This window comes from Butyrivibrio sp. NC2002, from assembly GCF_000702265.1.
In the GTDB taxonomy this organism is placed as follows: Bacteria; Bacillota; Clostridia; order Lachnospirales; family Lachnospiraceae; genus Butyrivibrio.
On the sequence record NZ_JNKZ01000011.1, the window covers coordinates 57,672 to 115,342 of the forward strand.

49 protein-coding genes and 1 pseudogene (1 of these 50 only partly in view) are annotated in these 57,671 nt (G+C 41.1%); 2 read left to right on the forward strand and 48 right to left on the reverse strand.

Annotation, left to right across the window (positions count from 1 at the left end):
- Nucleotides 1-187: 187 nt before the first annotated feature.
- The 16 genes from T543_RS15170 to topA all read right to left on the reverse strand — a co-directional run bounded on the left by T543_RS15170 (nt 188) and on the right by topA (nt 19,189).
- Nucleotides 188-793 carry a hypothetical protein gene (locus T543_RS15170; RefSeq protein WP_051638602.1) on the reverse strand — a complete coding sequence of 202 codons (606 nt, stop codon included), beginning with the start codon at nt 791-793 and terminating at the stop codon, nt 188-190.
- 977 nt (nt 794-1,770) lie between these two features.
- On the reverse strand, nt 1,771-4,503 hold the full coding sequence (locus tag T543_RS16225) for a flagellar hook-basal body complex protein (RefSeq protein ID WP_051638603.1): 2,733 nt from the start codon (nt 4,501-4,503) through the stop codon (nt 1,771-1,773).
- A 203-nt stretch (nt 4,504-4,706) separates the two neighbouring features.
- Nucleotides 4,707-5,108 carry a TIGR02530 family flagellar biosynthesis protein gene (locus T543_RS06860; RefSeq protein WP_035767131.1) on the reverse strand — a complete coding sequence of 134 codons (402 nt, stop codon included), beginning with the start codon at nt 5,106-5,108 and terminating at the stop codon, nt 4,707-4,709.
- A 119-nt stretch (nt 5,109-5,227) separates the two neighbouring features.
- On the reverse strand, nt 5,228-5,944 hold the full coding sequence (locus T543_RS15180; RefSeq protein WP_051638604.1) for a flagellar hook capping FlgD N-terminal domain-containing protein: 717 nt from the start codon (nt 5,942-5,944) through the stop codon (nt 5,228-5,230).
- A gap of 24 nt (nt 5,945-5,968) precedes the next feature.
- Nucleotides 5,969-7,546, reverse strand: a complete 1,578-nt coding sequence (locus T543_RS06870; protein ID WP_035767132.1) for a flagellar hook-length control protein FliK — start codon at nt 7,544-7,546, stop codon at nt 5,969-5,971.
- Nucleotides 7,547-7,707: 161 nt separating this feature from the next.
- Nucleotides 7,708-8,679, reverse strand: coding sequence for a MotE family protein (locus T543_RS06875; RefSeq protein ID WP_051638605.1), 972 nt, complete (start codon nt 8,677-8,679; stop codon nt 7,708-7,710).
- Nucleotides 8,679-9,137, reverse strand: a complete 459-nt coding sequence (gene fliJ / locus T543_RS06880; RefSeq protein WP_035767133.1) for a flagellar export protein FliJ — start codon at nt 9,135-9,137, stop codon at nt 8,679-8,681. Before fliJ ends, T543_RS06875 begins: the two co-directional genes overlap by 1 nt.
- A 17-nt stretch (nt 9,138-9,154) precedes the next feature.
- The gene (gene fliI, locus T543_RS06885; protein ID WP_035767135.1) at nt 9,155-10,513 is read right to left on the reverse strand and encodes a flagellar protein export ATPase FliI; all 1,359 of its coding nucleotides are present in this window, start codon (nt 10,511-10,513) and stop codon (nt 9,155-9,157) included.
- Nucleotides 10,513-11,691, reverse strand: a complete 1,179-nt coding sequence (locus tag T543_RS06890; RefSeq protein WP_081829982.1) for a FliH/SctL family protein — start codon at nt 11,689-11,691, stop codon at nt 10,513-10,515. The genes fliI and T543_RS06890 overlap by 1 nt, the downstream gene beginning before the upstream one ends.
- Entirely contained in the window at nt 11,675-12,775 is a 1,101-nt protein-coding gene (gene fliG / locus T543_RS06895) for a flagellar motor switch protein FliG (RefSeq protein ID WP_035767140.1), read from the reverse strand. Before fliG ends, T543_RS06890 begins: the two co-directional genes overlap by 17 nt.
- Nucleotides 12,776-12,796: 21 nt before the next feature.
- Nucleotides 12,797-14,440: a flagellar basal-body MS-ring/collar protein FliF gene (gene fliF / locus T543_RS06900; RefSeq protein WP_035767144.1), complete on the reverse strand. Its 1,644-nt coding sequence runs from the start codon at nt 14,438-14,440 to the stop codon at nt 12,797-12,799.
- A gap of 77 nt (nt 14,441-14,517) precedes the next feature.
- Nucleotides 14,518-14,859: a flagellar hook-basal body complex protein FliE gene (gene fliE, locus T543_RS06905; protein ID WP_035767145.1), complete on the reverse strand. Its 342-nt coding sequence runs from the start codon at nt 14,857-14,859 to the stop codon at nt 14,518-14,520.
- A gap of 51 nt (nt 14,860-14,910) precedes the next feature.
- Entirely contained in the window at nt 14,911-15,369 is a 459-nt protein-coding gene (flgC, locus tag T543_RS06910; RefSeq protein WP_035767146.1) for a flagellar basal body rod protein FlgC, read from the reverse strand.
- An 11-nt stretch (nt 15,370-15,380) separates the two neighbouring features.
- A complete protein-coding gene (gene flgB / locus T543_RS06915; RefSeq protein WP_035767147.1) occupies nt 15,381-15,776 on the reverse strand; it encodes a flagellar basal body rod protein FlgB in 396 nt (131 codons plus the stop codon).
- 274 nt (nt 15,777-16,050) lie between these two features.
- Complete coding sequence (gene codY / locus T543_RS06920; RefSeq protein ID WP_035767148.1) at nt 16,051-16,830, reverse strand: GTP-sensing pleiotropic transcriptional regulator CodY; 780 nt, start codon at nt 16,828-16,830, stop codon at nt 16,051-16,053.
- Between the two features lie 265 nt (nt 16,831-17,095).
- Nucleotides 17,096-19,189, reverse strand: a complete 2,094-nt coding sequence (topA, locus tag T543_RS06925; RefSeq protein WP_035767149.1) for a type I DNA topoisomerase — start codon at nt 19,187-19,189, stop codon at nt 17,096-17,098.
- A 941-nt stretch (nt 19,190-20,130) separates the two neighbouring features.
- On the opposite strand from topA, the gene T543_RS06930 reads away from it, so the two are divergent.
- Both T543_RS06930 and T543_RS06935 read left to right on the forward strand, forming a co-directional pair.
- Complete coding sequence (locus tag T543_RS06930; protein WP_051638606.1) at nt 20,131-20,757, forward strand: biotin transporter BioY; 627 nt, start codon at nt 20,131-20,133, stop codon at nt 20,755-20,757.
- Nucleotides 20,758-20,783: 26 nt separating this feature from the next.
- Entirely contained in the window at nt 20,784-21,752 is a 969-nt protein-coding gene (locus T543_RS06935) for a biotin--[acetyl-CoA-carboxylase] ligase (RefSeq protein ID WP_035767151.1), read from the forward strand.
- 12 nt (nt 21,753-21,764) lie between these two features.
- On the opposite strand, the gene hslO is transcribed toward T543_RS06935, so the two are convergent.
- The 32 genes and pseudogenes from hslO to alaS form a co-directional block, all read right to left on the reverse strand.
- Nucleotides 21,765-22,649 (reverse strand): Hsp33 family molecular chaperone HslO, encoded by an 885-nt coding sequence (hslO, locus tag T543_RS06940; RefSeq protein WP_035767152.1) that lies wholly within the window; start codon nt 22,647-22,649, stop codon nt 21,765-21,767.
- 82 nt (nt 22,650-22,731) lie between these two features.
- Nucleotides 22,732-23,715, reverse strand: coding sequence for a phosphate acetyltransferase (pta, locus tag T543_RS06945; protein ID WP_035767154.1), 984 nt, complete (start codon nt 23,713-23,715; stop codon nt 22,732-22,734).
- 179 nt (nt 23,716-23,894) lie between these two features.
- Nucleotides 23,895-24,758 (reverse strand): beta-galactosidase, encoded by an 864-nt coding sequence (locus tag T543_RS16400; protein ID WP_304412757.1) that lies wholly within the window; start codon nt 24,756-24,758, stop codon nt 23,895-23,897.
- 24 nt (nt 24,759-24,782) lie between these two features.
- A pseudogene (locus T543_RS16405) lies at nt 24,783-25,232 on the reverse strand (beta-galactosidase); the annotation flags it as partial.
- Nucleotides 25,233-25,270: 38 nt separating this feature from the next.
- On the reverse strand, nt 25,271-26,758 hold the full coding sequence (locus T543_RS06955; RefSeq protein ID WP_035767157.1) for a 4Fe-4S dicluster domain-containing protein: 1,488 nt from the start codon (nt 26,756-26,758) through the stop codon (nt 25,271-25,273).
- A 108-nt stretch (nt 26,759-26,866) separates the two neighbouring features.
- Nucleotides 26,867-27,445, reverse strand: a complete 579-nt coding sequence (locus T543_RS06960) for an ABC transporter ATP-binding protein (RefSeq protein WP_035767158.1) — start codon at nt 27,443-27,445, stop codon at nt 26,867-26,869.
- Nucleotides 27,435-28,184 carry an ABC transporter permease gene (locus T543_RS06965; protein ID WP_035767159.1) on the reverse strand — a complete coding sequence of 250 codons (750 nt, stop codon included), beginning with the start codon at nt 28,182-28,184 and terminating at the stop codon, nt 27,435-27,437. The genes T543_RS06960 and T543_RS06965 overlap by 11 nt, the downstream gene beginning before the upstream one ends.
- Nucleotides 28,185-28,217: 33 nt before the next feature.
- Nucleotides 28,218-29,393 (reverse strand): ABC transporter substrate-binding protein, encoded by a 1,176-nt coding sequence (locus T543_RS06970; RefSeq protein ID WP_035767160.1) that lies wholly within the window; start codon nt 29,391-29,393, stop codon nt 28,218-28,220.
- A 124-nt stretch (nt 29,394-29,517) separates the two neighbouring features.
- On the reverse strand, nt 29,518-30,300 hold the full coding sequence (locus T543_RS06975; protein WP_035767161.1) for a Cof-type HAD-IIB family hydrolase: 783 nt from the start codon (nt 30,298-30,300) through the stop codon (nt 29,518-29,520).
- Between the two features lie 18 nt (nt 30,301-30,318).
- On the reverse strand, nt 30,319-31,587 hold the full coding sequence (locus tag T543_RS06980) for an ArsB/NhaD family transporter (RefSeq protein ID WP_035767162.1): 1,269 nt from the start codon (nt 31,585-31,587) through the stop codon (nt 30,319-30,321).
- A gap of 108 nt (nt 31,588-31,695) precedes the next feature.
- A complete protein-coding gene (locus tag T543_RS06985; protein ID WP_197023942.1) occupies nt 31,696-33,033 on the reverse strand; it encodes an MATE family efflux transporter in 1,338 nt (445 codons plus the stop codon).
- A 36-nt stretch (nt 33,034-33,069) separates the two neighbouring features.
- Nucleotides 33,070-33,477 (reverse strand): ATP-binding protein, encoded by a 408-nt coding sequence (locus tag T543_RS06990; RefSeq protein WP_035767165.1) that lies wholly within the window; start codon nt 33,475-33,477, stop codon nt 33,070-33,072.
- A gap of 90 nt (nt 33,478-33,567) precedes the next feature.
- The gene (gene hemZ, locus T543_RS06995; protein WP_035767166.1) at nt 33,568-35,079 is read right to left on the reverse strand and encodes a coproporphyrinogen dehydrogenase HemZ; all 1,512 of its coding nucleotides are present in this window, start codon (nt 35,077-35,079) and stop codon (nt 33,568-33,570) included.
- 17 nt (nt 35,080-35,096) lie between these two features.
- Nucleotides 35,097-35,777, reverse strand: coding sequence for an MBL fold metallo-hydrolase (locus tag T543_RS07000; protein ID WP_051638608.1), 681 nt, complete (start codon nt 35,775-35,777; stop codon nt 35,097-35,099).
- Between the two features lie 44 nt (nt 35,778-35,821).
- Nucleotides 35,822-38,101 carry a RelA/SpoT family protein gene (locus T543_RS07005; RefSeq protein ID WP_035767167.1) on the reverse strand — a complete coding sequence of 760 codons (2,280 nt, stop codon included), beginning with the start codon at nt 38,099-38,101 and terminating at the stop codon, nt 35,822-35,824.
- A 21-nt stretch (nt 38,102-38,122) separates the two neighbouring features.
- Nucleotides 38,123-38,647: an adenine phosphoribosyltransferase gene (locus T543_RS07010; RefSeq protein WP_035767168.1), complete on the reverse strand. Its 525-nt coding sequence runs from the start codon at nt 38,645-38,647 to the stop codon at nt 38,123-38,125.
- 132 nt (nt 38,648-38,779) lie between these two features.
- Complete coding sequence (locus T543_RS07015; protein ID WP_035767169.1) at nt 38,780-39,886, reverse strand: putative sodium/potassium/calcium exchanger; 1,107 nt, start codon at nt 39,884-39,886, stop codon at nt 38,780-38,782.
- 18 nt (nt 39,887-39,904) lie between these two features.
- Nucleotides 39,905-41,428 (reverse strand): sensor histidine kinase, encoded by a 1,524-nt coding sequence (locus tag T543_RS07020; protein ID WP_035767171.1) that lies wholly within the window; start codon nt 41,426-41,428, stop codon nt 39,905-39,907.
- A 3-nt stretch (nt 41,429-41,431) separates the two neighbouring features.
- Complete coding sequence (locus T543_RS07025; protein ID WP_035767173.1) at nt 41,432-42,109, reverse strand: response regulator transcription factor; 678 nt, start codon at nt 42,107-42,109, stop codon at nt 41,432-41,434.
- A gap of 6 nt (nt 42,110-42,115) precedes the next feature.
- Nucleotides 42,116-42,865 carry a hypothetical protein gene (locus tag T543_RS07030; protein WP_035767176.1) on the reverse strand — a complete coding sequence of 250 codons (750 nt, stop codon included), beginning with the start codon at nt 42,863-42,865 and terminating at the stop codon, nt 42,116-42,118.
- Complete coding sequence (glgX, locus tag T543_RS07035; RefSeq protein WP_051638616.1) at nt 42,855-44,963, reverse strand: glycogen debranching protein GlgX; 2,109 nt, start codon at nt 44,961-44,963, stop codon at nt 42,855-42,857. Before glgX ends, T543_RS07030 begins: the two co-directional genes overlap by 11 nt.
- A 302-nt stretch (nt 44,964-45,265) precedes the next feature.
- The gene (locus T543_RS07040) at nt 45,266-46,666 is read right to left on the reverse strand and encodes an oxaloacetate decarboxylase subunit alpha (protein WP_035767178.1); all 1,401 of its coding nucleotides are present in this window, start codon (nt 46,664-46,666) and stop codon (nt 45,266-45,268) included.
- A gap of 107 nt (nt 46,667-46,773) precedes the next feature.
- Complete coding sequence (locus T543_RS07045) at nt 46,774-47,925, reverse strand: sodium ion-translocating decarboxylase subunit beta (RefSeq protein ID WP_035767179.1); 1,152 nt, start codon at nt 47,923-47,925, stop codon at nt 46,774-46,776.
- 32 nt (nt 47,926-47,957) lie between these two features.
- The gene (locus T543_RS07050) at nt 47,958-48,320 is read right to left on the reverse strand and encodes a biotin/lipoyl-containing protein (protein ID WP_035767181.1); all 363 of its coding nucleotides are present in this window, start codon (nt 48,318-48,320) and stop codon (nt 47,958-47,960) included.
- A gap of 26 nt (nt 48,321-48,346) precedes the next feature.
- Nucleotides 48,347-49,180, reverse strand: a complete 834-nt coding sequence (locus T543_RS15185) for an OadG family protein (protein WP_051638609.1) — start codon at nt 49,178-49,180, stop codon at nt 48,347-48,349.
- 14 nt (nt 49,181-49,194) lie between these two features.
- Nucleotides 49,195-50,625, reverse strand: a complete 1,431-nt coding sequence (locus T543_RS07060) for an acyl-CoA carboxylase subunit beta (protein WP_035767183.1) — start codon at nt 50,623-50,625, stop codon at nt 49,195-49,197.
- A gap of 192 nt (nt 50,626-50,817) precedes the next feature.
- Nucleotides 50,818-51,387 (reverse strand): SMC-Scp complex subunit ScpB, encoded by a 570-nt coding sequence (scpB, locus tag T543_RS07065; RefSeq protein WP_035767185.1) that lies wholly within the window; start codon nt 51,385-51,387, stop codon nt 50,818-50,820.
- Nucleotides 51,388-51,394: 7 nt separating this feature from the next.
- Nucleotides 51,395-52,147, reverse strand: coding sequence for a segregation and condensation protein A (locus tag T543_RS07070; RefSeq protein ID WP_035767186.1), 753 nt, complete (start codon nt 52,145-52,147; stop codon nt 51,395-51,397).
- Between the two features lie 21 nt (nt 52,148-52,168).
- Complete coding sequence (locus T543_RS07075; protein WP_051638610.1) at nt 52,169-53,041, reverse strand: metallophosphoesterase; 873 nt, start codon at nt 53,039-53,041, stop codon at nt 52,169-52,171.
- A gap of 90 nt (nt 53,042-53,131) precedes the next feature.
- A complete protein-coding gene (gene rpsU, locus T543_RS07080) occupies nt 53,132-53,308 on the reverse strand; it encodes a 30S ribosomal protein S21 (protein WP_022755619.1) in 177 nt (58 codons plus the stop codon).
- Between the two features lie 136 nt (nt 53,309-53,444).
- Nucleotides 53,445-54,932 carry a glucosyltransferase domain-containing protein gene (locus T543_RS07085; RefSeq protein WP_035767187.1) on the reverse strand — a complete coding sequence of 496 codons (1,488 nt, stop codon included), beginning with the start codon at nt 54,930-54,932 and terminating at the stop codon, nt 53,445-53,447.
- A gap of 174 nt (nt 54,933-55,106) precedes the next feature.
- On the reverse strand, nt 55,107-57,671 hold the 3' portion of the coding sequence (alaS, locus tag T543_RS07090; protein ID WP_035767189.1) for an alanine--tRNA ligase. The gene runs 90 nt beyond the window's last position; the window shows 2,565 of its 2,655 coding nt (coding positions 91-2,655); the start codon falls outside the window, past its right edge; the stop codon is at nt 55,107-55,109.

Consider the following 57,671-nt stretch of genomic DNA (forward strand, 5'->3'; position numbering starts at 1 on the left):
CTATTGGTTTATTATTATATTTGTGCTTTTGGGAGATAATCTTACATTTATTTGTTATAGATGTAGTTGCTGTGCAGGCGTCTGAATTTTTATTTCATTTTTCACTCAAATATGTGTAATTTTATTTTATTGCATCATATTCGGCTACTTTTTCTAGCATTTTTATGAAAAATATCATATTAGTGCTTTACAGCAAATGAAACCTGGCTTTATGCTCTATCAGTTTCAGATCCAGCGGAATTGATTCTGCTTCCATGGAAAACAAAATATCCTTTCCCAGTACAATTCCACTCTTTTCATATGCATTAAGCTTTCGAAAAGTTTTATCCGCATACCCTTCATCCGATAAAAGTCCAAAGTGTTCCCAATAAACAGTCCTTCGCTCCTTAACATTAAGAAGCGCAAAATCAGGACATAAATAGCTTCCATCATCCAGTTTGATCCTGGGTTCGTAGCAATAAGGAATGCCCAGTCTGTAAAACATGTCAGCAATAATCTTCTCGGATTTCGACCTGACATTTTCGCCGTTCACTGTTGTATATGACATTTTCTGAGGAAAGGAATTCTGATTTCCTCTATGCTGTTCTTTCCATAGCTTCACATATTCGATTTCATTTGGATATATCGGTTTAACAAAAGATTTTCTTGCATCACTGAGCTTATTGAACACATTTTCAATTTCACTCACATCATATAATTTAAGAAATCGCTCTAATCTATAACGAAGTATCAACAATTTATCATAAACAGCCTCATCATAGTCTCTTTGAATGATCTTCCTTACAGTGTCCATATCGCTTTTTCTTGCGAAGACTCTCTTCTTTTCTTCTTCGAAATAATACTGGTATCTGTTTTTTCTGTAAGATATCCTGACTTTCCTGCTCTCTGGACACTGATTAGCTTCAATTCTCTTTTCTGTTCTGTCTATAAGACAATTTAAATCTCTAAGTTGTGCTTCTAAGCACTTTTTATAATTAATAATCGCAGTTTCCTCCTCTGCTTTTCTCTTTCATCCTCATTTTTTCATTGTTTAATTTCGTATGCGCTTCAACCTGTCTTACTTGCCAATTTGTTTTGAACCAAACCAGCCATTTTTTCTCTCACCTAGCACGCGATAATTCATCCAACCGCTTTTCGCGTGTACTTTTTTCCATCATCCGGCACGCGATAATCCATCAAGCTGCTTTTCGCGTGTACTTTTTTCCATCATCCGGCACGCGATATCTCATCCACCTTATTTTCGCGTGCAACATTTACTGAAACTATACACGCATTTCCTGTTTCAGTCCGAACACGCGTGCATCCTAGCCAAAAACAGAACACGCAAAATAAGGTTCACTTGCTAATGGCGTGTTTCCAGCCAAAAACATAACCTTAAACTGTAACTCTGTAAAAAATATTCTAACTCATAGATTAACCCTGCATGTTCTACCGGGCTATTCAAAACCAAACCGAAAAAATTGTGACGACATATGTCACAGAACAAAAAACAAAAAGAAATCAAAACTTTTATAAAAATACTACTGTCAATGAAACATTGTCAAGGACTTTTTCAAACATTAAATCACAAACATTAAATCAGTGAATCAGTGAATCAGTGAATCACATTATAATTCAAATATAATTGAATATAATTGAATATAATCCATTAAAAATCATAATAATTCAATGTAAGCATCCCAAATCAAAAGCTTTCTGTCTTCAAAAACAGCCCTCCGAGCAGTTATCTGTCCGGAGGGCATATCTGTAATTATCAGTTATTAAATTCCATTATCTCTTAAGGTTTGTAAGTTCCTCAAGAAGTGTATCGGATACGGTGATGATTCGGCTGTTAGCCTGGAATCCACGCTGTGTTGTGATCATGTTTGTAAATTCACTGGACAGATCTACGTTACTCATTTCAAGTACACCGGTTGTGATGTAGCCGCCGTCCATTGTAACATCCTGAACTGTAGCTTCACCTGAGTTTAGTGTTGATGCGTAGAGGTTATCACCCTGCTTTTCAAGACCTGATGCATTAGCAAATTCTGCTGTTGCGATCTGGCCAAGAAGCTTTGTCTGACCGTTTGAATATGTTGCGTAGATTGTACCGTCCTTACCTATTGTTATACCGTTCATCTCACCAACAGATCTACCTGTCTTAAGAGACTGGAGGTCACCCTTGACAGCTCCGATAGTGGATGTAGCACTAGTGTTGTAGTTTGTTGTGGATGACAGATCCATGTTTACATCTGTAAATCCTGCCATCTTGGGCTGACCATCGATGATTGCATCCTGATTAAAATTGAGCACTATCTTACCTTCAGGAGAAACTATATCACCGGTCTTTGCATCATATTTAAGAGTAATATAGTTACTTACTATCTGAACCTGTCCATCATCAAGAATGTTATAAGTTAAATTCTCGTAGTCTACTGCTTCAGTATCTGTTGCATAATTGTAAACATCCATAAAGAATCCGGATGTTGCAGTAGCATCCATTAGATCACTTACATATCCGCTTCTTGGTATGCTGTCATAAATAACCTTACCGGATGAATTATTAGTGTAAGTCGCTGTTGACGGCCCAACTTCTACAGAAACATCCATCTGCACAGGATCGGTTGTTTCTTTAATTGAATACGTTTCACTATCTCCCTTGTTGTAAATAGTTAAGTCTGTTCCATCCGCAGATAATTCATAAGTTACATTGTCACTATCAGATTCATATCCAAATACAGTACGAAGAACTGTCTTTTCTGTGGTTCCAAGAGTCCCTGACAAAGCGATTGCCGGAGTTTCTTCTCCCGAACTTACTCTGTTATATGTAACTGTGTTGGTAGAAGCTGTAACCTTAGCATAAAATTCTTTTTCAATCTTATATGGATTATTCAGATTATCAGCAATTGTTACAGCCGTCTTTGTTGTTATAGTTATATTTCCATCGTCATCTATTGTATAACTAAACTCTCTGCTGTTGCCGCTTGCATCCTTTGCAGTGTAATCTGCTTCATTTAAACCAAACACATTTTTTAAATCATTAAAGTTACCTGTAGTCGAATTAAAGGTTCCTTTTGTAGCAATAGCGATATATGTTACCGGATCTGTACCACCGTAAGTATATGTGGATTTTCCATCAGTACCAACTTTATCAAAGTCATATCCAGTAGCTGGACTTGTTGCCGAACCGGGAACTGTAGTTGTCATTTCAATATTTGCAGACATACCATCCTTTGATGGAGTTATTTTCATATTAGTCGCATCAGGATACTCATCAAATATAGCATCAGTATCAATTCCATATAAATCGTTCAATATATCTTTCTTTTTTTCAGATACGCCTTCTTTTGAAGAAAAATTCTGAGGAATACTCAGACCATCTGTAGCCTTTCCTTTAAAGCTTATTCTGTCAGCTGAAGTCGCTGAAATATAATAACTTGCAAATTCCTGATCGCTTACGGACTGATCATCGCTCTTTGTTGTCTGGAAAACGCTGATTGTGCCATCACTATTTACTTCATAATATCCCGTTGTTACTTCGCCTGTTCCCGCATATACGTTAGTTAAAAATCCGGGATAGTTTTCAGCAAGCGCTTCAATTGTCCCTGTCGTAGGTATTGTGTACGCTGTCTGTCCCATCGAATCTTTATATGTAGTTTTAGTAGTTGTACGGCCGGACATTCTATAGTCTGCCGTTGTCACTTCCTTAGTGTAGGAAGCCCTTATAGGATAATTCTGGGCGCCATTCCCATCTGTACTATCTGTAAATGAAACATTACTAAGTTTCTGTGCTCCAATAGTATTTCCCTTAGCGTCCAGGATGTCTTCAAGTGTCATTGAGTATGTATGCTCGACATCATTGACATCTCTTACTGCAAACTTAGCTGTGTAGAGGTAGCCCAGGTTATCATAAAACTCAAGAGTAACTGTTTTTCCTGCGTCGCTTGTAACATTGGTGTCGTTAGCATCTATATTTCCGCTTACAACTGCTTCTGTAGTGCCTTCCGGCGGATATGTCTGGTTTTCAGCTGACATGATCTGAAGTTTACCTATACCGCCGTTTGTATTTACGCTAATCTCTCCGGTCTGCTCATCTTCCACTGCTGTCCAGCCATATACGAAGTAACCTGTAGACTGCATCGCGAGGTTTCCTGCACCGTCAACGTAGAATGAACCGTCTCTTGTATAAAGAGTTTCATTTCCGTTGTTTACGATGTAGAATGCATCACCGGTGATTCTCATATCAAAAGGATTATTTGTGGTCTCAGTTGCGCCCTGCTGCTCAATAGCTGTTGCAATAGCGCCTGATTTTGCGCCAAGACCTATCTGACGCGCATTAACACCACCTGTTGTCTCTGTTGCCCTGGATGCACGTTGTGTGGTCTGATACATCAGATCACTAAAGGTGATGGACTGAGATTTAAAGGAAGTTGTATTAACATTGGCAATATTATTACCAATAACATCCATTTTTACCTGGTGCGTTTTCAGTCCAGCTACACCAGAAAAGAGTGATCTCATCATAAGGCATGTCCTCCTGATACATAAAGCCTAGAAGGACGGAATTACGGTATTCTTTTTCAGCATGGAAAAAAAGATTGGGAAACGAATGAGCTTTATCTGTCAGTCAAAAGCTCTATGACCTCCTTAGATACTTACATTCGGTAAGCTTGCGGGCGCCTGCCCTCGGTCCGGTCAATTTCTTTTATTCCTTTTTTGCTGTAAGATTACGCGATTACCGCTCCATCTATATTTGTAAATACGTTACTGCCACTTTCATGGCTATCCATTGCGGTCACTACAGTTCCATTTTGTACATTGACTATAAATGCCAGTTCATCCACCAGAATAAGTGATTCATTTATTCCTTTTTCACTAGCCTGGTTCCTTGCGTTATTGAGTCTTTCAAGCTGTTTGTCCGTAAGCTCTATATTTCTGTCGTTAAGTCTGTTGGATGCGTGCTTTGAAAATCTGACGCCTTCCCTTGACTCTTCGATCTGGCTTAAGATCTTGCCAAATTCTGACTTCTGAAGCCCCGGAGTTGCTGCCTGCCTCTCTGTACCCTTTGGGTAAAGCTGACTCTGAACCTGCTCAATTGAAAGGAATTGACCGTTGTTTTCTATTCTCATGTCATACTCCTTTCCGCAAACAATAACTAAGCTATGAACTGTTCCGATTTATATTTCGGCAAGTACATCAAAATCTTGAACAATTTTTCAAATTTTTTTTAAAATGTATCTGTTATGACTCATGCCTCACTTTTGCTATCGGAACCTGCCTCGGTATTGTCCTTGGAAGATGCTTCCTGTGCCTTTTTGGCATCAGCTTCCTTCTGGTTATTCTCTGCTTCCTGTACGAGTTCAACAACTCTCTTGTAGTATTTATTTAATTTGTCGATGTCCTTCTTATCAAGGAGTTCAACTGCCTTAGGCGACATATTCTGGTAGAAATCGTATGCCTTGTAAATTGCCTGTGCATCTGTAAAGTTCAAGTTATTGTAATCCGGGAACTTATCCATAAGTGTAAGGAGATCGTCTACCTGATTATGGATCTCAACAAATTCGGAATCGGCAACACTTGACACATCATCCATCTTGTAATCTTTTCCGTCGATGTTAAGATATGCCTCTCCTGAAGAGTAGGTCACATAATCAACTTTGCCCTGTACCTTGGTTCCGTTTTCATCTGTTACAATAACAGTCTTTCCAACCAGTTCAGATGCTCTCGACATCGAGAATGCCTCTGCCATATTCGATAGCTGTTCAACCTGTGTAAAGGTAGCGTACTGATTGATATATTCAGTGTTTGATGTAGGTTCCAAAGGATCCTGATACTTCATCTGTGCGCACAGGATATTCATAAAAGCATCCTTGTCGTAGCCGTTATTTGATGAGGTAGTAATATCGTTTTTCTTATTATTTGTATCCAGGATTTTTCCGTCCTGAACTACTGCATTAACACTCATACTTATTCCTCCGTTAGCACTTAATTAAGCTGAAAAATCAACTAAATTGCCGTTGATTGCCATCATCTCAGCGGTAAGAAGATCGCCTTCGTCTATATCTTCCATAGCATCCAAAGATAAATCTCCGAGGTTTATTCTTCTCATAGGCTTTCTGATGGACTGCTGGGCATCCTGATCGTCATCTTTCTGGCTCTGGGAATCATTAAGTGTCTGATCAAAACCACCGGCATTAACTGTAACCTGTACCTCTGTAACCTTTACGCCCTGCTCATTAAACTTCTCCTGAAGCTGCTGCAGCTGGCTTTCTATGATCGCTCTTACATCTTCATTCTGCGTGATGAACTTAGCTATCATGTTTCCCTGTTTTGCCTGCTCGATCATTACATTGACCGTACCAAGACTTGCCGGATGGAGCTGAAGTTCCATTGTGGTTGCTTCTTCTCTTACGTTTATCTTGATAAACTCAGTTATCTGCTCCATTATCTTTGCTGCATCCTCTCTGACATAAGACTGAACATTTTCAGCTGCCTGTGACACTTCAGAAAGAGATGAAGAAATCTGATTTGCGATCTGGTTAAATAATGAACCGTCTGCATTTTCATTGTTTTCACTCTCTGTATCAGAGTGACTGCTTCCGGTCTCAGCAGAACTAATTACAGCCTCTTCAACACTTATCTCTACTTCCGGTTCTGCTTCGATTACAGTTTCTTCTACATTAGTCTCGATCTTGCCTGCCAATGCAAGGTCTACGGGAGTTTTGACTTCAAACATAGCATTTGGTGTTTCGCCTTGGAATTCCTCGCCAGCCTTGTCACCTTCTGCCATCTGAAGATTTTCTCCAAACTTTGCAAGCTCTTCACCAAATTCCTCTTCACTTAGAGAAAACTGTTCCATAAGGTCCTGCTTAGCTGTCGTTACTGCATCCTGCATATCCTGAACACTCATGTACAGATCGGCATTTGTCACTATTGCCATCATGTCCTGAGCTCCTGTAAGCTCAGCAGTGATCATTGTAAGATTAGCAGGTTCAAGTATCTGTGCCTGAGTAAGTCCAAGTGTAGCCATCGCTTTTTCGATATCTTCTATACTGATATCAAGCTGCTCGGAAAGCATTTCCATGAGCCTTCTGCTCTCTTCAAGAAGTGCTGTGCCAAGTGCATCATCTGCAACTTCAGCGACTTCTTCACCCGGATTTTGGTCACTGGCTACTGCTTTTTCAGGGACTGCCGTTTCCTCTACCCCAGCACTTTCTTCTGTCTGAGTGGTGTTTTGGCTTGCACTTACACTTTCCTTTTCAGGTTCGTTTTTGGTTTCAGTTGTGCTTTTGGTATTTGCAGTTTCTGTGGCTGTCTGTGCTTTGTTTGCAGTATCCACTGTTTTTGTGTCATCTGCAGAGACTTTGTTTACATTATCTCTACTGACCGTTGAAACCAGGTTGGAAGCAACCTGCCCTGTTACTCCCTGTGCCATGTTCTGAGCACTTACGTTAAGCAGCGTTTTCTGAAAATCATCGCTGCCTTGTTTACTCGCAGCAGCCTGCTTTGCCTGCACCTTACCCTGCATAGCCGCGCCTAAAACGCCCATATTCACATTGCTTATCATAGGGTGATGTCCTCCTTTCCTCAAAAATGGATATAGTATGACCGCATACTACTTCAAAAAATATATCGGCCGCATGGATAAAAACTTAACCCATTCGGCCGAACTTTATTAAAAATATATTAATTCTTTTTCATCTGATGATAGGTCGTTGTCTTCCTATATTAGTTGCCTGTAAGTCCGGAAACTGTCGCTGTATGAGTTGAAGGCTCCATGTATTCCGTAACCTTGGATGAATATTCCTCAGTCATCTTATCAAGGATCGCGCCTCTGTTTTCCGCACTCATTTTTCCAAGTATCTTGGATACAAGTCTTACCGAGTCACCGTTATTATCGTTTTTAACCATCTCATCAAAAATCGATGCCGCTTCCTTAGCCTTCATAGATGAATATGCCTTAACATAGTCATCAAGTTCTGCATCATCAGACTGATCCTGAAGGATCTGAGCATAAATCTGCGCAGCCACATCAGGTTCTATCATCTCGTAATACTGCTGATATGTAGCAGGATCCGGAGCATTGTCCGCATATACTACATTTTTATAAAAGTCTTCTTTTTCCTGTTCAAACTGTGCCTGTTCCTGTTCAAATGGTTCAAGCCTTGTAACTTCATTCTGGAGTTTTTCGACCTGTTCCTGGAGATCTGCATTTTCCTCCATCTCCTTGCGGAGCTCATTTTCAAGTCTCTTTATATAGAGATTAGCTTCATCCAGGCTGCTGACAAGTTCCTCGTCATAACCCGCATCCTGCGTCTCGTCTGTTTTTGTGTTCTGAGTTGCCGTATAGCTTCCCTCCGGAAGTATCCTGTTAAGTCCCGGAACATCGCCTATTATAGGAGCTAAAATATTTGATCCAAATCCGCCTACATCGAGCTTTATAAGCAAAAGCATGATGATGAGCCAGATTATTATTATAAACAGCGTAAGAACAAGAGTCGCCACTCCGCCGCCGTCATCGCCGTTAAGCTCTGCCGTTCTTTCAGCCAGCTCAGCTTCTCTTTGTTTTGCAGCCTTTCTCTGTTCCTTTAGTTCTTTCCTGAGAGCTTTTCTGTCTTCCTTAAGCTTTCTTCTTGCCGCTTTTTCTTCACTTTCCACTTTTGGCAATACAGAAGCTTCATTCTCTTTTTTTTCTGCCATTACTCTCCCTCTCTTGCCCTCTTAGTGTATACAAAACTACTTCTCTCGTCCGTTTCCTTCGCTTCGGCCTCTTTCTCTTCTTCAATGAAAATAGCAAACGCTTTCTCGCGAAGCTTCTCCTGCATCTTCCTCTCCTGGATAGCTTTGGTCAGCTTAATTCTGGCAACTTCATACTTTGCCCTATAGCTTTCAACAACTACCTGCTGGTCTTGTATCATGACATCCATTTGCTTCTCAGCATAGTTGTTATCAACAATCTCACGGACATTCATCCTGTTTTCATTTCTTAAGGCATAGCCTTCCTGAATGTATTCTTCTTTTCTTCTCTTTAATTCTTCAAGGATGTCAATCTGGTCGTTCAGATTCTTATTTGCAACAGCAAACTCCATCTTGACCTGCTCTTCCTGCTGCATTCGCAGATTAAGAACACCCTGAAGCTTGTAATTAAATCTTGCCATGCTTTATACCCTGAAAATCAGTTTGCAAAAAGTTTCTCAAGCTGAGCAACCACTTCCTCATAGGTGAATTTTTCATCCGTTTCCTGCATAAGGAAGTTATTTACCGCATCAATTTTAGATACCGCATAATCAATGTTTTTATTGGCACCTGCCTTGTAGGCACCGATATTTATAAGATCCTCTGCATCTTTATAGGTAGCAAGTACGTTTTTTAATTTTCCCGCAGCTCTCTTTTGCTCGGTCGGTGCAATAGCGCTCATACATCTTGAAATACTCGCAAGAACATCAATAGCAGGATAGTGATTTTTCTGCGCTAGTTTTCTGTCGAGAACTATGTGCCCGTCCAATATACCTCTGGCCGTATCAGTTATAGGCTCGTTGAAATCATCACCGTCAACAAGCACCGTATATAGTCCTGTTATGGAGCCTTTCCTTGATCTGCCTGCTCTCTCAAGAAGCTTTGGCATCTCTGCATATACGCTCGGAGGATAACCTCTTGAAACGGGAGGCTCTCCACTGGCGAGCCCTATTTCTCTTTGAGCCATCGAAAAACGGGTAAGGGAATCCATCATAAGAAGCACATCTTTTCCCTTATCCCTGAAATATTCTGCAATAGATGTGGCTGTTTTAGCCGCCTTAAGTCTCTCAAGAGCAGGCTTATCACTTGTCGCCACAACAACAATAGACCTTGCCATTCCTTCTTCTCCAAGGTCTCTTTCTATAAATTCACGAACTTCCCTGCCACGCTCTCCGATAAGTGCAATCACATTAATATCAGCCTCAGTATTTCTTGCAAACATACCCATAAGAGTAGACTTTCCAACTCCGGAGCCTGCAAAGATTCCGATACGCTGACCTTTTCCCACCGTAAGAAGTCCGTCAACAGCCTTTACCCCGAGAGATAAAACATCTGATATCGGGTCTCTGGTCATGGGGTCCGGTGGTTGATTTTCTACCGAATAAGCAACGCCGTTTTCAAGAATCGCACCTTTTCCGTAGTTAGTGCCATCAACTCTTCCAAGTCCGTCAAGTGTCTTGCCAAGAAGTCCCTCTCCTACATTTACCCTAAGCGGCGCGTCTGTGTTTTCAACAATACTACCGCTGCCGATTCCGACAAGATTCTCATAGGGCATAAGAAGTACATGGTTATCCCTGAATCCAACGACCTCTGCCATGGTTCCCTTGCCTGATGGTCTGGCTGTGGTTTCGCCATCCTTGCTCATAGGATAGATATAGCAGATATCTCCCATCTTGGCCTGAGGTCCGGCGGATTCTATTGTTAGGCCTACTACATTTACAACCTTTCCCCTCACCCTGAAAAAAGAGTTATGGGAAAGCTTTTTATATTTTGAATAATCAATCAGTCCATTACCCATTAGCGCTTAACCCTGTCATAAGAAAGAAGCTTAAGTTTCCTTGAAAGCTCCGATAATTCTACTCCGAGAGAACAATCAAATACACCGCCCTCGGATTCAATAATGCACTCGTTTTCTTTTAAAAGAGGATCTTCGATTATTTCAAGAGAAGCATTCGGGGAAGTCATAGCCTCCTCAAGAGATGCCCTCTCATCCGTTACCAGATCGTAATCATCAGAAGATATGTGGAGGATGATATCAACTCCACTGTCCATCTTACCAAGTGTTGTCTTTATCAGATGAAGGATAATATCCTTATTCTCTCTGAATTCCACATTAAAAACATGCTCATAGATGGATGTCAGAGCTTCAACCATGTCAGGTTCAATAGAATTTACCAGCTGCTTAAAGTCCTTCTCCATCTTTTCTTTTTCCTGAGCCATCTCAGCTTCGGCAGCTTCTTTTATTTGCCTTGCCTCTTCAGAGCCTTGTGCAAGTCCTGCCTCATATCCGGCATTTCTTCCCTCTTCTTCGGCCTGATTTCTGATGCTTTCCGCCTCCGCATTGGCATCAGCTATTATCTGCTGAGCCTGCTCCTCGGCCATTTTTATCTGCTCATCGATCTGAGCCTGTATTTCCTCAAGGTTGATCTGCGGAGCATCCTCAGAGCCATCTATTGCTCCGCCCTGGGAACTATCGGCTTCAAAACCCGAATCATTTCCGGCATCCATACCATCATCAAAGCCTTCCATGCCTCTATCGAAACCTTCCATGCCGCTGTCAAGATCATCCATTCCCGGTTGAAATGCTTCGCCATCCTGCATATTATCCGGAATCTGGCCAAGCTCATTAACTTGCGGATATTCACCATCCGTAGAATACCCTTCAGGAAGCCCCTCGGAAAAGCCCTCATTAAACTCGTTATTATCTTCCAGATCAGGTCCGGGAGCACCTATAATATTCTGGTTATCGTCATAAGCATCAATCTGGTCATAGCCAATGCCTGCTTCAAACCCATCATAAGAAGATCCTTCTCCGTTTTCTTCTCGTTCCTCTAAAAGACGCTTGGCTTCTTCAGCCTGATGCTGCTCTATTCTTTTTTCAGAGAGTTCATTATTATCAATGATCCTCTTGTCGTTTTCATCGACATTAACAAAGTAGCCCTTAAATAAATTAGATCCATTAGACAACGAGTTCATCACCTCCGCCTCTGGAGATTACAATTTCACCTGAATCCTCAAGCTTACGGATAACATTTACAATCTTCTGCTGAGCTTCTTCAACATCCTTCATACGAACAGGTCCCATGAAGTCCATATCTTCCTTGATCATAGCAGCAAGACGCTTGGACAGGTTGTTGAAAATAGCAGTCTGTACGGCTTCTGTAGATCCCTTACATGCAAGACCAAGGTCCGCATTATCGACATCACGAAGCACACGCTGAATAGCACGGTCGTCCAAAAGAAGGATATCCTCGAATACGAACATCTTCTTACGGATTTCATCAGCAAGTTCAGGCTGCTCGATTTCCAAGGTCTCCATGATGTGTTTTTCTGTAGCTCTGTCAACAGTATTAAGTATTTCAACAACAGCATCTACACCGCCGACAACAGTGTAATCCTGGTTGACAAGAGATGACAGTTTTGATTCAAGGATTCGCTCTACATCCTTTATAGTATCAGGACTTGTTCTGTCCATAGTTGCAATTCTCCTTGCAACATCCGCCTGCCTTTCAGGTGGAAGCGCACCAAGGATCATGGCACTTTGTGAAGGTGACATGTAGGACATGATAAGAGCAATAGTCTGCGGGTGCTCATCCTGAATGAAAGTAAGAAGCTGTGAAGGATCGGTTTTCCTTATAAATTCGAAAGGCTTAACCTGCAAGGATGCAGTCAGCTTACTGATAACATCCATCGCCTTGTCTTCGCCAAGGGCCTTCTCCAATAGTTCCTTTGCATAGTTAATACCACCCTCAGCAATATACTGCTGAGCGAGGCATATTCCATAGAACTCCTCTATGACAGCTTCTTTTACCTGAGGTGTTACGCTTCTGGTATTAGCTATCTCAAGAGTCAGCTCCTCTATTTCATCTTCTTTTAAATGTTTAAAAATCGCTGATGATTTCTCAGGTCCAAGGGAAATAAGAAGGATTGCCGCCTTCTGTGTTCCTGAGAGGTTAGCTGTAAGTGCAGGGTCATAGGTTGCTCCTGACGCTGCCGACACTCCGCCACCACCGGTACCTCCATCTAAATCATCATCAAAATCTTCGCCGTCAATAGCCATTTATGTAACTCCCCTCTATAATTATTCGTAATCCTCATTGAGCCAGTTTCTCAAAAGCACAGCTGCCGCTTCCGGATTCTCATCAATAAACTTCTCAATAAGATGCATTGTCTCACTACCTTCATCAAGAGATATATCCTCAAGACCCGGCTCTACGATTTCATCAGGTTGGGACTCAAGAAGCTCCTCAACCGACAACTCCTCGGGAAGAATATCTTCCTCTGTTTCCTCTTCTTCAATCTCCTCTCTGCGGGTTCTGATACTTCTCCAGATAACAAATCCAAGAAGCCCAAGAATAAGGAGAATGAGAATGATCTGCAAAATATCCGTAAACGTCAACCCCTTTCCTTCTGAATCGAAGAATTCAGGCTGATTATATGCTGTCATGGAAATGTTTGCAGCCTCAATTCCACTTGCCTTAGCAACTATATTTATTGTGTCCTCGGTAACCTCTGCCTGAGTAACACCGGTATTCTTTTTAAAATCCTCCCAGCTCATACCATCATGTTCTTCTGGAACATAATCATCCTCATTGTAGACGATATAAGAAGTAGCTGTTACTGATATGGATGATTTCTCATAATCAACAGCTCCGCCTGGTTCCGTGATAGATGTGATCTTCTCGTTAGGAAGATAATCTCTGGATTCCTCTTCTATATTCGAAGTAGAATTGTTATTGTCCTGCAAAACATAAGATGTCTCATCATCATTATTGGTGTCTGTTCCGGGAAGTCCACTGGTTCCGTTGACATTGTTTGCAGAATAGGTATCTTCGTGGCTTAAAACACCCTGGGTCTGACCTTCCGGAGGATAGTACTCATGCTCTGTTGATTCAACCTTTGAAAAATCAAGTACAAGATTACTTGCGACTTCAATATCGCTGTAAAGATGTGTTCCTCTTAATACGCGAACAATTTCCGACCTTATGGCAGCTTCCGCTTTAGACTTGGCATTTAGCTGTGAGCTTGCAATTCCGGATGTGGACGCCTCCTCTGAGCCCGAAAAAAGCATATTGCCTGCACTGTCCATAACAACGATATTGTCTGTTGATTTATTACCCAAAGCAACAGAAACAGCCTTTGCGAGGTATGCTGCATTGTCCTCGGTAAAGGCTTCGGGATCTTTTAATTTCAAAATAATACTTGCAGATGCTTCTTCATTCTTTGCCAGAAGTGTCCCATCATTTTCAGGGATCGTAAGCTCAACCTTGGCTTTCTCAATGGCATCGAACATCTTGATAAAATCATTAGCCAGAGTATCCTGCAGGTAAACCTTATATTTCTTCTGTTTATCTGATTCTGTGGTTGAAAAACTTCCATCCACAACATTGTCAATCGTATATGCTTCAGACATGATGTCGTTCTGCGCAAGAAGGAAAGCAACCTCCGTCTTATCCTCTTCAAGAACTTCATATCTTAGTGCATCATCTGAAAGCCTGTATTTAATACCATTTTCATCAAGAAGCGCAGCTATTTCAGCTGACTGCTTGGTCGTCTCCGCTGTAACCACCTCGACATACACAGGCTGGTTAAATACGGTAAAAAGTATTACAGCTGCAAAAACAACGGCAGCAACACCGGCTCCCATAAGCGTCTTTTGTTTGTTTGTAAATCTGCCAAACCACTCAAGGATCTTGTCCCTAAGCTCAAAAAGACGTTCACGCATACTCCCATCCTCCCAAAAAACTTAAAAAACTAACAAAAACCAAATAGTGCACAAGCACTAAACAACATGCGTTACTATCAGATCTGCATGTTCATAATATCCCTGTAGGAAGTCAGAGCCCTGTCACGTACAGCAATCGTGTATTGAAGCGCTGTCTCCGCCTTCTGAAGGGCTATTCCAAGATCATGGGCATTATCGGTTTCCCCAAGAGCCCACTTGATCTCCTCGTTCTCCGCATCTGACAAATAAGCATTAGTTGTATTTATATTCTCAACTGTTTTCTTGAAAATATTGGAAAAAGAGCCATCATTACCAAACCTGTCCCCTATTGGGCTTGTAACACGGCTTGTCAGCTTCTCCGCATTTCTTATCGCAGCCGAATGTACATTTCTGATCTGACTGATATCTATATCTGCCATTTTTTTGCCTCCACTAGTCCCTTAGGACTTCCCCATCATATAAAAACTTTATTACTGCTGAGCTATCGAAAGACCCTGAGTTATCAGATTCTTACTTGATGCAAAAGCTGTGGCATTTGCTTCGTAGCCTCTCTGCGCATCAATAAGGTTCGTCATCTCAGTGACAATGTCAACGTTTGGATATGTTACATATCCGTACTCATCGGCATCCGGGTGAGACGGATCATAGACCATCTTGTAATCTGTCCAGGTATCATCCTGAATTGAAGATACCTTAACACCACGTCCCGAGTAGTGATCGAGTCTCTCATTTAATATTTTTGAAAACGGCGTCTGTGTTCCTTTTTCGGAAAAAGTTACAACTTTTCTAGTGTACACATCACCTGTTGCATCTCTTGTCGTATTGGCATTTGCGATATTCTGTGAAATGATATCCATTCGAAAACGCTCAGCCGTCATTCCTGATGAATTGATGTTAAAGGAGTCAAAAATATTACCTGTACTGATCATGTGCTACCTCCTTACTGTCCGCTCATGGCATTTTTCAGGTTCCTGAATTCGGAGTTGATTCCCTCCATAACGCCCTGATACTTAAGCTGGTTTGCTGCAAGTGTAACATTCTCGGTATCTATATCTACGTTATTCCCATCCATTCTATATGAATAATTGGAATAATCTGTGTAAGATCTGGGCTTAAGCCTATTTATCTTAAGATTGCCCACCTTGGAATCCATAGTGATGTATCTGGAATTGCCAAGTGCTCTCTCCAATTCTCTCTCAAAAGCAACGTCCTGCCTCTTATAGCCGGGTGTGTTTACATTCGCTATATTATTGGACAAGACCTCATTCCTTATCCAGGATGCATCAGCTGTCTTATCCAGCACATTTATATAGTCATACGCATTGCTGTTGATCATAAAATACCCCCTTTATACAGGCTAACCTTTTAACCCTACTTACATATTATGATGTTTTTATGCAAAATACAAGGCATTTGGCAAAAATAATACTTCATATAGTGTCTTAAATAATTATCGCATACAAGTATTAGTAAAAATCATTCTATATAAAAAGAAAGGATCTACCGGTCAGATAAATCCTTTCATCATGTCCCTGTTCAATTGTTTTATCGGCACCAAAAGTACCGGTTTTACAGATTTCGCCAATGTTTCACAGCAAATTCACATTTTATCACATCTGTGACTTAAGCTTCTTTATCTCATCAAAGACAACATCATTTAAAACCTTTATATATGTACCCTTCATACCGGAGGATCTTGACTCTATTACGCCGGCACTTTCAAACTTTCTTAGTGCATTTACAATTACGCTTCTGGTAATACCGACTCTGTCTGCGATCTTACTTGCAACAAGAACGCCCTCCATTCCGTTAAGTTCATCAAAAATATGAATGATAGCTTCCATCTCGGAAAAAGAAAGTGTGCTGATAGCTGACTTAACGACAGCAAGTTTTCTGCTTTCTTCGGCATTTTCTTCATTAACAGCGCGGAGCATCTCAAGTCCCACCACTGTTGTTCCATATTCACACAAAATAATATCGTCAATATCATATGGCTCATTGCACTTATAGATAAAAAGCGTACCAAGTCTCTCACCGGCGATTTCTATAGGAGTAATGATAGCCTGATATTTTCTCATGTCCACGTCTTCAAATCCAAGAGTTTCCAGATTGACATTCTCCTTGGTTGAAAGAACTGTAAGAAGTCTCTCATTGAGCATAGGATCAATAAAGCTGCCCACATCGTCAACAAGCATCTCACCAAGTGAATCTACAGAGGCTGTCTCTCCAATGCCCAACACCTTACCTTTGCGGCTTATGACGAGCATATTGGAGTTCAAAATTTCACACAGTACCGAACAGATGTCATTAAAAACCACCTTACCGGAATTGCTGTTGTGTAACAGTTTACCGATTTTTCTTGTTTTATCAAGTAACTGTACGCTACTCATTGTAAAAATCTCCTTTTTTCTGAAAACGCGACACAATTCGCATAATTTCACTACAACTACACAAATTTTAACACACATATCTGCGCATTTCAAAGAAATATAGCTCTATTATTTATTAAAATTAAATAAATTAGAAAAAAGTCTCACATTTATGTAGTGAACAAAGAGTCGCATCCATAGCGGAGCGTTTTTTATTGAATAGGAATTTCGCTGTTCAATAAAAAAAAGAATCAGAGCATAATGTCTGATTCTTTTTTGAAATATTCTATTCTTCGCTATCTTTTGGTTTGTCACCAATGTATCCACACTCAGGATCATTGCAGACGAGCTTGTTGTTTTTAATAAGCATAAGTCCGCCACATCTGGGGCACTTTTCTTTTGAAGGCTTCTGCCATACCATAAAGTCGCAATCAGGATTGCCTATACATCCGTAGTACAGACGTCCCTTTCTTGTTCTCTTAAGGACAATATCTTTGCCGCACTTAGGGCACATAACTCCTGTCTTCTCATAGTAAGGCTTAGTGTTCTTGCATTCCGGGAATCCGGGACATGCAAGGAACTTTCCATGTGGACCATACTTTATTACCATGTTCCTGCCACAATTTTCGCAGACAACATCTGTAGCTTCGTCCTGGATTTCAACCTTTGCAAGTTCCTTCTGAGCTTTAAGTACCGCATCAGCAAGATCCGGATAGAAGTTTTCTACAATAGTTTTCCACTTTACATCGCCTTCAGCAACTCCATCAAGAAGTCTCTCCATATTGGATGTAAAGCTTACATCAACTATCTGAGGAAATGCCTCATTCATCATCTTGTTAACAGCTTCACCAAGTTCTGTCACATACAGGTTTTTATTTTCCTTAGTGATATAGTGTCTTGCAAGAATTGTTGTAATAGTCGGCGCATAAGTACTGGGTCTTCCGATTCCGAGTGCTTCAAGGTCATGAACAAGTGAAGCCTCTGTGTAGTGAGGAGAAGGCTGTGTGAAATGCTGCTTTTCCTCAAACTCAACAAGCTCAAGCTCTGACTTTTCATCTATGCGCTTGGCAAGTGTATTCTTTTCAATCTGATCATCTTCATCAGTATATACATTCATGAAGCCATCAAATACAGTTCTTGATGCAGCAACGGTAAATCTGTGTTCACCTGCATCTATTTTAACGGATGTTGTCTCATACTTGGCAGCTGCCATGCGGCTTGCCATGAATCTTCTCCAGATAAGCTGATAAAGTCTGAACTGGTCGCGGCTAAGGAAATCCTTGACAGCAACAGGTGTATTGTTTACATCAGTAGGTCTGATTGCTTCGTGCGCATCCTGGATCTTAGCACTTGTCTTGGCTGTAGCAGGCTTCTCTGCAAGGTATTCCTTTCCAAAAGCTTCCTCAATGTAGTCATGGGCTGCCTGCTGTGCTTCTTCGGAAATACGTGTGGAATCAGTTCTAAGATATGTGATAAGACCTACTGTTCCTGCCTTACCCATGTCAATTCCTTCGTAAAGCTGCTGAGCTGTGCGCATGGTCTTCTGTGTTGAGAAGTTAAGCGACTTAGATGCTTCCTGCTGAAGGGTTGATGTGGTAAAGGGAAGTGGAGCCTTCTTTGTCCTCTCTCCTTTTTTGATCTCACTGATCTTAAACTTCTTTCCCTTTAATTCATCAAGGATTTTAGCAAGTTCTTCTTTTGATTCTATTTCAACCTTCTTGCCGCCCTTACCGTAGTAATGCGCAACAATAGGTTTCTTTTCACCTTTAACCTTAAGAGTTGCATCAAGTGACCAGTACTCCTTGGGAATAAAAGAGTTGATCTCATTTTCTCTGTCGCAGATTATCTTAAGTGCAACAGACTGAACACGTCCGGCGCTAAGGCCTCTCTTTATCTTCTCCCATAAAAGAGGTGAGATCTCATAACCCACCATTCTGTCAAGAACACGTCTTGCCTGCTGAGCATCAACAAGATTCATATCGATATCTCTGGGATGCTTCATTGCCTCTTTTACAGCGCTTTTTGTGATTTCATTAAATGTAACTCTCGAAAATCTGTCCTTGGCATCCTCAAGTTTAAGTGCTGTCATAAGATGCCAGGAAATAGCTTCACCCTCACGATCAGGGTCAGTTGCAAGATAAATATGGTCGGCATTTTTTGCTGCCTTCCTAAGTGCCGCAAGCACATCACCCTTTCCCCTGATAGTAATGTACTTGGGTTCGAAATCATTATTAATATCAATACCCATCTGACTTCTAGGGAGATCTCTTACATGTCCGTTACTGGCTGCAACCTCATATCCCTGTCCCAGAAATTTCTTGATTGCTTTAACCTTAGTCGGAGACTCCACTATAAGTAGTTTTTTCTTAGTAGTTGCCATCAATATTGCCCCTCTTTAAGTTTTATCGTTTTTATTAATAGTAGAAACAGAAAATTTTCCGCTCCATAGTTTGGTAATATACACCATATTTTTTTTATTGGCAACTAAAAAAAGAATGTCGCTCGCGACATTCTCGCGCCGAGCGCGGTTGCAGAATGCAACATATTCCTTTCGCGCGAGTGCGCATCCACAGCGTCTTCTTATTTTATGATATAGGAATTTCGGAGAAATTTCCTATATCATAAAATAAGAAGACGCCGGCATTTTTACCGACGTCTTCTAGTTCTGAATTTCCAATGGACTTTTACTCCTTTTCTAGTGATATATTTTAACGAATCTCCAGGCGAAACCATGCTGCGCATCAAGGCTTCTGCAACCTACCGCTCATGAATCTTGTGCGGTACCAAATGATTCGTTGTAAAAATATTGGAATAATGTTGAATCGAATCGGTGAAGCACACGCCGCCTCATCTCATCATTATTCCGCTTTCAAACGGCTCTTTTGATCTATTGCTCAGGTAAAGCACTCGCTGCCTTTGCTAATAAATATAAGCCATTCGTATTTGGTAATATGATAATATCAATTGCTGAGATAATTGTCAATACATTTTAAATTATTTATTTATTTTATTTGAATTTTATTATTATATTTCGTTAATGTCGCAATTTTCAGATTATTCTATCCAATAGTAACAGTTTTTATCATTATGCAGTTATTACTTTATCGTTATATAATTCACATCATATATCTTGTATAGTCATTATTTATATAATCCAATATTTAGGAGATAATTGTCACCCTATTTCCTCTGAATTGAGGTTGACAATACATTCAACTTTACCTATACTTTGTTTGTCACCCGCATTTTATATTTTATTGGTGACAAAAAATATAAAAACATAGAAATTGTTTATCTCTGATAAACAATTAGGAGGAAAAAATGAGTGAGAAAAACAGCATTGCAACAGACTTAAACGAAAGAAAGGAGCACTCATATTCTGTAGCTTCTTTGTGCTACATCGGCGTATTTACTGCTATTATCTGTGTATTATCTCAGATTTCAATACCCATGCCTGCAGGTGTACCAATGACTCTTCAGACACTTATAATCCCGCTGGCAGGAGTTGTACTTGGCAAGAAAAAAGGTACCTATGCCACATTATTGTATCTGCTTATAGGTGCGATCGGAATCCCGGTATTTGCAGGTTTTTCATCAGGTCTTGGCGTACTTCTCGGTATGACAGGTGGATTCCTTATTTCATTTCCAATCCTTTCATTTACAGCCGGACTTGGTGATGAGCTTGGATTAAAGCTTTCGCATAAAAAGGACGGCTCCAGAAACCTTGCCATTTATTATGTTATTTTAGTGGCAAGTCTTGTAATCGGTGCTACAATTAACTATGTGTTTGGAACTTTCTGGTTCATGTTTGCAACACAGAGTACTTTCCTGTATGCATTTACAGCCTGTGTTCTTCCCTTTATAGGAACAGCCATCCTTAAGATCATACTTGTTGCACTTATTGCTCCGGAGCTTAAAAAGAGACTTGCCAGAGTACTTCCAAACTAATACTTTAATTGTAGGAAGGTTAGCTCATGTCAGATACCAAAGAATTGGTATTAAAATATCTGGAAGAAAATAAAGACAGCTTTTCATCCGGCGAGGAAATTGCAAATCATCTAAAGCTTTCCCGCAACAGTGTATGGAAAGCTATAAAATCCCTTAGAAACAGCGGTTATCAGATTGAAGCGGCCACGCACCGCGGCTATCATCTAGTCGGTGATATGGATCTGATAACGCTTAAGGGTATATCTGATAATCTTCTGCCCGGCATCGCCCAGGACAGGATTCATGTATATAAACAGATTGAATCAACAAATAAAACCGCTAAAGGCGCTGCAGCATTTGATGCGCCGCATGGAACCTGCATAATCGCTGAGTCACAGACGCTGGGAAGCGGAAGAAAAAAGCGCCCGTTCTTCTCTCCCAAGGGAGGAATATACATGAGCGTAATACTTACTCCGGACAAGCTCCCTTTTAAAAACACGAGTCTTGTAACAGCTTATATTGCAGTATGTGTGTGCAATTCCATAGAAGCTCTCACCGGCAAAAAGCCTATGATCAAATGGAGTAATGATATATATATTGATAACAGGAAAATCTGCGGAATCTTAACCGAATCTGCAGGAGATCTCGATACCGGCGAACTTTCATGGATCGTTGCAGGGATCGGTATCAATTTTGCAGTGGATACAGGTACCTTTCCAAAAGAAATGCGTTCCCATGCAGGAAGCCTGTTTGTTCCTGAAAAGGCACCTCTTTCCAAAAACGACCTTATCGCAGAAATATTAAACAACATTCTGCTAAAAGGAAAAAACATAGACATCCTAAAATCCTACAGGAACAGATCCCTTGTCCTGTCAAAAGATGTAACCGTCTATGACAAAGATAATAGCTATCCTGCCAAAGCAGTTTCCATAGACGACATGGGTAAGCTTGTAGTATCGCTTCCCGATGGAAGTAGCAAAACCTTAACACACGAAGAAATCCGCATCGAATTATGATGCGGATTTCTTTTATTTTGCTCTTGGCAGCATTTCTTTTAAGTCATCAATGCTGAATTTGTATGCATTCTGGCAGAACTGGCACTTGAGTTCTATATCCTCTTTATCTGCGATAAAGTTTTCAAGTTCTTTCTTTCCAAGTAGGATAAGCGCTCTCTCCATTCGGTCTCTGTCACAGCCGCAGTGGTATTTAACCGGCATTGTGTCCGTAATCTCCATATTTAGCCCGTCAAGGACCATGGAAAGAAGTTCCTCGGGTGTTTTACCTTCTCGTAAAATATCTGTAACAGAGGGCATATTTTTGATATTTTCCTCAAGCTTTGAAATAGCTTCCTCTGATGCCCCGGGCATAAGCTGAACTATAAAGCCGCCCGACTCCATAACACTAAAATCCTTGTTTACAAGAACCCCGAGTCCTACTGATGAAGGTATCTGTTCTGATTCTGCAAAATAGTAAGTAAGATCATCTGCTATTTCTCCGGAGTGAAGAAGTATTGTTCCAACATAGGGTTCTTTAAGGCCAAGATCTCTTGTTACAGTTAGTGTTCCGTTTCCAACTGCGCCGCCAACATTTAAATGTCCCTCTGCATTATTTGGAAGTACAACAGCATTATTTTTTACATAGCCCTTTACTTCACCCTTGTTGTTAACAGTTACAAGAAGTCCTCTTATTGGGCCATCTCCTTCTATAGTTATTGTAAGGGCATCTTTGTCACCCTTAAGCATATCTCCCATCATCAGAGCGCCGCTCATAAGTCTTCCGAGAGCAGCCGCGCAGATAGGGCTTAGTGAATGTATTTTTCTTGCTTCTTCCGTAAGATTTGTGCTGTTTACAGCAAATGCTCTTATCTGTGCATCAGCCGCAGTAGCTCTTACCATGTAATCTCTGTTTTCCATAGGCATCCTCTAAATAAAAAATAAAAAAAAGAAAAAACCGGCTTATACGATATTGGTATAAGCCGGCCAGCTTATCAGTTAATTATGCAAGAGATGCTGTGATAATCGCCATTGAATATACTTCCATGGCATTGCAGCCTCTTGACAGGTCATTTATCTGTGCATTAAGTCCAAGAAGGATCGGTCCGTATGCTTCGAAATTGCCCATACGCTGTGCAATCTTGTAACCAAGGTTACCTGCATCAATGTTAGGGAAGATAAATGTGTTTGCATGTCCTGCCACGGGAGAGTTGGGCGTCTTGTTTCTGGCAACTCTGGGTGATACAGCAGCATCAAACTGAAGCTCACCATCGATCGGGATCTCAGGGAATTTCTCCTGAGCCTTTCTTGTAGCATTCTGCATCTTTGTTACTGAAGGGCTCTTAGCTGATCCCTTTGTCGAGAATGAAAGGAATGCAACCTTGGGGTCTACGCCAAATGCCTTAGCGCAGTCTACTGTTTCCTTACAGATCTCTACAAGCTCATCCTCATTGGGATCCATGTTGATCGCACAGTCACCCATTGCGATCACTTCGTTGTCCCCTGTAGCTGAAGGGCGAACCAGAATAAAGCATGAGGAAACGATTGTGCTTCCGGGCTTTGTCTTGATGATCTGAAGTGCAGGGCGAACCGTATCAGCTGTTGAATATGTTGCACCACCAAGAAGACAGTCAGCCTTCTTCATCTTAACAAGCATCGTGCCAAAATAATTGGACTGAGAAAGAATCTCCCTTGCCTTTTCAGGTGTCATGCCCTTGCTCTTGCGAAGTTCCACAAATTCTGCGACCATTTCCTCAAAATCAGGATAATTTGCAGGATCTATTATGTTTGCGCCTCTTATGTTGTATCCTGCCTCTTCTGCTGTTTTATTGATAACATCGGGATTACCTAAAAGAATAGGCTTTAAGAAGTTGCTTGCAAGAAGTCTTGAAGCAGCCTCAAGTATTCTCTCATCTTCTCCCTCTGTAAATACTATTGTCTTAGGATTTGCTTTAAGTTTAGCTATCATATCGCCAAAACCGTACATTGTTCTATTCCTCCTGATGATTATTTATAATCTGCGAAAATATAAGACTTATTACAGCAAAAGCTGCAAAGAAAATATTATGCTGACAACATTATTAATATTTTGTGCGAAACGATTATAACTCCATCCAGTTTTTTACTCAAGAATAGATAAAAAAATATCAATCTTTTGAAAATCTTTCATTCAGTCACTATAACAACACCCCAAGGCTTGACAGTAATATTACCGCCTTTTGCACATTTTTCTCCCGTAAGGATGTCTTCTCCTTCATTTACATTTTTAGCAGTAACTTCTTTTTGAGAAAAGTTGAAATAGAAATCAACCTTTTTACCCTCAGAATTAATGCCACTCCTTTGAATAACAGGGAATCTGTTTTCACAGGTAAGTAACCCAAGATCTATCAAAACATCCTCAAGGATCAAAGACAGCATCTCCTTTGAGGGGCGGCATCCCATATACACTGCACTTCCCTTTCCGAAAGTATTTCTTGTTATTGCCGCGGTTTTTTCTAATCCGGGATGAGAATAATAAGCCAAAACTTCAGGCGATGCCCCATCTTCAATATTAAGGAGCTCCATAAAATCTCTTACCTTATAAAGGTCAGTATCATTTTCTTTCCCCTTGTAAATCAGTCTGACATCACCAGGCCACATAAATTCACTGTAGCTTATGCCAAACACTTTTGAGAGTCCGTGAGGAGTCTCGTCATGCCATACTTTTGTATGTTCGTTTGCAAAAGCGCTCTTAAATGTAGTAAACAGATTTCCTCCATCTTCCACATATTTTTTCAGAGCATCGATTTCCTCTTGCGAAGCCGCATACATAGCGGGTGTAAACACAAGCTCATATTTGTTTAAGTCCCCGATATTCTGAGGCCAGATAAAATCACATTCAACATTAAGACGGTAAAGCGCTTCATAAATATCCATGAGAACGTCATTATACTTAACATTAAAAGTCTCATCGATAGGAAAAACATCAAGAGCGGTAAGGGATCTTTGGCTCACATAAATTGCCACCTTATTGTTCTTTTTAAGGTGCATTATCTTAGAGCCTATCTTCTTAAACTCATTTCCAACAACAGATGCCTCTTTGTAAATAGCATTTTCCTTAAAATCATGGGACAAAACGCCCTTCCAATATGTCTCAAACGAGTTATGGAGTGAATGCCAGTGCCAGTATTCAACCATGTCTGCGCCGTTTGCAATGTGCGCATACGCCTGCTGCCTCAGCTGATTTTTAAAAGGAGTCCATCCGGGAAAGCCCTGCGCCTGTGTTTCAAGCACATAATAATTATTCCCCTTGACAGATCTTGTCACATCTCCGCCAAAGGCAATCTCCATACCGGTAAGCTTATCCTGCGAGGGATGATATATATCAACGCCTGCAATATCCAGGACTTTGCAGTTGTCGTACACATCTGTTTCTCCGTTTATACCGTATGAATATCCTATCCAGTTAAAATCGGTATTATGGGTGATAAACTGATCTTCTCTTAGATACTCTCGCACAATGCCTGCCTGAAATGAAAAAAGTCAGTTACAGATTTCATGGATTAGTCCGGAAGATCGATGTGCTTGCCATCTCTGTGCATTGAGAACTTATCCATAGGATAATTCTTAAGGTTATCAAGCACCTTTCTTCCATCGGCTTTTGCAAGAAGACCGGCTCTTGCCTTGGTGATTTCAACCTCTGTTTTATGCTTTGAAGGTCCGCCAAGACATCCTCCGGGACAAACCATACCCTCGATAAAGTCTTCTGGGAGCTTTCCCATCTTAAGAAGCGTAAGTGCTTTCTTACAGTCAATACCACCTGCTGCTCTAAGAAGCTTAAGTTCTGATGTGTCCTGACCTCTCTCCTGCATACATTCTATAACTGCATTGGCAACACCGCCACTTGTAGCAAATCTCTTACCCCAGATTGAAGACTCCTGATACTCATCTTCAACAGGCTCAAATTCAATATCCCTGGAGCGCATAAGAGAACGAAGTTCACCGTAAGTAACAACAAAATCAGCATTATCCGGAACTGATGTGTCCTGAGCCTCTGATTTTTTTGCAATGCAGGGACCTATAAATACAGTAACGCATCCGGGATGTGTAACCTTAAGGTATCTTGAAATAGCACACATAGGAGATACTGTTGTGGACATATTCTCCTTGAACTGATCCGGGAAGTGTTTCTTAAGCATATTGATAAATGCAGGGCAGCATGATGTAGTCATCTTCTTACCTTCTGCGTATGCTTCAGCCCATTCCTTTGACTCATAAGCAGCTGTCATATCGCCGCCAAGACCAACTTCAACCATATCTGCAAAGCCAAGCTTTTTAAGCGCATTCTTTACTGCAGCCATTGAGATATTTTCGCCAAACTGTCCCTCTGTCGCAGGAGCGCACATTGCTATGACTTCTTTTCCGGCTTTGATAGCCTCAATTATCTGAACAAGGAATGTTCTTGAGCCTATAGCTCCGAAAGGACAACTATGTATGCAGTGTCCGCACTGGATACACTTATCTTCATCTATTTTGCAGAATCCATATTCATCATAAGTGATAGCTCCAACAGGGCAAGCCTTGTGGCAGGGTCTCTCAAGATGGACTATCGCTCCGTAAGGGCAGGCCTTGGCGCACATTCCGCACTCCTTACACTTGGCGGGATCAATGTGCATTCTTACATCACCGGGATGAATTGCCTCAAATTTACATGAGTTGAGGCATGCCTTACCAATACAGAATCTGCAGTTATCAGTAACAGAAAATGATGCAATGGGGCATTCGTCGCAGGCAGGGTCTATAACCTGAACAATGTTTTGGGACCCCTCATTATAAGTAGGTGCCTGTCCGCATGCCAGTCTGATTCTCTGTCTTACAATTTCTCTTTCCTTATAAACACAGCATCTGTAATCAGGCTTGGGGCCTGGGCTTATCTTGAGCACGATCTGTTCCTTATGCTCTTCGTCAAGTTTATCTTCCCACGCAAGTCTGCATACTTCCTCCATAATGTTGTGCTTTAAACTGATTATACCTTTGTCATTTGTTACCATAAAATCTCCTCTAAATCACCGGTTTTATCCGTATACCCCAAAGAAGTATCCTTATCCGGTATTAAACCTGATAGTTGTGCCTCTTAACTAACACTAACATATATTAGCTTAAAGTTCTATGATTCTGCCAAAATCAAACTCTTCGCCGTCGTGTGCTGTTATAAAAAGCGGGGATCTTCCCTGCTTTTCTCTTATATATTTTATTGCCTTTTCCCTGTTTTCTTTATCAAGTCCCGCAAAGGGCTCGTCCATTATCAGCATATCAAAAGGAATTGAGCACGCTCTTACTATTGCAACTCTTCTCTTCATTCCTCCCGACAGCTCTCTTACTGGTTTCTTTAAGCAATCAGCAGGGAGCAGTTTTAAAAGCTCTTCCTCTGCTACCTTTGCGGAATTCTTTTTATTCACCATGACCACATTTTCTATGGCATTAAAATCCTCGCAAAGCCTGTTTTCCTGAAATACAACGCCCGCGTTAAGATATGGATATTTGTAATCACCCATAAGGTGTACTCTGCCTTCATCCGCTTCCTCAAGACCAAGCAGAATCCTTACCAGCGTTGTCTTTCCTTTTCCGGAAGGTCCGGTTATCACATAGGTATGATCATTTTCTATCTCCAGATTAAAATGATCCAGAACTTTTAGATCGCCATAGGATTTTGTAATATTTTCAAGATCAATTGTCATTTACCGCTCCTTTCCCGCAAAAAACATTTAAAAGAAGTGTAATGACTTTCTCCGTAATCCATGATACCAATACAATGACCGCTGTCCATGCAAACAACTCTCCGGTATCAAGATATATTTTTGCGTTGTACAAACCATTTCCCATGGATGATATGGGTTGCCCTATTACTTCAGCAGCAACACCGCTCTTAAAGCCCATGCCGACAGAAAGCGCGATAGCATTCTTAAATACAGGAAGAACCAGGGGAATATAAATATATCTTATCTGATTAAACATGGGCATTCTGTATACATATGCCATTTCAATCAGCTTTGTAGCCCTGCTTCTAAGCCCCGTAAGTACAGAAGTATATACTATCGGAAATACAACAAGTGCCGAGATCACTGTTGAAAGATTGCTGTTTCCGATCCATATAAGTACAAGAACAACAAAACTCGCAACAGGAACCGCCTTGATCATAAGTACTATAGGCGATAAAAATTCATCGAGTATTTTGTATTTGTATGACAGACTTCCAAGAAGTGTTCCACCAAGAACACCTGCAAGAATTCCTGCCATGATATGCAGATAGGATGATAAGACTGAATCAAAAAAGATTGTATCCTTAGACATCTTCACAAGTGAAGTTATTGTCTGAAAAGGTCCTGCAAAAAGAATATCATTATGAATGATGATTGCAATGATCTGCCAGATGATCAGCCAAAAAAGAACTATACCTATTTTTTTTAATATTTTCATATTATCCCCAAAAAACTAATCCCCATTAAACAATCATTTAAGTGTGAATGCGTAAAAATCATCAGAAGGAACTGAGCCGCCTACTGCCTTAGGATCTGCATTAAATAAAACATCAAGATATCCGGAAAGCGCATCCTTTGCTTCCTGGCCAGATATGCATACAATATTGCACTCAGGCATCGCTACTTCTGCGATTTCTTTTTTCTCTATAATGCCATACTCGGCAACGAGCTGCGCACTTTCAGGAAGAGCACTCTTTGTAAGCTCTGTGCTTCTTTTATGTTCCTCTAAAAATGTAGTCACTTCTTTTTCGTGTTCATCTAAGAAGTCATTTCTAACCACGGTAACACCTGTAAGAAGCTGTGAGCCTTCAGAAATCTTATCCCATTCTCCCGTAAGACTGAAAGCTATTTTGATCTCACTGTTCTTCATTGTTGCAGCTGTTACAAAAGGCTGCGGAAGTACAGCTATCTTTGTAGGATCCTCAGCAAGGATTGCTGCTATCTCTGTTGCTTCTGATTTAAACTCTACATTGCAGTCAGTGACACCGTACTGCTCCAAAAGGTAATTGAGTACATACTCAGGAGATGCTCCCTGACCTGTTGTTATAACAGTTTTACCGGCAAGATCTTCCATTCCTTTTACTGTATCATCCCCTGTTACGCAGTATAAAACGCCAAGAGTATTTATATCAACAAGGCTAACACCGCCCTCTGTCTTATTATATAAAACTGAGGCTACATTAGCTGGAACAAGCGCTATATCGAGGTCGCCCGAAACCACCTTTGCAAGTATCGCATCAGGCTGAGTTTCCATTGTAAACTCATAATTTCCGCTGCAGCTTCCTTCTTCCGATTCCTTCATAAGGTTTACAAGGCCCATTGTTGTAGGTCCTTTAAGTGAACCAACTCTTACAACCTCATAGCTTTCGTCTTCTTCAATATCAGTAGCATTTTCCGTATTGCTGCTTGCATCTTCAGAAGTCTCAGTTGCAGCATCTGATTCTTCTGAATCATTAGTATTTTCATCATTCTGCGCATTACTTGCGCTTTCGTCTGCCTCTGCATTTTCTTCTTCAGTTACTGCTTCGGTTTTTGTTGATTTTAATGTATCTGCATCTTCTTCAGTTGTGCTCTTTTCACCACAAGCCGTAGCAAAAGTCATACAGCAAAGCGAAGCACCTAATAATGTGATAAACTTTTTCTTCATAATATCTGTCTCCGTCCTCTCGAAACTCAGTGCTCTCCACTATCAGAGAACACCGTTTTTCATTATAACATAAAAAGGAGAATGATTATTAATCAATTCTCCTTTCAGCAAATTCATATAAAGCCTATATAAGAGCAAAATGTTTCATCGCATTGCTTATACCGTTATTTTCAAGGGATGTGGTAATGTAGTCGGCATAAGCACTAAGATCATGATATGTTTCACCCATTGCGATCCCGGTTCCTGCGGCTACAAGCATATCTATGTCATTTACACTGTCTCCGAATGAAAAAGTATTCTTAATATCCTCTCCCAAAAGCTCGCAGACCTTTTTGATTCCGGTTCCCTTGTTAAATCCTTTGGGTACCATCTCAACAACGGTATCTGTATGTACTATGTAATCATAGATATCTTCCAGCTTTTTAAAGCATTCGTCTCTTTTTTCAACAGAAACATCTGTTTTGCAGGACAGTTTCTGGATCTCCCATTTGCCCCATGAGTCTTTGATACCGCGAAGCATATCTCCCATCTCTCTTATTACTTTCGCACCGTACATATCATCCTTAAAATCGTCTGTTTCAAGATAAAGATGCTTATGTCCTTCAAGAATAGGCTTAAAGTTATATCCCCATATAGTGTTAAGTGTATGGATAATGGTATCCGTGTCTATCATTTGGTTATAAATTACTTCATCATTGTACTCGATCATCGTCCCGCAAGCAGATACTATGCCGTCAAATCCGATGCCAAGAAGCTCCTTGTTTGTAACAAAGCCTCGTGATCTTCCTGTATTGATAAAGCATTTATGTCCGTTCTTTCTCGCCTTCCTGATGGCATTTATGGTACTTTGGGGAATTTCATTTTTGTAATTCCACAAAGTGCCGTCTATATCAAAAAATAAAATCATAAATCCAATCCTAAACTATTATCTCCAAAGTCCCCAGAGGAATACGTAAGCTCCTATAACAGCAGCAAGTGTAAAGGGAATACCAATTCTTGCAAAGTCCTTAAAACTTACTTCATAGCCTTCTTTTCTAAGCATTCCTACACCTGCGATGTTGCAGCTTGCACCTACAGGAGTGATATTTCCTCCAAGTGTTGCTCCGCACAGGAGTCCAAAATAAAGAAGATACGGCTCTATTCCAAGAGCAAGTGTTACGCCCTGAAGTACAGGAAGCATTGTCGCAACATAAGGAATGTTATCGATAAATGCAGATATAAGTACAGAACCCCATACAACTATTGTAAAGAGAACAAAGAGATTATTTCCGCCTGCAGTTACAATGAGATTCGCAAGATCATCTACGAGTCCTACATTTGTAACACCGCCTATTACCATGAAAAGTCCTGTAAGAAGGAGGACTGTATCATAGTCAAGATTCTTTACAACCTTAGTAATGCGTTCAAAATCATGATCCTTGATATACTCCCAAGCCATTCCGACAAGTGAGCAAACAAGACAGATCATACCGTTTGTGATCTCAGGTTTATTTTCTATAAAAGAAGCTCCCATAAGAAGTACTACATGGGCAACCATCATAATTGTAGGAACGTAATCGGTTACCACAGTCTTTTCCGTAGATGAAACGGGCTCTTTGTCCTTTCTAAAGAGGATCATCATGATCGGAACCGTAAGAATAGCGCCAAGCTCAACTGCAAAGAATATGCCAGGTCTCTTATTCATCCAGAAGAAGTCCATAAAGTCCATTCCGGCATAAGCACCAAGCATGATTGATGTTGTATCACCTACAAGTGTCGCTGCTCCCTGAAGGTTTGATGAAACCGCAATTGAAATTATCATGGGAACAGGGTTTATCTTAAGCTTTTTACAGATTGCAAGTCCGACAGGGGCAACCATAAGAAGTGTAGCCACATTGTCGATAAATGCAGATATTATGCCCGAAAAAAGAGACATAAAAATTGTTACCCACATTACATTGGGAGCAAGATCAAGAAGCTTGTCCGCTATAAGATTAGGCATCTTGGATTCGATAAAGTAGTCAACAAGCAGCAATGTTCCGAATATCATAAGAAGAACATTCCAGTCAACTACCTCCAAAACTTCTGTGTAAGGAAGAATGCCGGTAACAATATAGATTCCCGCAACAACAAGTGCTATGATCGCACGTCTTTTCGGAAATGCAATAAGTCCTACATACATTGCAATAAATAAAATGATTGCCAGTGTTTTCATTAGATAATAATCCTTTCAGTATCAGTTTTTAAGTAGAACATTGCAGTCATTTCTGCAAAATCCTGTTAATTATATCATGTTTATGCTCTTGTGAACCATTAAATCAAATTAATCGAATTTCCTAAGCTCTGAATATGCCAGCGGCACTGTAATTACAAGTGAGAGTATATCTGCTACCGCCTGTGTTATTTCAACGCCGAATATTCCAAATACTCTTGGAAGTATAAGGATCAGAGGTATAAAGAAAATACCGTTTCTTGCAGACGAAGTGATCGTTGCTTTCATTCCTTTTCCAATGGACTGAAGCATCATGTTGCTTATAACTATGCATCCGCTTAAGGGAAGAGTTGCCGCCTGCCATCTAAGCGCAACTGCTCCAACAGCTATAACATCAGGATCTTTTCTGAAAACAGAAATGATAAAAGGAGCATTGATAAAGCACAAAACGCCTATCACTGTAAGAAATATCGTCGAATACTTAACGCAGAAGAAATATCCTTCCTTTACCCTCTTCTTAAGACCTGCTCCGTAATTAAAAGAGCACACAGGCTGATACCCTTGTCCAAATCCGATAAGAGCTGAGGCCATCATCATCATGACTCTGGTAGTAACGGACATACCCGCGATCGCAGCATCCCCGCCCAGACTTCCTGCCGCTTTGTTTAAAAGAAGCGTCGAAAGCGCAGCAAGCCCCTGTCTGAATAATGAAGGTGCCCCTCCGTTTATTATTTCCTTGATAAAATGAAAATTGATATGAACGTTACTTAGATGGATCCTAATGTTACCGCCTTTTTTGCTTCCAATGTAGAGAACAGCAAAGCTGGTAATCTGTCCCATGATCGTCGCAATTGCAGCGCCTGAAACACCCATTTTGAATCCTAGAATAAGAAGCGGATCAAGTATCAGATTCATAAGCGCACCGCTCATAAGACCTGCCATTGCATATACGGCACTTCCCTGAAATCTAAGCTGATTGTTTATGACAAACTGCCCGGTCATAAACGGTGCTCCAATGAGGATTATCCTCATGTAATTTCTGGTATCTTCAAGAGTGGTCTCTGTAGAACCGATCAGTCTCGCTAAATCGTCAATAAAAAAATTGCCAGCTACAGCCATTACAATGCCCATCAAAATGGCAAGTGCAAAGCCCGTAGCTGCCATATTACTTGCTTCTTCGTTATTTCCTGCGCCAAGCATTCTCGATAAATAATTACCGGAGCCATGTCCAAAGAAGAATCCAAGAGCCTGGATAAGAGCCATTACGGTAAATACAAGTCCAACAGCTGCGGTTGCTTCCGTAGATATTTTTCCAACAAAAAATGTATCAGCAGTATTGTAAATTGCAGTCACCAGCATGCTTATAATTGTGGGTATCGCCAGCTTGATTATGAGCTCGGGAACCGGCGTCTGTATCATCATCTCCCGTCTTCTTTGGTTTTTATCCATAAATCCTACTCTTGTTAATATTATTATTAAGGGAAATCACATTCCCTTCTTGATCCTTAGAATATTCTGCCCATTCTTATACTCATATTCCACATCATCCATGCTCTTCTTAACCATGAATATTCCAAGTCCTCCTATCTGCCTCTCTTCAGCAGATAGAGATACATCAGGATCTTCCTTGGCAAGCGGATCATACGGAACACCATTGTCAATGAAAGTCAGAACAGCAGAAAGCGGTTCTTTTATAATTTCAACTCTGATAGTCGCATTCCCAGTCTCAGGGCTATATGCATAATGAGCTATATTGACAAAAATCTCTTCAACCGCAACATCTATCTGCATCTGAATTTTCATACTGCATCCGACTTCTTCGATCTGTTCATCAACAAATGCAAGTACTTCATTCAAATTTTCAACTTTTGCCTCAATATCGAGTTGTCGCATATTAGTTTCCCCTCATCTAAAAAACTCTATTTGCGCTACATTATAATTATAAACTCTTTTGCGTCAAAAAAACACCAAAAAATTATTAAATTATAAATACATTTTTCTTTTTCTCTCAATCATTTGGCTTATGTCGTTCATATAAAGGGTCACATCCTTTACATTATCGCATCTTTCAATGCGTCCATCCCCATAAACTCTCTTTGAAACAGTACCTGCTCCAAGCGCAACTATAGACTGCACCTCTTCCATCATAAGAATATTGTAAATACCGGCTTTTCCTTCCTCTGCATAACCTGTATTTTCCAGATTTCCGGAGATGTTTTTCTGTCTGTACATGTAGTAAGGCATAAGCCCCATACTGCGCGCACCGGCAGCAGCTATTTCCATCATCCTTCCCGTATCACTCTCAAGGAAGTACCCTTCATTTCTTATATGCTCCGCAAGTCGTGAACCCCGCTTTACAGAAAGAGAATGAACCGTAAGATCATTTGGTCTTAGCTTTTCTATCTCGCGCATGGTATGCTCCACATCGCTAAGCTCTTCTCCCGGAAGTCCCAGGATAATGTCCATATTTATATTATCAAAGCCTTCTTCCCTGGCCATATTGTAGGCATCCACAAACTGAGCTACGCTGTGCTGCCTTCCAATTCTCTTTAATGTCTCATCGCTCATCGTCTGAGGATTTACAGATATCCTCGAAACGCCGCACTCCTTCATGGCTCTTAATTTATCTCTTGTTATGGAATCGGGTCTTCCGGACTCAACTGTAAATTCAGAAATATTACTGATGTCAATTTTATTGCCAAGATATCCTATAAGCCTTCTTATCTGGTCGGGCTCCAAAGTCGTGGGTGTGCCTCCGCCTATGTATACGGAGTTGACCTTTTTATTGCCAAAAGCTTCAGCCACGAAGTCGATTTCCTTTTCAAGACAGGTCAGATAATCTCCGACTCTCTTAGCCCACGTAACTATCGGGAATGAAGTAAATGAGCAGTACAGGCATGTCGTAGGACAAAAAGGAATTCCTATATATATGCTATAGCCGTCCTCATGATCGATCGAGTCAAGGATTGCCTTTTCCCTTTTGGCAATTCCAAGAGATAAATCTATTTTTTCATCGGATACAAAAAATGTATCCTTCATGTATTCCCTTATCTCATCGGAATTTTTGCCCTCATAGAGCATCTGCATGGGAATCCTTGTAGGTCTTATTCCGGTAAGTGCTCCCCATGGCAGTTCGTGTCCGACTTTTTGTGAAAGCTGGCTGTACATAAGCTGCTTCAAAGCATTTTTAGGTGTGCTCTTAGATGCTTTAGTCCCATTTGTGGAATTATCGGAAAGGTCATTATCTTCTGTAAATTGCGCCTTCCCTTCCTGGAGCTTTTCACCGTTTTCCAGGATTATCATCTCCACATTCTTATTCTCATCATCAAAGATCATATCTATCTTAAAGATTTCTTTTTCAAGACTTCCGTTTTCCTTCTTTGCCTCTATCTCTTCTTTTGTCAAAACAAGAACATCTTCTGCAGGATAGAATGCCTTCACAAGAGAATGGATGTCATATTTAAATCTGTCTTTACTTACTTCTACTAAAATCAATTTCTTTAGAACTTCCTTTATAAAAATGAATTGTATTTTTTCTCATAGCCAATGGTCGTGGCCGGTCCGTGCCCCGGATATACTATTGTTTCATCAGGCAAAACAAGAAGCTTTTCCCTGCACGATCTGACAAGCGTGCTCATTGATCCTCCGGGAAAATCAGTCCTTCCGACCGAACCCTCAAAAAGTGTATCTCCGCTTATCAGTATCCCATCTTCATAAAAATAATAACAGCAGCTTCCTTCCGTATGTCCCGGAGTTGCAAGAAGTCTGAACTTAAGACCTGCTGCAGACAATTCCTCATTATCCTTCAAAAATCCATCCGGATTTACAGTAAGATTTAACCCATAATCAGCAGATAGGTTGTACTCTGTATCCTCGCAGAGGCGCTTTTCATTTTCATAGCAGTAAACCTTTGCACCCGATAGTTCCGCAAGCTCTTTCACGCCGCCTATATGATCAAAATGCGCGTGGGTAAGGTATATCGCTTCTACGCAAAAGTTTCTGTCCTTAAGTGCTTCGTATATTCTGTCCCCGCTGTCTGCAGGATCAAAGAAAACAACGGGTGTTGGCTCATCTGTACCTGTGCCCGCTTCATGGTCTTTTCCGTCTTCCTTATAAACAAAATAGCAATTAGTCTGCACCATTCCAAGCATCATAGAACCAACTGCAGCTTCGCCTATCTCTCTTTTTTTCATATATACTCCACCAATAAAATATACTGAGCATTTAGCTCAGTATATCAACCTGTTGTTCTCTCTATATCAATAACGCTATCGATATTTCTTATCTTATCAACAATTTCGCCAAGTTCTTCTCTGCTGGCTACCTGGAAAGATGTCTCCATTGTAGCAAGTCCCTGTTTGCTGGTCCTAGTGTTCATGGAAATGATATCAACATTCTTTTCAGTAAGAGCCCTTGATACATCTGCAAGAAGTCCGGGTCTGTTATTTGCAAATATGTTAATAGTCGCAACATATTTTTCGCCAAGCGCTCTGCTCTCCCATTTGGCCTCAATGAGTCTTGTCCTGTCTTCACTTTGCATGTTCTGGACGTTTACGCAGTCTTTTCTGTGAATAGAAACTCCTCGGCCTCTTGTGACAAATCCGACAATCGGATCTCCGGGAACAGGATTGCAGCACTTCGAAAATCTTACAGCAACATCATGGATGCCTTTAACGATAATGGCACTTCCGCTACTGCTGACCTTCGGAGTAACACTCGTCTCCGCAACCGCAAGAAGAACTTCCTCATCTGTAATATTCCTCTTGTGATCCTTATCGTACAGTTCAAGTATCTTGTTTACGACCTGGCCTTCCTTTAGTCCGCCATGTCCAATTGCAGCAAGGATCGCATCCCAGCTGTGGAAACCATACTTCCTGACAATGATTTCCTGATACTCCTGCTTCATCACACTGTAAATGTCAATTCCTTTGGCTTTACAGTAATCAATCAAAAGTTCCTTACCCCTATTGATATTTTCTTCCTTGAACTCATGTCTGAACCACTGATTAATCTTGTTCTTAGTAGATGTGCTTCCGACAATACTAAGCCAGTCTCTGCTGGGTCCCTTTGAATTCTGGCTGGTAAGGATTTCTATTCTGTCACCGTTCTGGATCCTGTAATCAATAGGAACAAGCTTTCCGTTTACCTTTGCTCCTATCATCTTATTTCCAACAGCACTATGTATGCTGTATGCAAAATCTATTGGTGTAGAGCCTGCAGGTAGATTCTTGACTTCGCCGTTTGGAGTAAAGCAGTATACATCCTCAGAAAACAGGTTCAGATCGCTCTTTAAGAGATTCATGAATTCCTGGTTATCCGACATGTCCTGTTGCCACTCCAGGATCTGTCTCAGCCATGTAAGCTTCTCTTCTTCCTGGCCTTCTACGTGCTTTCCGTCAGAAGCTTCTTTATATTTCCAATGCGCAGCAATACCGTATTCAGCTGCGCGGTGCATATCATAGGTTCTGATCTGTATTTCAAAGGGCTGTCCCGATGCGCCGATAAGAGTCGTATGAAGCGACTGATACATATTGGGCTTGGGCATCGCAATATAGTCCTTGAATCGTCCGGGAATAGGCTTATACAGCTCATGGATAACACCAAGAGATGCATAGCAGTCCTTTACGGAATCGACTATTATCCTGACAGCAAACAGATCGTATATCTGATCCAGAGTTTTACCCTGGTTGTGCATTTTCTTATATATACTGAAAAAGTGTTTTACTCTTCCGTTTACTTCGCCGTTTATTCCGGCATTTTTAATGTGATTTTTTACTTCATCACATATCTCGTCAACATATTTTTCACGCTCAATCTTTCTCTGCGCAACTCTCTTTACAAGATCGTAGTAAATATCCGGTTCAAGATATTTAAGTGAAAGGTCATCAAGCTCAATCTTGATCTTGCTGATACCAAGCCTTCCCGCTATAGGGCTGTATATATCAAGTGTTTCCTGCGCGATCCTCTGCTGCTTTTCAGGCGGCATATGCTTGAGAGTACGCATATTATGCAGTCTGTCCGCAAGCTTTATAAGGATTACTCTGATATCCTTTGCCATTGCAAGGAACATCTTTCTAAGGTTCTGAGCCTGCATCTCCATCTGATCGGGAGTTTTCTTTGCATAATCTCCGGAAAGAGCAAGGCTCTGCAACTTGGTCACACCGTCTACAAGAAGCGCAACATCTGCACCAAACTGCTCCTCAACCTGTTCCTTGGTATAGATAGTATCTTCAACGACATCGTGAAGAAGACCTGCTGCGATTGTTTCCTTATCAAGTTCCAGATCTGCAAGAATTATCGCAACGCAGAGCGGATGAATAATATAAGGCTCACCTGACTTTCGCAGTTGCTCCTTATGAGCCTCTGCGGCAGCCTGATAAGCCTTTTCAATAAGCGTAATGTCATCTGAAGGATGATATTTATGGACACGTTTAATAAGCCCTTCATAAAGGGCTTCAGGGGTCTGAAACTCATCTATAGATTCAATTTTGCCGTCATCAAATTCTGTTGCCCCCATGTGTCCTCCAAATAACTGTTATTATTTTCCTTCGTAAGAAAGTGCTGCATAAAGCTTATAAGGTGCGATAGCTTCTCTGCCCTTAAGTCCCTTAAGCTCCATCATTGTAAGAACACCTACAACTTCTCCGCCAAGGCGCTCAATAAGCTTGCACATAGCTTTAATAGTACCACCTGTAGCAATAAGGTCATCAACGATAAGAACCTTCTGACTGGGTTTGATGGAATCCTTGTGCATCTCAACTACAGCCTTGCCGTATTCAAGGTCATATGATTCCTCGATTGTATCCCAGGGAAGCTTGCCCTTTTTTCTGACCATAACAAAACCCTTGTGAAGATTGTATGCGATTGCTGTTCCGAAGATAAAGCCTCTTGACTCTGCTCCTACAACCACATCAAAATCGATATCTTTTACAAGATCCTGCATTTCATTTATAGCCATATGAAGTCCATCCGGATCCTGTAATACGCTTGTGATGTCGCGAAACATTACTCCCGGCTCAGGGAAATCCGGCACTGTTCTTACATACTCATCTAATTTTTTCATTCTGTTACCTCTATATCTTTTAATAAAATCATCCTGCATATATAAACAATACATGCAGGATATCAATATAATTAACTAAATAATTATAGCATTTTTTCCAAAAAATAGAAACATAATAATTATTGGCAGGTTCTACTCAAGGTTAAACTGTATTGTTTCTCCTCCGAGATCTCCTATAAGACCCAGGCTGTCAATGCTCTTAACCTTTGCAGCATCCATCTGCTTTACAAGTACCATGCTCACCTTGTCACCGGCTTTTATCGTTCCCTTAAAGGTACTCAGATCATTGTCAAGCCATGTAACATTTGTATATCCTACATTCTTGCCGTTTAAAACAACCTGGAAATGAGGATTTCCTTTCTCCATATCAACACTCATATCAGAGCCGCTCGTATTTGATATCCTGAAGTTCAGAATAAGAAGCTTTCTTCCGGCTTCCGCATTTATAACAAATACATCATCGTCATCAGGATATGAACCTGCAACGCTGTAACCGGAATATGTAAGGAATATTCCCTTGGAAAGCTCCTGTCTCATGCCATCAACAGTTTTATCTGTGCTCTGGGCAAGCTCCTCCTGAGAAGAATCTTCCCGCAAAGGCTCTTCCTTATCTTCTGAAGGGTTATCGCCATCCTCAGACTCATCCGCCTTTTTGTTGTCTTCGGCCTTTGTTTCCTCTTTGGCAGTTTCACTATCTTCTGTTTTTTCTTCGTCGTCTGTTTTTTCAGTATCAGACGCTGCCACTTCTCCCTGTTTTAATTCATCCTCATATTCATCAAGCAGCTTTGAAATATCATCTTCATCTTCGCCATCTGATGAAACATCAACCTTTACCTGATCATCGGATTTTTCCTCTGATGAAGAATCCGTTTTGCTCTCATCCGTGGTCTGTGGCTTTTCTGTATCAGTCTCATCCAGCTTTGCGACATCTTCTGTTTCTTCTGATCCATCTGTTTCAGGATTAAGCTCTGCATTTTCAACAGCCTCCTGATTAAGCGCATCTCTCTCAGCTTTTCGCTTCTCTCTCTCTTCTTTTTCTATCTGTTTTTGAAGCTCAAGCGCACTTATAGACGATAGCCTTTCAACCCCGTTATTTGAATACTTCATAAGAAGGCTCACAGCATACTGTACAGTCTGATCATACTGTTCATCTGTCATTTCCGGAAAAGACGAGCAGCCTGTAAGAAGCAGTGCAGCTGTTAAACTTATGAAAAGTGCCCTCACACTCTTGTTCTTCATAAATGCCTCCTCGCAGAATCACCTGGTTTCAAGATCAAACCAGAATTCCACACCATTATCATAGTTCCTTACACCATATTCCTGGTGCATGGATTCCATAATCGCTTTTACGATTGAAAGTCCGACTCCGCTTCCACCGTAAGCTCTGGTTCTTGCCTTATCGACCTTATAAAACTTCTCCCAGATATGGTCTATACTATCTTCAGGTATCGGGTCTCCGGTATTAAATACCGATACTCTTACTCTGTCTTCGAGCTTTTCAAGCTTTATTTCTATGATGTTATCCCCGCCAATATGGTTTAATGCGTTGCTGAAGTAATTCATAAGAACTTCTTCTGTCTTAAATTCATCCGCCCAAACATATATTGGTCCGTAGTCTGCCATCTGGACTGTGGCATTTTTCTCCTTCGTTAATATTTCGGATGATTTCACATAATTCTTTATAGTTGCTGTTATGTCAAATCTCTCCATATTAACAACATCATTGCCAAACTCAAGCTGATTGAGTGTAAGAAGCTTTTTAACAAGAGTATCCATCTTGGAAGCTTCATCCCTTATTACCTCGCAGTAAAAGTCCATGCTGTCGGGATCATCACTGATTCCCTCCTGAAGGCCTTCCGCATATCCCTGAATAAGCGCTATAGGAGTTTTAAGCTCATGCGAAACATTTGACAAAAACTCCCTTCGCATTTCATCAATTTCTTCTTTTCTTGCAATATCCTGCTTCAGCTCTATGTTTGCTGATTTTAATTCTTTAATGGTAGTTTCCAGCGTCTCAGAGAGTTCGTTTATATTATCGCCCAGGATATCCACTTCATTTTTGTTTTTATTCTTAGACTTGTACTTGGCTTCGAAGTTAAGATTTTTCATCTCACTCAAAATATCAGTAAGCTCAAGTATAGGTCTTGTAACTCTGTTACTTAAATACAAAATGCATACAGATCCGATGATAATGGCAATTAAACCTACGGTTGTCATAAATCTGTTTGATATGCCAACACTCTCTCTTATTCCCGCAAGCGCACTTCTAACCATTACGATATATCCGGAATCGATGACACCCCAGATTTCCAGATATTCAGTGTTCATTCTCATATCTGTCTCTATCTGAATGGTGTAATCATCGGTTTTTTCAATTATTTTCCTGCCGCTTACAACCGGCGCCATTATATCTTCGCCGATCAGATTATCCCACAAAATATGGGCCATATATTCGGCATCACTTGATGAAGATTTGATCATCTGTGAATCCGCATCAAGTACGATAAGTTCTATTCCATACGTATCGCAGATGCTCTGAAGCTCTATGTCGTAATCTTCGGTCTGGAAGCTTCCGTCTGAGGACGCATCATTTATGCTGTCAAAAGCGCTTTTTACCACATTTGTCTGATGCGATATATAAACCCGCTCCAAAAAAGCCTGATTGATTATTATGCAAAAGGCAATCATGCCTGCCATTACCAGTAAAAACAGAATATTGAATTCTGTTCTCAGAGAAAGCTTTACTTTCTTTTCATTTTTATTTTTACTTCCAAAAGCCATCTGTTAAACCTCGAATTTGTATCCCATTCCCCAGATAGTTTTTATCAGCTCTCCCTTTTCTCCCATCTTTCCGCGAAGCTTCTTTACATGAGTATCGATTGTTCTCGCATCTCCGAAATAATCATAATTCCATACGTTGTTCAGAATTTTTTCTCTTGAAAGTGCTATTCCCTTGTTTTCTATAAAATATGACAAAAGCTCAAATTCCTTGAAGCTAAGTTCTATCTCTTTTCCATCGATCGTAACATTGTGTGCAGCTTTGTTGATAACAATTCCGCCTGCTTCAACAATGTCTTCGCTTGTCACCTGTGATGTACGCCTAAGTATCGCATCAACCCTTGCTACGAGGATCTTGGGACTAAACGGCTTTGCTATATATTCATCTACGCCCAGCTCAAATCCCTGAAGCTCATCTCTTTCTTCTGTTTTAGCTGTAAGCATGATGATCGGAACCTTTGAATAAGCTCTTATTTCCTTGCAAACCTGCCACCCGTCCATCTTAGGCATCATAACATCGAGAATAATAAGTGCTATATCATTGTCAGCAAAAAAGATATCCAAAGCTTTTTGTCCATCCTCTGCCTCTACTACTTCAAAATTATTTTTTACAAGGAAGTCCCTGACGAGCTTCCTCATTCTGGCCTCATCATCTACAACCAGTATTTTAAGCTTTGTATCCATATTAACTCACTCTCCCTGATAATAATCGGTCGTATCTTCTATCTTTAATTCTCTTTCCTTTTCACGTACGGCCTTTTCTCTCTCCTGCAAAGACTGCTCCCAATCAGCATATCTGTTTGTAACATTCTGCTTGTAATTAACAATATTATCCGTTTCTGCGTGTAATGCAACATAAAACATCGCACCAACCAAAAAAACAAGCACAATATTCATCGCAACAAGCAGGATCATTGTAACTTTAATATCCCTTTTTTTCTTTACCGGTGTCGTAATTCTGAGCTTGGGATGATATTCATCAGGCAGCGCAGCATTAGTAATCTTGGTACTTACTTCTATGGGTGTGAGTTCATCCTCACTTACTCCTGCTTCGATCAGGTTGTCCCTTAGAAGTGACAGATATGTCCATCCGATCGGTGTAGCAAAAATCTTATTGGATATCGCCTTTTCATATACTTCCTGGAGATCAGAAACTTTAGTTGATCTGACTTTCTGACCCAGTATCTTTATTTTCCTTGCATCAAGTCTTGCCTTATCGGCATCTTCCATGGACAAAAACAAAAATCCCTCAACCGTAAGGTCCTTAGGATCTATCCCGTGACCTATGGTCTTGTTTTCTTCAGGCTCTTTGCCTTTTCCCTCTTCCGGCTTTTTATCGTTTTCATCTTCTTTTACATTTTCTGCCGGTTCAGGCTCTTTTTGCTTTTGCTCATTTTCATCCGGCTGTTCAATTTCAGAACTGTTTACTTCATCTGCCATAACCTTCTCCATAAGCTGCTATAAATACGCTTACACTTCTGGCCTTTAATCTCCAGTTTGGAACCGATAAAGGCTTTGGTCTGTTATTAAAATATCTCTTGTCTTCTGCAGCAGTATCGACAACCAGTGCCCAATATGCCCCATCCGGTGGATTAGGAAGTGTGATCTGAACATCTTCCCAATATACATTTATGGACATAAGCACTACATCATCATGGCCTTTTTTCCTGACATATCCCGCATAAACAACGCTGATAACCTTAGTATTATCATTTATATCCTTGTTGTAAGGATTGTCAGAAAAAACAGAAATATTCGGAAATCCCGACATAGCAGGCTTTAAATCCTTCCTGATAGCAGGATGTTTTCTTCTGAACTGGATCATGTCTCTGTAAAAGTCAAAATACTGTTTGTGCTCATTAAGCCTGTTCCAGTCAAGCCATGAAACCTCGTTATCCTGACAATATGCGTTATTATTGCCAAACTGTGTATTAGCAAATTCATCTCCCGCAAGTATCATCGGAGTTCCTCTGCTGCACATTAAAACAGTGATGGCATTTCTCATCATCTTAAATCTAAGAGACATTATCTCAGGATTATCGGTCTCTCCCTCGCATCCACAGTTCCAGCTTCTGTTGTCATCAGCGCCGTCCGTGTTGTTCCATCCATTAGCCTCGTTATGCTTTTCATTGTATGAAAACATATCGTATAGGGTAAAGCCGTCATGACATGTAATAAAGTTGATAGAGGAATCATATCCCGCATATCCCCATCCATACATATCAATAGAGCCGGTGATACGTCTCACCGCATCGGGCGCTGCCCAATAATCTCCCTTGAGGAAAGACCTGATGCTGTCTCTGTATTTTCCGTTCCACTCAGCCCATCTTCCCCATGAAGGGAAGCTTCCTACCTGATACATTCCACCTGCATCCCAGGCTTCTGCTATCAGTTTGACATCTCCAAGTATCGGATCAAAAGCAAGTCTCTGAAGAAGCGGAGGCTGATCCATAGGAGCGCCATCCTGGTTTCTTCCAAGGATGCTTGCAAGATCGAATCTGAATCCGTCAATCTTGTATTCCTCAACCCAGTAGTGAAGACATTCAACTATCATCTGCTGAACCATAGGATGGTTACAGTTAAGGGTATTTCCGCATCCGCTGAAATTGTAATAATCCCCATCCGGAGTCAGCATATAATATATATTATTATCAAAACCTTTAAAGGAAATAAAAGGACCGTTTTTATTTCCCTCTGCAGTATGATTAAATACTACATCAAGAATAACTTCTATTCCGTTTTCCTTAAGAAGTTTTATCATCTCCTTGAGTTCGAAGCCCTCATGATTATATTCTTCCGATGAAGCATAGCTTGTATTGGGGGCAAAAAAGCTTACTGTATTGTATCCCCAATAATCCAGAAGAGTTCTGCCGTTTACTACTCTCTTATCTCTTGTTTCATCAAATTCAAATATAGGCATGAGCTCAACTGCAGTTACGCCAAGGCGTTTTAAATACTCAACCTTTTCCATTATTCCGGCAAAAGAGCCCCTGCACTTAACGCCGGAAGACTCATGCATGGAAAAGCCTCTAACATGCATTTCGTATATTATAGAGTCGCTCATAGGTGTCTTAAGCCAGGTCGTCTTACCCCAGTCAAAATCCGAGCGCACAACTCTTGCCCTGTAAGCTCCCTCGATATTTCTTGTTTCGCCCCATACTCTCTGCCCTGCAACAGCCTTCGCATAAGGATCAAGGAGTACATGGTTATAATCAAACAACAGACCCTTCTGCTCATCCCATGGACCATCTATACGATAGCCATATTCCAGATTTTCAATCTTAAGGCCAAAAACAAGCATGGAATGAACCTTTCCTATGCGATAGCTCTCCGGAAAGGTAATAGATGCAAAGGGCTTATTGTCTCCTCTGTGATACAAAAGCAGAGTAACCTTGGTTGCACCGTTGGAATAAACCGTAAAATTAACTCCGTCAGTAAGTGCAGTTGCCCCATTCATGTCATAAAGTCCCGGACGAACTCGGAAGCCATTAATCGTATCGGCAGCCACCATCTGGCGCTTATCTTCAACTCTTCGCATCTCCTTGTTCCAGGAATTTACATTTATTATTCCCTTAGGTCTTTGCCTTTTGAATTCAGCCATGAATTTTCACCACTTATTTGTATTTGGTTTCAAGGTACCAAAAACATTTCCCCAACATAATCTTTGTCATAATATACTACTCTAATCATAACATAATTAAGGTGATTATAGCAATTTTATCGCAATAAATTATCGTTTTATTGATTATAAAAAGGAAGTACATCACAAAAAATGATGTACTCCCTTTACTATTTTACATATAAAACGGTATCAAGCCTTCAAATGGAGGTTACCTCTATTTATGCAGGATATGCACCGTTCTTGGTATCTGCCTGTGTAAGGTCAACCTTCTCCTGCTGTGCAAGTCTGTACTTAAAGAAGTCAGTTGCAACCTGAGGGAACAATGCGTATGAGAGAACGTCCTCATCCTGCTGCTTCCACTGCTTGCAGTCCTCTTCGAACTTAGCAAGTCCGGGAGCGAGCTTATCTGCAGGTCTGCATGTGATAACCTCTCTGTCGCCGATGATCTTCTTCTGAACTTCAGGATTGAAAGGCTTAATTGTCTTACCATATTCACCTGCAAGAAGATCCTTTGTCTGGTCTGTAGCAACCTTGTAACGCTCGCCCATAAGAACGTTCATAACTGCCTGAGTACCAACAATCTGTGAAGAAGGTGTAACAAGCGGAGGCTCACCGAAGTCCTTACGAACCCGAGGGATCTCCTCAAGTACTGTATTGTACTTGTCACTTGCATTCTGCTCTTTCAGCTGACTAACCATGTTGGAAAGCATACCGCCGGGAACCTGATACATAAGAGTCTTGATGTTAACACCAAGAACCTTAGGGTCCATAAGTCCGCTAGCAAGGCACTCTTCTCTGTAAGGTCTGAAGTAATCAGCAACCTCAGCAAGAAGCTTCTGATCGAGACCTGTATCAAATTCCTGTCCCTTGAATGCCTCTACCATAACTTCTGTAGCAGGCTGTGATGTACCAAGTGCAAAAGGTGAGATAGCGCAGTCGATGATATCAACGCCTGCTTCTGCAGCCTTAAGATATGTCATACTTGCAACACCTGATGTGTAGTGAGTATGAAGATCGATAGGAAGGCTTGTAGCACTCTTTAATGCCTTTACGAGCTTCTCTGCCTCATAAGGAAGAAGAAGACCTGCCATATCCTTGATACAGATTGAATCAGCGCCCATTGCCTCGATTTCTTTAGCGATGTTCATCCAGTACTCTTCTGTATAAGCATCACCAAGTGTATAAGCAAGAGCTATCTGAGCGTGACCGCCCTCTTTCTTACAAGCCTTTACTGATGTTTCAAGGTTTCTAAGGTCGTTAAGGCAGTCAAAGATACGGATTATATCAATACCGTTAGCGATTGACTTCTGAACGAAATATTCAACAACATCATCAGGATAGTGCTTGTATCCAAGGATGTTCTGTCCACGAAGAAGCATCTGCAGCTTTGTGTTCTTGAAGCCGTCTCTGAGCTTTCTAAGTCTCTCCCACGGATCTTCTTTAAGGAATCTCATGGAAGCATCAAATGTAGCACCACCCCAGCACTCTACTGAGTTATATCCGATCTTATCCATTGTGGGAATGATCGGGAGCATCAGTTCTGTAGGCATTCTTGTTGCGATCAGTGACTGATGTGCATCACGCAGAACTGTCTCTGTAATTTTAATTGGCTTTGCCATAATTATTACTCCTTTACAATATTTTCATCACTTAGTTCCGATACCGAGCATAACGCTCTCACCGGAACAAAGTTCAATCACGGAAATCAGAGACTTCCAATTTCACTTTAGAATACTCCGAATACAGCCATGAATGTACCCGCAACGACTGCGGTACCAACAACACCTGCAACGTTAGGTCCCATAGCATGCATCAAAAGGAAATTGCTGGGATCGTATTCTGCACCGACCTTCTGTGATACTCTCGCAGCCATAGGTACGGCAGATACACCTGCAGAACCGATAAGCGGATTAACCTTACCACCTGTGATAACGCACATAAGCTTACCGAACAGAGTTCCTGCTGCAGTTCCGATTACGAAAGCAATAAGTCCAAGTATAACGATCTTGATTGTTGTGATGTTAAGGAAAGCCTCAGCACTTGTTGTAGCACCAACTGATGTACCAAGCATGATAACTACGATGTACATAAGTGCGTTAGATGCAGTCTCCTGAAGCTGACGAACAACTCCGGACTCTCTAAAGAGGTTACCAAGCATCAGCATACCGATAAGAGGAGCTGTTGTAGGAAGGATCATACTTACTACAATAGTAACTACTATCGGGAAAAGGATCTTCTCAAGCTTTGATACGGGGCGAAGCTGCTGCATACGGATCTTTCTTTCCTTATCTGTAGTAAGAAGCTTCATTACCGGGGGCTGAATGATCGGTACAAGTGACATGTACGAATAAGCAGCAACCGCGATAGGTCCGAGTATCGTAGTCTGATTAAGTTTTGTGGCAAGGAAGATGGATGTCGGTCCATCAGCACCACCGATGATTGAAATTGCTGCAGCCTGCTGATCATTGAATCCCATAGCGATAGCCATGAAATATGCTGAAAAGATACCAAACTGTGCAGCTGCTCCCATAAGGAAGCTCTTAGGATTTGCAATAAGCGGTCCAAAGTCCGTCATTGCTCCTACACCCATGAAGATAAGTGAAGGCATTATAGCCCACTCATCAAGCAGGTAGAAATAATAAAGCAGTCCGCCTACACCATTCGATGACTTATCTATGGACAACATGATGTCCGGATAGATATTTACAAGCAACATACCGAAAGAGATAGGGACCAAAAGAAGTGGTTCGAAATCTTTGGCAATAGCCAGATACATGAATACGAGTGCCACAACAACCATGATATAGTTACCCGGTGTCATTGTGGTAAATGCTGTCTGCTGCCAGAGATTCGATAATGTGTTTACTATGTAATCCATTTAACGACCTCCGTCTAGTTAACTCCTATTCTTTAGTTCATTGTTGCAAGTACACCGCCGGCCTCAACTGAATCGCCTACAGCCACGTCGATACTTGCTACAGTTCCATCCTGAGGAGCAACCATAGGAATCTCCATCTTCATTGATTCCATAGTGACAACTGTGTCGCCCTTCTTAACAGCCTGGCCTACAGCAGCATCAATTCTAAGAACCTTACCTGCTGCACCAGCTGTAACCTTTACAGAGCCTGCGCCTGCACTTGCCTTCTTAGCAGGTGCTGCGGGAGCCTTGGGAGCTGCTGCTCTGGGAGCTGCTGCAGGAGCAACGCCGCCCTGTCCTTCTTCTACTGTTACATCATATACGTTTCCGTTAACGGTAATTGTATAATTTTTCATTATGAAAATCCTCCTAAAAGTAAGCGTTATGCTTTTTTCCAACTACTATTTTTTGAAACCTTGCGGATTGACCTGACAACAAATCCATCTGTACTTGCGCTTCCCTCGTATGCTGCAATTGCGGCTGCAATTACTGCTACAAGCTCTGCATCCTCAGACTCTTCTTCTTTTTCAGCGATCTGAGATGTAACAGCATCCATGGATTTCTGTGCAATGTCCTTATCGTTAGCTGCAGGTTTCTTCTCTGTCATCTTGTTGATCAAGGGGAACAGAGAAATAACAAGAGCGATTATGATAAGTACTGCAAATGCCATACCCATTCCAAGAAGGGTATTAAGGCCTGCACTCTTAAGTTTCTCACCTGTTGAATGATTAACATTTACTGAGATAAGTGTAGGTGTTCCCTTCTTATCAAGGCTGTACTCCAAAGTAGCACTGTGGGCGTTCTCGCCTGTGCCCTTGATAGTAGCATCTACCATTAGTATGCCATCGCGATCGATGTAGTACTTAAGATCAGTAACGCTTATATCATTTGCAAGGGTTTCCTTTGAGCCATATCCAAGTTCGTCTACTGCATCATACCAGTTCTTGTATCCGGCAAAAAATACATCGTAGACTGTTTCATCAAGTGCCTCTTCAAGTTTTTCCTCGAAATTATCGGGTGTAACGTCATTCAAATACCAGTTCTCAAACATACTGTCTTCGATGTTTTCAGCAAATGTATAGAGATTACTCTGGTTGAAAACCTCTTCTTTATATTTGCTGCCTGCAACAGTATTGTACTGAGTAGTATCACCACATGCAGTAAGTCCCAGTATACAAACCAGTGTCACACCCAAAGCAAAAATCTTATGCTTCACTTGTGTAACCCTCCTTATACTGTAGTGTGCTTCTTAGCAGGACGCTCATCGCGCTTGCTGTAAAGCATTTCAAATGCTCCGATAACATATTTTCTTGTATCAGCTGCGTTAATGATAGTATCAACATATCCTCTTGCAGCTGCACTTTCTGAATTATTCTGAAGCTTTGCGTATTCCTCAGCTGTCTTTGCAACTTCTGCAGAGTCCTTACCATCAGCAATGATCTTTGCTGCATGATCTGCATTCATTGTTCCGATCTTGGCACCCGGCCATGAAAAAGTCATATCAGCACCAACTGCCTTGGAGTTCATAACTACGTATGCACTTCCAAAAGCCTTCTCTGTGATAACATTAACCTTCGGAACTGTTGCGTTTGCAAGAGCAGCAACAAGTCTTGAAGCATTTCTTGTTACATGTCTCTCATCACACTTGCTTGCAGCAAAACCTTCAACATTTGTGAATGAAAGAACAGGAATATCAAAAGCATCGCAGAAGTTTACAAAAGATGCTGCCTTCTCACATGCATGAGCAGATAAAGAAGCATCAAACTTCTCCTTAGCCTCTCCGTTCTCGTCATACAGAGCGCTTCTGTTACCAAATACACCAACTGTAGCGCCTGCAAGTCTTACAAATCCTGTAACCATATCTTTTGCATAGCCGCGCTTTGTCTCAAAGAAAGCACCGTTATCAGCGATCTGTGCAAATAAAAGAGCAGGATCTGCAGCACAGTTCTCAAGCCCCTCGCATACGCGGTTGAGGTCATCTGTGCACTCGTCATAAGAATCTGAATCCTCGTTGTTAGAAGGAAGAAGTGAAATAAGTTCACGGATCTGTGCGTAGATTGTTGCCTCATCAGCTACAACGTCAACAGTTCCAACTTCACTCTGCTGCCACTTAGCTGAAGAAGTATCGCACTTTTCTATGCTATTACCTTCAATAGCGTTAGGAGAATTAACAAACAGTTTGCCGTTTTTCTCCTCCATAAATGTAAAATCTGTCATTCCTGTGAATAAAGCAAGGCCGCCGCCACATGAGCCAAGCACTGCTGTTACCTGGGGAATAACGCCTGATGCATCTACCTGCTTGCGATAGATTTCGCCGAATGCATTAAGTGCATCAGTTGCCTCCTGAAGACGAAGTCCTGCAGAATCAATCAATCCAATAACAGGAGCTCCCATCTTAAGAGCTAAGTCGTAGAGATTTGCAATCTTTTTAGCATGCATCTCTCCAACAGATCCACCTAAAACCGATGCGTCCTGGGCATAAACATAAACCAGTCTGCCACTGATAAGTCCATAGCCTGTAACAACACCGTCAGAGGGTGTCTCTGTCTGCTTCAGATTGAAATCTGTGTTTCTTGCTTTTACAAGAGCACCGATCTCAACGAAACTGTTTTCATCAAGCAGAGAATTAATCCTCTGACTTGCCTGAGAAGAACTACTCATTTCTTCACCTCCGTAATATATTTTAAGTTCTAAAGGAATCCACAAATGAATTCCCGCGCCAGGAGCGGGATTTTTGCCATCACCTCCGCTCATAAGCGCGAAATAGCACAACTTAACACAAACTATAGTATAGCACAAAAAAAGTGCATGGAGAATACCATGCACCCTTATTTTATGCGGATTTTATAAAGTTTATATATCAAGTTTAACACTTATTTCCTGCTCTGCTTCCTGCTTGAACTCTTCAACCCTTACTGCATCCAGTGAAGGCAGCTCTTCAAGCGACTTTACGCCAAAGCTTCGAAGGAATTGTTCTGTCGTTCCAAAAAGCAGTGGTCTGCCGGGAGCATCAAGTCTTCCCAGCTCCTGAACAAGATTGAATTCAACAAGTCTGTTAACGGCATGATCACTGTTAACGCCTCTTATTCTTTCAACATCAAGCCTTGTTATCGGCTGTTTGTAAGCAATTATAGACAGTGTTTCCATAAGAGCATCGGTCAATGTGATCTTTTTTGGTGCCTTGGCAACCTTGATAAGATATTCATACATTGAACTCTTTGTACATAGCTGAACAGAATCCTCAAGTTCAATAAGCCCTATTCCGCTGTCCTCATTTTCATATTTTCCCTTTAGATATGCTATCTGTGCTCTCACATCCTTAAGATCCTCATCAAGAGCGTTGCAAAGCTGGGCAATGCTTACAGAGTCACCCATTGTGAAAAGTATCGCTTCGATAGCTGCTGCACCTTCTTCTATTTTCATCCTGTCCTCACTTTACGTATCTGTTTGATATAACAGTTATATCTCCAAAGTTTTCATCCTGCTCTATTTCAATGTCGCCCATCTTCATAGCTTCCAGAATAACCATAAAAGTTACTATTATCTCAACCTTGCTGTGCTGCTTTTCAAGAAGCTGTTTGAAGCTGAACCTGTCGTGTTCTCTGATGTAAGCCTTAACATAAAGTGTCTTCTGATCGATGTCTACAGCTTCCTTCTCTATCTTGCCGAATTTACTTCTGATAGGATCGACTTTATCTTCCTGCCTTCTTAATAGCGCCTGGAATATTTCATTTAGCTTTGCAAGATTGGTATCCCCTATAAGAGAGTCATAATCTATAGGCTCTTCATAGGACATGACTTCATCAGGAATATGCTTTTTCCTGTACATGCGAGTGTCCGCATCGGTCTGTCTGTCCCTTAGCTCATCTGCCATGAATTTGTACATTTTATATTCAAGCAGCTTTTCGACAAGCTCTGCTCTGGGATCTTCCTCTTCTCCCTCTTCATTGACTTCCTTTGGAAGAAGCATCTTGCACTTAATATCCACAAGTGTTGCCGCCATTACAAGGAATTCACTGGTAACTTCCATATCATCCCTCTGCATGGCTCTGATGTATTCCATATACTGCTCAGTAATAACTGCAATCGGAATATCATATATATCTATTTTGTTTTTATCTATCAGGTGTAAAAGCAGGTCAAGTGGTCCCTCAAAAACCTGCAGTTTAACTTCAAGCGCCATACTACCCCCGCACAAAAATTTTTATCTTTCTTTTTTCCTGACCGTCACAAAGCATAGTTCCCCGGGATTATTGAATCTGATAGGAACAGTATGCATGCCAAGTCCCCTGCTCAGGATCATGTGCCTCTCACCAATTGTGAACAAGCCGCCATCATATTTTGGAAAAGGAACAAGCGCAGGAGAAAGAACTCCGCCCAAAAAGGGAAGTCTTGCTATTCCGCCGTGTACATGCCCGGATACCGTAAGGTCAGCTCCCCATTTAGCATATTCTTCAAAGTATCTCGGGTTATGCGCAATAAGAAGCTGAAACCTCTCACTGCAGGGCTCTCCGAAAAATCCGTTTATATATTCATCATCCATGGGATGTTTCCTGAACTTGCTGTAATATTCGTAAGAAGTCTCAAGACCATGTATCTCCATGTTGTATTCTTCAAGATATGTTCCGGTATTTCTAAGGAGCACAACGCCGCGTGATTTTAGTGCATCTTCATAATGCCTGTATTCTTTACTTCTCCAGCCCTCAAGAATGAACATCTTGTATTCATGATTTCCGTTTGCGGCATATACAGGATACTTTTCAGACACAGCCCTTATTATATCAATAGCCGGCCCCATATTCATAGAATGAAGTTTATTCGAAGCCGTTATCATGTCTCCGGCAATGATAACCGCATCGGGATCAAGTGAAAAAATCTTCTTTATAAGCTTTTCGTTATTCTTACCATAGCTTTTTTCATGAAGATCCGATAACAGACAAAAGCTGAAATCCTTCGCGATCTTTTCACTGCTTATCTCATAATTTCTGACAACAAAAGTGTTCATATCATGACAAATGACCAGAACAACAAATATTATTATCAGTATCAGAATGCATAATAAAATTTTTAATATCATGTTTACCCGCTTTTATCTTCAAAAGTTTGTGTAAGCATCAAAGCAAAGAAAAAGCCCTTGATCATCAAACCAAGGACTTTACTTTAAAAATTAATTATATTTACGTTTTCTAGCTGCTTCAGACTTCTTCTTACGCTTAACGCTTGGCTTCTCGTAATGTTCTCTTTTACGAATCTCCTGCTGGATACCAGCCTTTGCACAACTTCTCTTGAAACGACGAAGTGCGCTGTCTAAAGTCTCGTTCTCTTTTACAATTACAGTTGACATCTTCTCTCTTACCCTCCCTTCAGACCCTTCCTTAACGGGTGACCAGGGTTATTTGTTATCTTTTAAGCTATTTGCTCACATAACATTTATACATTATACCATAAATTTTCATGTCGTCAAGCTTCATTTTTTATTTTCAGAATACGCACCAATATGCCGTGTCGCCTTCTATGACCATTTGCTGTGACAAATTAAGGTTATCCCAGTTTTTCCCCTTAAAATATTTTTCATAAATCCCGCTTTTCATAGGGACCTTCTCGAACCTTACTTCATCGGTATTTCTTTGCATTTTGTCTTTATATATAAGCAGGCTGTAGCTTACTATTCCGGATACTCTTTCGTTTATCTGACCATAGGTATAATAAACATTGTCATAATATCTGTCAAAGCTTTCATCTGTACATGTGGCAATGTATTTAACCGTATTTCCGGTATTTTCCTCATACATATTTATTTCATCAAGGACAAGCTCTGCGCATACTTCATCCCTGTCATTTGAAATATAATGATTGACCGCTATCTGCTGACACGAAAACAGCATCAAAAAGCTCATAATGATTCCAAATACTGCAAAATACTCTCTCTGCCCAAAGCAGATAATACCTGTTGCAAGAGGTATTCCCACAAGAAGATAAATAGGAAACAGTATTCTTGCAGCATCTGTCTGTATCATCGGTACAGCGCACGAAAGAAGAAGTGTTGCAACGGTAAGGAGGCAAAAAGTAAGTGCTTTTAAGCCTTCCCCGCGGCGGTAAAACAGATAAATGCAGCATCCTGCCGCTAATACAAACAAGGCAAAAAACAGATACGGAAAAGGAATAAGTCCGCTGCTGTCTTTTAAAAATGCATGAAGTAAAAATACGGGTCTTTTTATAATATCAGTTATTGACCCAAGCTCTATACTTTTGGGAACGTCGCTTGATCCTGTGATCAAATATAATAGGCGCATAAATACTACATTTATCGCACCCGGTATAAATGAGCAGGCAGAGATCAATACTTCCCTTATAAGCAGCTTATTTGAATAGACAAAGTCCTCTTTAAGTGCGGTATAAAAGACTGCATAGATTGCAAACAAAACAACTACTATCTGGTAGGTGAAGCATCCAAGAATTAGAAAGAGCGCGGAAAGCACATATTTTTTCTCTGTAAAACAGTAAAGCGCTATTGCCGCAAACAAAAAGGCAAAGCAAAACATGAAGCATTCCGGAAACATCATAAATTCAGCAAAATACGGACTAAAGAAAGGGAAAATAAGGCATATCTTTAAAAGAGCCTTGTACTTTTCCTCTATTCCTTTCTTACTGCCATTTAGTATTTTTCCAAAAGGAATAAGCGTAATATATGCAGATATAGCAATTACCACTACAAACAGCATATAAAAAAATCTGTAATGCTCTGTCAGCAGAATATTGTTTTTATACAAAAAGCTTTCCAGAAGATACGGAATTACTCTCCCGTACTGAAGCCTGGCATCAATATTTATGAGCGGATTAAAATAATGCGTTATCGTATCTGCGCTGAATCCCTGCCTGTAAAAGCCCTGATACGAAAGCATGATCATGGAGAAACAAAGAAAAAAATCTTTTAGGTTTTCTTTTAAATTTTCGCCTGGTCTTTTCATAATGTCTCTGATAATCCCCCTGATTTGATTGATCAAGAGTTCTTGCGGGCATAAGCGGAAATCGCCTGCAAGAATCCTGCTTTAAAGAGTCATAAGGAATCCACCGCAAGCGGTACCCCCTTATGACCAAGTATAAAATTACTCGGCAAAGCTACTGCTCTGCCGAGTAATTGATTACTTAATCTGTGCTTCGAGTGCAACCTGTGCCTCTGCAATAGCATCAGGAATGCCTGCAGGATTCTTTCCTCCTGCCTGCGCCATATTGGGGCGACCGCCACCGCCACCGCCGACTTTTCCGGCAATAGCTTTTACAAGATTTCCTGCATGTGCGCCCTTGGCAATAGCTCCGTCTGTAGCCATAGCCATAAGGTTAACCTTACCATCATTCTCAGATATAAGAACAACAACTCCGTCGCCGATCTTAGTCTTAAGCTGATCACCAAGATCTCTAAGGCCATTCATATCAACGCCCTTAACGCTCTCTGCGATAAGCTTAACACCCTTGATATCCTTGGCATTGTCTGTCACATCGCCAAGTGCTGCCTGAGCTTCCTTACTCTTTAAAGATTCATTCTCGCTCTTAACAGCCTTAAGTTCTTCCTGAAGCTTCTTTATATGCTCGCAAAGATCAGCAGGTGTTGTCTTAAGCAGTTTAGCTGCCTCATTGAGCTCGCCTTCAGCATTTTTATAATATGCTCTTGCATTGCTTCCTGTAAGAGCCTCAATACGGCGAACGCCAGCAGCAACACCACTCTCAGATACGATCTTAAATATTCCAACATGGCTGGTATTTGATACGTGAGTACCACCGCAAAGCTCGATTGAGAAATCTCCCATATTAACGACTCTAACGGTTTCGCCATATTTTTCACCAAACAGTGCCATAGCTCCTGTCTTCTTAGCTTCTTCTATGGACATTTCCTTTGTAACTACAGGAAGAGCTGCTGCTATCTTCTCATTTACAATGTCCTCTACCTTACGGATTTCTTCAGCAGTCATTGCCTGGTGATAGGTAAAGTCGAATCTGGTCTTATCGGGGTCCTGGTATGAACCTGCCTGCTCTACACCATCTCCAAGAACCTGCTGTAATGCCTTCTGAAGAAGGTGTGTTGCAGAGTGGTTGCGGCAAGTCTTTGCACGGTTTTCGGCATCAACATTAAGAGATACCTTACCGGCAGTCTTAAAGCTTCCTGATACAACCTTACCTACATGAGCAGTTCTTCCGCCTGCAACATGTATTGTCTCAAGAACCTCAAACTTTGAGCCATCTGCTCCAAGGATCTCACCAATATCTCCAACCTGTCCACCCATTGTACCGTAGAAGGTTGTTCTGTCTGTGATGATAGTTCCCTGAGCACCCTCAGAAAGTTCATCAACAAGAGCTTCTTCTCCCGCCATTGCAACAATTGTTCCATCACAACTAAGTGCATCATAGCCAAGGAACTCTACTTTTACAGACTCATCAAGACCATCAAATACTCCTGCACCTGTTGTAAGGTTAGCTGAGAAGTTCTGATTATCTCTTGCTTTCTGTTTCTGCTCCTCCATAGAAGCCTTAAATCCATCTTCATCAACTGTGAAGCCTTCTTCGCCTGCAAGCTCAACAGTGAGTTCTACAGGGAATCCAAATGTATCATAAAGGAAGAACGCATCCTTACCTTCGATTTCTTTCTTACCATTAGCAGCTGTCTTATCAAGAATCTTCTTAAACTCTTTCATTCCGTTTTCAAGAGTAGACTCAAAACGTGTGATCTCTCTTTCAAGCTCTGTCAGAACAAACTTGCGATTCTTATCAAGATGCTCGTAGCTCTCAGCATATTCATCGATGTAGATTTTAGCTACGCCAAGGATCTGATCCTTGTTTAAACCAAGAGTTCTTGCATGTCTTACAGCACGTCTTATAAGTCTTCTTAAGATGTAGCCTGCACCTGTATTTGAAGGAAGAAGCTTAGCTTCATCTCCGATAAGCATTACAGAAGTACGGGTATGGTCAGCAAGAATTCTCATTGATCTTGTTGTCTTTTCATCAGCCTCGTACTTAATGCCGCTCTCCTTCTCAATATATGCGATAACAGGAGCATGAAGGTCAATCTTGTATACGTCATCTGTTCCGTTAAGGAATGCCAGAATACGCTCAAGTCCCCAACCTGTATCAACGTTTTTCTGCGTAAGAGGAGTAAGATGACCATCGTGATGCTTCTCATACTGCATAAATACGTCATTACCGATTTCGGTATATTTTCCACAGTGGCATCCGGGACCGCAGTTAGGTCCACAATCCGGAATATCCTTAACGTAGAACATCTCACTGTCAGGACCGCAAGGACCATATTCAAGTCCCCACCAGTTATCCTCGGCAGGAAGATAGAAAATGTTCTCAGGCTTAAATCCTGACTCTATACGATATTTTGCACCCTCTTCATCTCTGGGAGCATTCTCATCACCTGCAAATACTGTAGCAGCAAGATGATCTGCATCAAATCCGAAGAGCTGAGTAAGAAGCTCGAAACTCCACTGGCAACGTTCCTTTTTGAAATAATCGCCAAGAGACCAGCTACCCATCATTTCAAAGAAAGTGCCGTGGCTCTTATCACCAACTGAATCTATATCATTAGTACGAACACAGCCCTGTACATTGCAGAGACGTGTTCCCATGGGATGCTTCTTACCAAGAAGGTAAGGCATAAGCGGCTGCATTCCGGCAACATTGAACATAACACCTGTTGAACCATCTGATAC

What these genes read in the sequence shown, in the direction of transcription:
- T543_RS15170 (WP_051638602.1), bottom strand. Translation starts at nt 793, where the DNA reads ATGGACACTGTAAGGAAGATCATTCAAAGAGACTATGATGAGGCTGTT.
- T543_RS16225 (WP_051638603.1), bottom strand. Translation starts at nt 4,503, where the DNA reads ATGATGAGATCACTCTTTTCTGGTGTAGCTGGACTGAAAACGCACCAG.
- T543_RS06860 (WP_035767131.1), bottom strand. Translation starts at nt 5,108, where the DNA reads ATGAGAATAGAAAACAACGGTCAATTCCTTTCAATTGAGCAGGTTCAG.
- T543_RS15180 (WP_051638604.1), bottom strand. Translation starts at nt 5,944, where the DNA reads ATGAGTGTTAATGCAGTAGTTCAGGACGGAAAAATCCTGGATACAAAT.
- T543_RS06870 (WP_035767132.1), bottom strand. Translation starts at nt 7,546, where the DNA reads ATGATAAGCAATGTGAATATGGGCGTTTTAGGCGCGGCTATGCAGGGT.
- T543_RS06875 (WP_051638605.1), bottom strand. Translation starts at nt 8,679, where the DNA reads ATGGCAGAAAAAAAAGAGAATGAAGCTTCTGTATTGCCAAAAGTGGAA.
- fliJ (WP_035767133.1), bottom strand. Translation starts at nt 9,137, where the DNA reads ATGGCAAGATTTAATTACAAGCTTCAGGGTGTTCTTAATCTGCGAATG.
- fliI (WP_035767135.1), bottom strand. Translation starts at nt 10,513, where the DNA reads ATGGGTAATGGACTGATTGATTATTCAAAATATAAAAAGCTTTCCCAT.
- T543_RS06890 (WP_081829982.1), bottom strand. Translation starts at nt 11,691, where the DNA reads ATGAACTCGTTGTCTAATGGATCTAATTTATTTAAGGGCTACTTTGTT.
- fliG (WP_035767140.1), bottom strand. Translation starts at nt 12,775, where the DNA reads ATGGCTATTGACGGCGAAGATTTTGATGATGATTTAGATGGAGGTACC.
- fliF (WP_035767144.1), bottom strand. Translation starts at nt 14,440, where the DNA reads ATGCGTGAACGTCTTTTTGAGCTTAGGGACAAGATCCTTGAGTGGTTT.
- fliE (WP_035767145.1), bottom strand. Translation starts at nt 14,859, where the DNA reads ATGGCAGATATAGATATCAGTCAGATCAGAAATGTACATTCGGCTGCG.
- flgC (WP_035767146.1), bottom strand. Translation starts at nt 15,369, where the DNA reads ATGATCAGTACAGGTAATATTTTTGACTCCTTTAACATCAATTCATCA.
- flgB (WP_035767147.1), bottom strand. Translation starts at nt 15,776, where the DNA reads ATGATCAACAGCAATGCGTATGACTATATAAATGTGCTGGATAAGACA.
- codY (WP_035767148.1), bottom strand. Translation starts at nt 16,830, where the DNA reads ATGAGTAGCGTACAGTTACTTGATAAAACAAGAAAAATCGGTAAACTG.
- topA (WP_035767149.1), bottom strand. Translation starts at nt 19,189, where the DNA reads ATGGCAACTACTAAGAAAAAACTACTTATAGTGGAGTCTCCGACTAAG.
- T543_RS06930 (WP_051638606.1), top strand. Translation starts at nt 20,131, where the DNA reads ATGAGTGAGAAAAACAGCATTGCAACAGACTTAAACGAAAGAAAGGAG.
- T543_RS06935 (WP_035767151.1), top strand. Translation starts at nt 20,784, where the DNA reads ATGTCAGATACCAAAGAATTGGTATTAAAATATCTGGAAGAAAATAAA.
- hslO (WP_035767152.1), bottom strand. Translation starts at nt 22,649, where the DNA reads ATGGAAAACAGAGATTACATGGTAAGAGCTACTGCGGCTGATGCACAG.
- pta (WP_035767154.1), bottom strand. Translation starts at nt 23,715, where the DNA reads ATGTACGGTTTTGGCGATATGATAGCTAAACTTAAAGCAAATCCTAAG.
- T543_RS16400 (WP_304412757.1), bottom strand. Translation starts at nt 24,758, where the DNA reads ATGCACCTTAAAAAGAACAATAAGGTGGCAATTTATGTGAGCCAAAGA.
- T543_RS06955 (WP_035767157.1), bottom strand. Translation starts at nt 26,758, where the DNA reads ATGGTAACAAATGACAAAGGTATAATCAGTTTAAAGCACAACATTATG.
- T543_RS06960 (WP_035767158.1), bottom strand. Translation starts at nt 27,445, where the DNA reads ATGACAATTGATCTTGAAAATATTACAAAATCCTATGGCGATCTAAAA.
- T543_RS06965 (WP_035767159.1), bottom strand. Translation starts at nt 28,184, where the DNA reads ATGAAAATATTAAAAAAAATAGGTATAGTTCTTTTTTGGCTGATCATC.
- T543_RS06970 (WP_035767160.1), bottom strand. Translation starts at nt 29,393, where the DNA reads ATGAAGAAAAAGTTTATCACATTATTAGGTGCTTCGCTTTGCTGTATG.
- T543_RS06975 (WP_035767161.1), bottom strand. Translation starts at nt 30,300, where the DNA reads ATGATTTTATTTTTTGATATAGACGGCACTTTGTGGAATTACAAAAAT.
- T543_RS06980 (WP_035767162.1), bottom strand. Translation starts at nt 31,587, where the DNA reads ATGAAAACACTGGCAATCATTTTATTTATTGCAATGTATGTAGGACTT.
- T543_RS06985 (WP_197023942.1), bottom strand. Translation starts at nt 33,033, where the DNA reads ATGGATAAAAACCAAAGAAGACGGGAGATGATGATACAGACGCCGGTT.
- T543_RS06990 (WP_035767165.1), bottom strand. Translation starts at nt 33,477, where the DNA reads ATGCGACAACTCGATATTGAGGCAAAAGTTGAAAATTTGAATGAAGTA.
- T543_RS07000 (WP_051638608.1), bottom strand. Translation starts at nt 35,777, where the DNA reads ATGAAAAAAAGAGAGATAGGCGAAGCTGCAGTTGGTTCTATGATGCTT.
- T543_RS07005 (WP_035767167.1), bottom strand. Translation starts at nt 38,101, where the DNA reads ATGGGGGCAACAGAATTTGATGACGGCAAAATTGAATCTATAGATGAG.
- T543_RS07010 (WP_035767168.1), bottom strand. Translation starts at nt 38,647, where the DNA reads ATGAAAAAATTAGATGAGTATGTAAGAACAGTGCCGGATTTCCCTGAG.
- T543_RS07015 (WP_035767169.1), bottom strand. Translation starts at nt 39,886, where the DNA reads ATGAAGAACAAGAGTGTGAGGGCACTTTTCATAAGTTTAACAGCTGCA.
- T543_RS07020 (WP_035767171.1), bottom strand. Translation starts at nt 41,428, where the DNA reads ATGGCTTTTGGAAGTAAAAATAAAAATGAAAAGAAAGTAAAGCTTTCT.
- T543_RS07025 (WP_035767173.1), bottom strand. Translation starts at nt 42,109, where the DNA reads ATGGATACAAAGCTTAAAATACTGGTTGTAGATGATGAGGCCAGAATG.
- T543_RS07030 (WP_035767176.1), bottom strand. Translation starts at nt 42,865, where the DNA reads ATGGCAGATGAAGTAAACAGTTCTGAAATTGAACAGCCGGATGAAAAT.
- glgX (WP_051638616.1), bottom strand. Translation starts at nt 44,963, where the DNA reads ATGCGAAGAGTTGAAGATAAGCGCCAGATGGTGGCTGCCGATACGATT.
- T543_RS07040 (WP_035767178.1), bottom strand. Translation starts at nt 46,666, where the DNA reads ATGGCAAAGCCAATTAAAATTACAGAGACAGTTCTGCGTGATGCACAT.
- T543_RS07045 (WP_035767179.1), bottom strand. Translation starts at nt 47,925, where the DNA reads ATGGATTACATAGTAAACACATTATCGAATCTCTGGCAGCAGACAGCA.
- T543_RS07050 (WP_035767181.1), bottom strand. Translation starts at nt 48,320, where the DNA reads ATGAAAAATTATACAATTACCGTTAACGGAAACGTATATGATGTAACA.
- T543_RS07060 (WP_035767183.1), bottom strand. Translation starts at nt 50,625, where the DNA reads ATGAGTAGTTCTTCTCAGGCAAGTCAGAGGATTAATTCTCTGCTTGAT.
- scpB (WP_035767185.1), bottom strand. Translation starts at nt 51,387, where the DNA reads ATGAAAATAGAAGAAGGTGCAGCAGCTATCGAAGCGATACTTTTCACA.
- T543_RS07070 (WP_035767186.1), bottom strand. Translation starts at nt 52,147, where the DNA reads ATGGCGCTTGAAGTTAAACTGCAGGTTTTTGAGGGACCACTTGACCTG.
- T543_RS07075 (WP_051638610.1), bottom strand. Translation starts at nt 53,041, where the DNA reads ATGATATTAAAAATTTTATTATGCATTCTGATACTGATAATAATATTT.
- rpsU (WP_022755619.1), bottom strand. Translation starts at nt 53,308, where the DNA reads ATGTCAACTGTAATTGTAAAAGAGAACGAGACTTTAGACAGCGCACTT.
- T543_RS07085 (WP_035767187.1), bottom strand. Translation starts at nt 54,932, where the DNA reads ATGAAAAGACCAGGCGAAAATTTAAAAGAAAACCTAAAAGATTTTTTT.